At 64.1% G+C, this 55,324-nt stretch carries 59 protein-coding genes and 2 pseudogenes (2 of these 61 only partly in view); 37 read left to right on the forward strand and 24 right to left on the reverse strand.

Annotated elements, in window-relative coordinates; translation table 11 throughout:
• The 5 genes in view from F8237_RS34690 to F8237_RS34710 are tightly spaced (at most 13 nt apart) and all read right to left on the reverse strand, a layout consistent with a single transcriptional unit that may run on beyond the window.
• A protein-coding gene (locus F8237_RS34690; RefSeq protein WP_151650802.1) for a hypothetical protein crosses the window boundary here: on the reverse strand, positions 1-893 show its 5' portion. The gene continues 4 nt to the left of window position 1, outside the view; only the first 893 of its 897 coding nucleotides appear in the window; the start codon lies at positions 891-893; its stop codon lies beyond the left edge, outside the window.
• On the reverse strand, positions 890-3,301 hold the full coding sequence (locus F8237_RS34695; protein WP_151650803.1) for a VirB4 family type IV secretion/conjugal transfer ATPase: 2,412 nt from the start codon (positions 3,299-3,301) through the stop codon (positions 890-892). Before F8237_RS34695 ends, F8237_RS34690 begins: the two co-directional genes overlap by 4 nt.
• A 9-nt stretch (positions 3,302-3,310) precedes the next feature.
• A complete protein-coding gene (locus tag F8237_RS34700; RefSeq protein ID WP_002719027.1) occupies positions 3,311-3,607 on the reverse strand; it encodes a VirB3 family type IV secretion system protein in 297 nt (98 codons plus the stop codon).
• Complete coding sequence (locus tag F8237_RS34705; RefSeq protein ID WP_002719028.1) at positions 3,604-3,909, reverse strand: TrbC/VirB2 family type IV secretion system protein; 306 nt, start codon at positions 3,907-3,909, stop codon at positions 3,604-3,606. Before F8237_RS34705 ends, F8237_RS34700 begins: the two co-directional genes overlap by 4 nt.
• 13 nt (positions 3,910-3,922) lie before the next feature.
• Positions 3,923-4,657 (reverse strand): lytic transglycosylase domain-containing protein, encoded by a 735-nt coding sequence (locus F8237_RS34710; protein WP_002719029.1) that lies wholly within the window; start codon positions 4,655-4,657, stop codon positions 3,923-3,925.
• Positions 4,658-4,755: 98 nt separating this feature from the next.
• On the opposite strand from F8237_RS34710, the gene F8237_RS34715 reads away from it, so the two are divergent.
• The 8 genes from F8237_RS34715 (at position 4,756) to F8237_RS36725 (ending at position 9,436) form a co-directional block, all read left to right on the forward strand.
• Complete coding sequence (locus tag F8237_RS34715; protein ID WP_002719030.1) at positions 4,756-5,253, forward strand: hypothetical protein; 498 nt, start codon at positions 4,756-4,758, stop codon at positions 5,251-5,253.
• 1 nt (position 5,254) lies between these two features.
• The gene (locus F8237_RS34720; protein ID WP_002719031.1) at positions 5,255-5,866 is read left to right on the forward strand and encodes a thermonuclease family protein; all 612 of its coding nucleotides are present in this window, start codon (positions 5,255-5,257) and stop codon (positions 5,864-5,866) included.
• 12 nt (positions 5,867-5,878) lie between these two features.
• Positions 5,879-6,217 carry a single-stranded DNA-binding protein gene (locus tag F8237_RS34725; protein ID WP_002719032.1) on the forward strand — a complete coding sequence of 113 codons (339 nt, stop codon included), beginning with the start codon at positions 5,879-5,881 and terminating at the stop codon, positions 6,215-6,217.
• Positions 6,204-6,794 (forward strand): thermonuclease family protein, encoded by a 591-nt coding sequence (locus tag F8237_RS34730; protein ID WP_002719033.1) that lies wholly within the window; start codon positions 6,204-6,206, stop codon positions 6,792-6,794. The genes F8237_RS34725 and F8237_RS34730 overlap by 14 nt, the downstream gene beginning before the upstream one ends.
• Positions 6,791-7,339, forward strand: a complete 549-nt coding sequence (locus F8237_RS34735; RefSeq protein ID WP_002719034.1) for a hypothetical protein — start codon at positions 6,791-6,793, stop codon at positions 7,337-7,339. Before F8237_RS34730 ends, F8237_RS34735 begins: the two co-directional genes overlap by 4 nt.
• Positions 7,340-7,463: 124 nt before the next feature.
• Entirely contained in the window at positions 7,464-8,015 is a 552-nt protein-coding gene (locus F8237_RS34740) for a hypothetical protein (RefSeq protein WP_244626187.1), read from the forward strand.
• Between the two features lie 61 nt (positions 8,016-8,076).
• Positions 8,077-8,652 (forward strand): hypothetical protein, encoded by a 576-nt coding sequence (locus F8237_RS34745; protein WP_002719036.1) that lies wholly within the window; start codon positions 8,077-8,079, stop codon positions 8,650-8,652.
• 22 nt (positions 8,653-8,674) lie between these two features.
• Complete coding sequence (locus tag F8237_RS36725) at positions 8,675-9,436, forward strand: hypothetical protein (protein ID WP_002719037.1); 762 nt, start codon at positions 8,675-8,677, stop codon at positions 9,434-9,436.
• Positions 9,437-9,475: 39 nt separating this feature from the next.
• Here F8237_RS36725 and F8237_RS34755 read toward each other — a convergent pair whose 3' ends face one another.
• From F8237_RS34755 to F8237_RS37130, 6 genes are all read right to left on the reverse strand, one after another.
• Positions 9,476-9,721: a hypothetical protein gene (locus F8237_RS34755; protein WP_002719038.1), complete on the reverse strand. Its 246-nt coding sequence runs from the start codon at positions 9,719-9,721 to the stop codon at positions 9,476-9,478.
• A gap of 45 nt (positions 9,722-9,766) precedes the next feature.
• A complete protein-coding gene (locus tag F8237_RS34760) occupies positions 9,767-10,387 on the reverse strand; it encodes an acyl-homoserine-lactone synthase (RefSeq protein WP_002719039.1) in 621 nt (206 codons plus the stop codon).
• A 167-nt stretch (positions 10,388-10,554) separates the two neighbouring features.
• The gene (locus tag F8237_RS34765) at positions 10,555-11,010 is read right to left on the reverse strand and encodes an RES family NAD+ phosphorylase (protein WP_002719040.1); all 456 of its coding nucleotides are present in this window, start codon (positions 11,008-11,010) and stop codon (positions 10,555-10,557) included.
• A 167-nt stretch (positions 11,011-11,177) separates the two neighbouring features.
• The gene (locus tag F8237_RS34770; protein WP_002719041.1) at positions 11,178-11,849 is read right to left on the reverse strand and encodes a hypothetical protein; all 672 of its coding nucleotides are present in this window, start codon (positions 11,847-11,849) and stop codon (positions 11,178-11,180) included.
• Positions 11,850-11,941: 92 nt separating this feature from the next.
• Positions 11,942-12,250: a hypothetical protein gene (locus tag F8237_RS34775; protein WP_002719042.1), complete on the reverse strand. Its 309-nt coding sequence runs from the start codon at positions 12,248-12,250 to the stop codon at positions 11,942-11,944.
• Positions 12,251-12,834: 584 nt separating this feature from the next.
• Positions 12,835-13,116 carry a hypothetical protein gene (locus F8237_RS37130; RefSeq protein WP_002719043.1) on the reverse strand — a complete coding sequence of 94 codons (282 nt, stop codon included), beginning with the start codon at positions 13,114-13,116 and terminating at the stop codon, positions 12,835-12,837.
• On the opposite strand from F8237_RS37130, the pseudogene F8237_RS34780 reads away from it, so the two are divergent.
• Together F8237_RS34780 and F8237_RS36600 are read left to right on the forward strand one after the other, a co-directional pair.
• A pseudogene (locus F8237_RS34780) lies at positions 13,030-14,455 on the forward strand (replicative DNA helicase). The gene F8237_RS37130 and the pseudogene F8237_RS34780 sit on opposite strands and share 87 nt — an antisense overlap.
• A 443-nt stretch (positions 14,456-14,898) precedes the next feature.
• Positions 14,899-15,039 (forward strand): hypothetical protein, encoded by a 141-nt coding sequence (locus F8237_RS36600; protein WP_167527528.1) that lies wholly within the window; start codon positions 14,899-14,901, stop codon positions 15,037-15,039.
• On the opposite strand, the gene F8237_RS34785 is transcribed toward F8237_RS36600, so the two are convergent.
• Positions 15,022-15,462 (reverse strand): MerR family transcriptional regulator, encoded by a 441-nt coding sequence (locus tag F8237_RS34785; RefSeq protein WP_012092599.1) that lies wholly within the window; start codon positions 15,460-15,462, stop codon positions 15,022-15,024. The genes F8237_RS36600 and F8237_RS34785 overlap by 18 nt on opposite strands.
• 85 nt (positions 15,463-15,547) lie before the next feature.
• On the opposite strand from F8237_RS34785, the gene F8237_RS34790 reads away from it, so the two are divergent.
• Genes F8237_RS34790 through merBA (F8237_RS34805) form a run of 4 tightly spaced genes read left to right on the forward strand, consistent with a single transcriptional unit; the run spans position 15,548 to position 18,770 of the window.
• Positions 15,548-15,973 (forward strand): mercuric transporter MerT family protein, encoded by a 426-nt coding sequence (locus tag F8237_RS34790; protein WP_012092600.1) that lies wholly within the window; start codon positions 15,548-15,550, stop codon positions 15,971-15,973.
• Positions 15,974-15,993: 20 nt separating this feature from the next.
• Positions 15,994-16,287 carry a heavy-metal-associated domain-containing protein gene (locus F8237_RS34795; RefSeq protein WP_012092601.1) on the forward strand — a complete coding sequence of 98 codons (294 nt, stop codon included), beginning with the start codon at positions 15,994-15,996 and terminating at the stop codon, positions 16,285-16,287.
• Positions 16,288-16,536: a hypothetical protein gene (locus F8237_RS34800; RefSeq protein WP_012092602.1), complete on the forward strand. Its 249-nt coding sequence runs from the start codon at positions 16,288-16,290 to the stop codon at positions 16,534-16,536. It abuts the gene before it with no gap.
• Positions 16,533-18,770 (forward strand): bifunctional organomercurial lyase/mercury(II) reductase MerBA, encoded by a 2,238-nt coding sequence (gene merBA, locus F8237_RS34805; protein WP_012092603.1) that lies wholly within the window; start codon positions 16,533-16,535, stop codon positions 18,768-18,770. The genes F8237_RS34800 and merBA (F8237_RS34805) overlap by 4 nt, the downstream gene beginning before the upstream one ends.
• Before the next feature lie 12 nt (positions 18,771-18,782).
• On the opposite strand, the gene F8237_RS34810 is transcribed toward merBA (F8237_RS34805), so the two are convergent.
• The 4 genes from F8237_RS34810 to F8237_RS34825 are packed head-to-tail and all read right to left on the reverse strand — an operon-like array spanning position 18,783 to position 24,542.
• Positions 18,783-19,157 carry a hypothetical protein gene (locus tag F8237_RS34810; protein ID WP_012092604.1) on the reverse strand — a complete coding sequence of 125 codons (375 nt, stop codon included), beginning with the start codon at positions 19,155-19,157 and terminating at the stop codon, positions 18,783-18,785.
• Positions 19,154-21,298, reverse strand: a complete 2,145-nt coding sequence (locus F8237_RS34815) for a hypothetical protein (protein WP_066115909.1) — start codon at positions 21,296-21,298, stop codon at positions 19,154-19,156. The genes F8237_RS34810 and F8237_RS34815 overlap by 4 nt, the downstream gene beginning before the upstream one ends.
• Entirely contained in the window at positions 21,295-23,103 is a 1,809-nt protein-coding gene (locus F8237_RS34820; protein ID WP_012092606.1) for a hypothetical protein, read from the reverse strand. Before F8237_RS34820 ends, F8237_RS34815 begins: the two co-directional genes overlap by 4 nt.
• On the reverse strand, positions 23,103-24,542 hold the full coding sequence (locus tag F8237_RS34825) for a tyrosine-type recombinase/integrase (RefSeq protein ID WP_012092607.1): 1,440 nt from the start codon (positions 24,540-24,542) through the stop codon (positions 23,103-23,105). The genes F8237_RS34820 and F8237_RS34825 overlap by 1 nt, the downstream gene beginning before the upstream one ends.
• A 445-nt stretch (positions 24,543-24,987) precedes the next feature.
• Between F8237_RS34825 and F8237_RS34835 the strand changes: the two genes are divergently transcribed.
• From F8237_RS34835 to F8237_RS34855, 5 genes are all read left to right on the forward strand, one after another.
• A complete protein-coding gene (locus F8237_RS34835; RefSeq protein WP_040308433.1) occupies positions 24,988-25,914 on the forward strand; it encodes a DUF3991 and toprim domain-containing protein in 927 nt (308 codons plus the stop codon).
• Between the two features lie 132 nt (positions 25,915-26,046).
• Positions 26,047-26,439, forward strand: a complete 393-nt coding sequence (locus F8237_RS34840) for a hypothetical protein (RefSeq protein ID WP_002718983.1) — start codon at positions 26,047-26,049, stop codon at positions 26,437-26,439.
• Positions 26,440-26,513: 74 nt separating this feature from the next.
• On the forward strand, positions 26,514-27,350 hold the full coding sequence (locus F8237_RS34845; RefSeq protein WP_002718984.1) for a hypothetical protein: 837 nt from the start codon (positions 26,514-26,516) through the stop codon (positions 27,348-27,350).
• A 108-nt stretch (positions 27,351-27,458) separates the two neighbouring features.
• Positions 27,459-28,064: a DUF1419 domain-containing protein gene (locus F8237_RS34850; RefSeq protein ID WP_002718985.1), complete on the forward strand. Its 606-nt coding sequence runs from the start codon at positions 27,459-27,461 to the stop codon at positions 28,062-28,064.
• Between the two features lie 167 nt (positions 28,065-28,231).
• Positions 28,232-33,328 (forward strand): DEAD/DEAH box helicase family protein, encoded by a 5,097-nt coding sequence (locus F8237_RS34855; RefSeq protein ID WP_002718986.1) that lies wholly within the window; start codon positions 28,232-28,234, stop codon positions 33,326-33,328.
• A 5-nt stretch (positions 33,329-33,333) separates the two neighbouring features.
• Here the strand turns inward: F8237_RS34855 and F8237_RS34860 are convergent, their stop codons facing one another.
• Together F8237_RS34860 and F8237_RS34865 are read right to left on the reverse strand one after the other, a co-directional pair.
• Positions 33,334-33,837 carry an RES family NAD+ phosphorylase gene (locus tag F8237_RS34860; protein ID WP_002718987.1) on the reverse strand — a complete coding sequence of 168 codons (504 nt, stop codon included), beginning with the start codon at positions 33,835-33,837 and terminating at the stop codon, positions 33,334-33,336.
• Positions 33,838-33,839: 2 nt separating this feature from the next.
• A complete protein-coding gene (locus tag F8237_RS34865) occupies positions 33,840-34,190 on the reverse strand; it encodes an antitoxin Xre/MbcA/ParS toxin-binding domain-containing protein (protein ID WP_002718988.1) in 351 nt (116 codons plus the stop codon).
• Between the two features lie 316 nt (positions 34,191-34,506).
• Here F8237_RS34865 and F8237_RS34875 point away from each other — a divergent pair, with 316 nt between their 5' ends.
• The 6 genes from F8237_RS34875 to F8237_RS34900 all read left to right on the forward strand — a co-directional run bounded on the left by F8237_RS34875 (position 34,507) and on the right by F8237_RS34900 (position 40,607).
• Positions 34,507-36,192, forward strand: coding sequence for a ParB/RepB/Spo0J family partition protein (locus F8237_RS34875; RefSeq protein WP_002718989.1), 1,686 nt, complete (start codon positions 34,507-34,509; stop codon positions 36,190-36,192).
• Positions 36,193-36,281: 89 nt separating this feature from the next.
• Positions 36,282-36,749 (forward strand): hypothetical protein, encoded by a 468-nt coding sequence (locus F8237_RS34880; protein WP_002718990.1) that lies wholly within the window; start codon positions 36,282-36,284, stop codon positions 36,747-36,749.
• Positions 36,746-37,639: a DUF7007 domain-containing protein gene (locus tag F8237_RS34885; RefSeq protein WP_002718991.1), complete on the forward strand. Its 894-nt coding sequence runs from the start codon at positions 36,746-36,748 to the stop codon at positions 37,637-37,639. The genes F8237_RS34880 and F8237_RS34885 overlap by 4 nt, the downstream gene beginning before the upstream one ends.
• Positions 37,636-38,049 (forward strand): hypothetical protein, encoded by a 414-nt coding sequence (locus F8237_RS34890; protein WP_002718992.1) that lies wholly within the window; start codon positions 37,636-37,638, stop codon positions 38,047-38,049. Before F8237_RS34885 ends, F8237_RS34890 begins: the two co-directional genes overlap by 4 nt.
• 397 nt (positions 38,050-38,446) lie before the next feature.
• On the forward strand, positions 38,447-39,034 hold the full coding sequence (locus tag F8237_RS34895; RefSeq protein WP_002718993.1) for a hypothetical protein: 588 nt from the start codon (positions 38,447-38,449) through the stop codon (positions 39,032-39,034).
• Positions 39,035-39,674: 640 nt separating this feature from the next.
• A complete protein-coding gene (locus tag F8237_RS34900; RefSeq protein WP_002718994.1) occupies positions 39,675-40,607 on the forward strand; it encodes an ArdC family protein in 933 nt (310 codons plus the stop codon).
• 43 nt (positions 40,608-40,650) lie between these two features.
• Here the strand turns inward: F8237_RS34900 and F8237_RS34905 are convergent, their stop codons facing one another.
• A complete protein-coding gene (locus tag F8237_RS34905; protein ID WP_002718995.1) occupies positions 40,651-41,079 on the reverse strand; it encodes a MerR family transcriptional regulator in 429 nt (142 codons plus the stop codon).
• An 82-nt stretch (positions 41,080-41,161) separates the two neighbouring features.
• Between F8237_RS34905 and F8237_RS34910 the strand changes: the two genes are divergently transcribed.
• The 12 genes and pseudogenes from F8237_RS34910 (at position 41,162) to F8237_RS34970 (ending at position 52,610) form a co-directional block, all read left to right on the forward strand.
• A complete protein-coding gene (locus F8237_RS34910) occupies positions 41,162-41,587 on the forward strand; it encodes a mercuric transporter MerT family protein (RefSeq protein ID WP_040308436.1) in 426 nt (141 codons plus the stop codon).
• A 21-nt stretch (positions 41,588-41,608) separates the two neighbouring features.
• Positions 41,609-41,902, forward strand: coding sequence for a heavy-metal-associated domain-containing protein (locus F8237_RS34915; RefSeq protein WP_002718997.1), 294 nt, complete (start codon positions 41,609-41,611; stop codon positions 41,900-41,902).
• A gap of 31 nt (positions 41,903-41,933) precedes the next feature.
• Positions 41,934-42,149, forward strand: a complete 216-nt coding sequence (locus F8237_RS34920; protein ID WP_002718998.1) for a hypothetical protein — start codon at positions 41,934-41,936, stop codon at positions 42,147-42,149.
• A complete protein-coding gene (merBA, locus tag F8237_RS34925) occupies positions 42,146-44,407 on the forward strand; it encodes a bifunctional organomercurial lyase/mercury(II) reductase MerBA (protein ID WP_002718999.1) in 2,262 nt (753 codons plus the stop codon). The genes F8237_RS34920 and merBA (F8237_RS34925) overlap by 4 nt, the downstream gene beginning before the upstream one ends.
• 103 nt (positions 44,408-44,510) lie before the next feature.
• Positions 44,511-44,725 (forward strand): annotated as a pseudogene (locus F8237_RS34930) (zincin-like metallopeptidase domain-containing protein); the annotation flags it as partial.
• Between the two features lie 1,048 nt (positions 44,726-45,773).
• A complete protein-coding gene (locus F8237_RS34940; RefSeq protein WP_043854945.1) occupies positions 45,774-46,934 on the forward strand; it encodes a tyrosine-type recombinase/integrase in 1,161 nt (386 codons plus the stop codon).
• Positions 46,921-48,747, forward strand: a complete 1,827-nt coding sequence (locus F8237_RS34945; protein WP_052506852.1) for a site-specific integrase — start codon at positions 46,921-46,923, stop codon at positions 48,745-48,747. Before F8237_RS34940 ends, F8237_RS34945 begins: the two co-directional genes overlap by 14 nt.
• 2 nt (positions 48,748-48,749) lie before the next feature.
• Positions 48,750-50,636 (forward strand): site-specific integrase, encoded by a 1,887-nt coding sequence (locus F8237_RS34950; RefSeq protein WP_043854944.1) that lies wholly within the window; start codon positions 48,750-48,752, stop codon positions 50,634-50,636.
• Positions 50,605-51,081, forward strand: a complete 477-nt coding sequence (locus tag F8237_RS34955) for a hypothetical protein (protein WP_063928869.1) — start codon at positions 50,605-50,607, stop codon at positions 51,079-51,081. The genes F8237_RS34950 and F8237_RS34955 overlap by 32 nt, the downstream gene beginning before the upstream one ends.
• Before the next feature lie 478 nt (positions 51,082-51,559).
• Positions 51,560-51,856 carry a DUF736 domain-containing protein gene (locus tag F8237_RS34960; protein WP_043854942.1) on the forward strand — a complete coding sequence of 99 codons (297 nt, stop codon included), beginning with the start codon at positions 51,560-51,562 and terminating at the stop codon, positions 51,854-51,856.
• A 146-nt stretch (positions 51,857-52,002) separates the two neighbouring features.
• Positions 52,003-52,275: a DUF736 domain-containing protein gene (locus tag F8237_RS34965; protein ID WP_151650805.1), complete on the forward strand. Its 273-nt coding sequence runs from the start codon at positions 52,003-52,005 to the stop codon at positions 52,273-52,275.
• A gap of 65 nt (positions 52,276-52,340) precedes the next feature.
• Positions 52,341-52,610, forward strand: a complete 270-nt coding sequence (locus F8237_RS34970; protein ID WP_002719001.1) for a DUF4326 domain-containing protein — start codon at positions 52,341-52,343, stop codon at positions 52,608-52,610.
• Here F8237_RS34970 and F8237_RS34975 read toward each other — a convergent pair whose 3' ends face one another.
• The 5 genes from F8237_RS34975 to F8237_RS34995 all read right to left on the reverse strand — a co-directional run.
• Entirely contained in the window at positions 52,611-52,799 is a 189-nt protein-coding gene (locus tag F8237_RS34975) for a hypothetical protein (RefSeq protein ID WP_002719002.1), read from the reverse strand. It abuts the gene before it with no gap.
• 20 nt (positions 52,800-52,819) lie between these two features.
• The gene (locus F8237_RS34980; RefSeq protein ID WP_151650806.1) at positions 52,820-53,578 is read right to left on the reverse strand and encodes an AbiU2 domain-containing protein; all 759 of its coding nucleotides are present in this window, start codon (positions 53,576-53,578) and stop codon (positions 52,820-52,822) included.
• Between the two features lie 31 nt (positions 53,579-53,609).
• Positions 53,610-54,113 carry a type II toxin-antitoxin system YhaV family toxin gene (locus F8237_RS34985; protein ID WP_002719004.1) on the reverse strand — a complete coding sequence of 168 codons (504 nt, stop codon included), beginning with the start codon at positions 54,111-54,113 and terminating at the stop codon, positions 53,610-53,612.
• Positions 54,110-54,445, reverse strand: coding sequence for a type II toxin-antitoxin system PrlF family antitoxin (locus tag F8237_RS34990; protein WP_002719005.1), 336 nt, complete (start codon positions 54,443-54,445; stop codon positions 54,110-54,112). The genes F8237_RS34985 and F8237_RS34990 overlap by 4 nt, the downstream gene beginning before the upstream one ends.
• A 443-nt stretch (positions 54,446-54,888) precedes the next feature.
• A protein-coding gene (locus F8237_RS34995; protein WP_002719007.1) for a hypothetical protein crosses the window boundary here: on the reverse strand, positions 54,889-55,324 show its 3' portion. It continues 278 nt past the right edge of the window; 436 of the gene's 714 nt are visible here — the last part of the coding sequence; its start codon lies off the right edge, out of view; it ends in the stop codon at positions 54,889-54,891.

Below are 55,324 nucleotides of genomic sequence, written 5' to 3' on the forward strand. Positions count from 1 at the left end.
CGGCTGTTGGCGGAAATCGCGGCAAGCGCCGCTGTCACGTCGGCGACCGTCAACGCTGCGTTCACGCCGACATTGCCGGCGCTGGCAGCATTCTGCGCCTGGGCGAGGTAGAAGATGACGTTGCCATCAGTGTCGACGTAGCGCGCGCTGACGCAAGACGGATCAGGCGATGAACCGGGCGGCGTTGTCGAGCAGGCCGTCGGCGTCCGACAAGGATTGCTTGCCGTTCCCGACCCGGTCATGCCGACGGGGCAGACCGGGCCTGAGGTCACTGGCGCGGGGCTGGCCGTTGCGCGCATGCCGAGCGCCGACCGGCTCATGTCGCTCGTCATTGCCAAGTTCAACGCGTTGAGCGCGGTCACCCAGAGATTGGCCGAGCCGATTGCGCTGTTCCAGGCGAGGTTGTTTTGCAGCCGCGCCGCGCTGTTCATGTCGATCGCGGCCATCACCGTCGGCGCCGTTCCGACCTGCTGGCCGGCTGCCTTGAATGCCGATTGGGCCGCCGTCATTGTCGAGCCGCTGGCGCCAAGCCCCGCCACCACGTCTCCGCTCGACTTGAACAGGGTCTGGCTGTTGAGCGCCGCACCCTGGGCGGATGGATCGGGCGTCGCCGGCAGGTCGGGACCGTAGGTCTGGATCGCTTGGCTGCCAGCGCCGCTTTGCGGCTGCACGGTGGGATTGGTGATGGTCGCCTTCTTGCCGGTCGTCACAGCGCATTTGACGCCGCTATTGGCGTCCTGCCGTTGCGTCGTCACCGGCACGAGCTTCACGGTCGTGCTGGCGGTCTGCGAGCGCTGCGTCAACTGCGCGGCGTCGTCGACGGGGATGTCCGCGAGCGCGGGAGCGACGCCGCACAAGAGCATCGCAGTGGTGATCGCGATTGGGAGCTTCATGCCTCGCTCCTTCCCATGAAGATCGGCAGCCATACGGCGGGGTCGTCGCCGACGCGCGCGCGCAGCGCGTCGAGCTCCGCAACCGTCTCGGTGCGCCCGGACAGGACCTTGATGAGGTCGGGCATGCTGGCGAGATTGAGCCGTGCCACGACGCTGTCGCGGCCGTGCTTGATCAGGAACGAGCGGCTCTCCGGGACCGTGCCGCGGATCCAGGCGACCTCGCGTCCGGAGAGGCGAAAGGCTTTCTGGTAGCTCTCGTCGTCGGCTTTCGGATTCGGAAAGAAGATGTTCGTGCTCGTCTGCTCGATCAGCGTGTTCGACGCCTTCGATCGCACGATGTCGGCTGCTGACTGCGTGCCGAACCCGACGATGCCGTTCTGCTTGCGGATCGTCTTGAGCTTGTCGCGGATGAAGAACGCGAAGACGTCGTCGTCGAGGAGCCGCCATCCCTCGTCGAGGAAGATCATTACGGGATCGCCGGTGAGGAGCTCCTCCGTCCGGTGAAAGATGTACATCAGCGCCGCGGTTCGGATCGCCGGATCGTCCAACACCCGCGTCATGTCGAATCCGAACACGCTCGACAACGAGAACTGATCCTCCTCGTTGTTGAACAGCCAACCCCGCTGGTCGGGGCGCATCCAGCTTTCGAGGCGTGCCAGCAGATCGCCCTCCCCTGCCCTGATGCGCCCTCGCAACAGAGTCGAGAAGGCTTTCAGGGTGCGGCCCGCCGGGCCGCCGGTGAGCGCCGCGGCAATCGCGTTGCGGATCACCTGCTCCTCGGACGCGGTCAGGTCCGCGCCGTTCGCAGGCCGCAGCATGAAGGCGAACAGCTGGTAGAGGAATTCGCGGTTGGGCGCGCTGTCGGGCAATGACAGCGGGTTGAAGCCGGTCGGCTCGCCCGGCACCAAGGTCTCATACTGGCCGCCGAGCGCCCGGATGAAGATCTCGGCGCCGCGATCCTTGTCGACGAACAGCAGTTTCGGTCGCGGCTGAACGCGCTGCGTCTGCGCCGCGATGAAGGAGAGGAAGACCGTCTTTCCAGATCCGGTCGGGCCGACCACGGTGAAGTTGCCGATGTCGCGGACGTGGTGGTTGTAATAATAAGCCGTCTGCGAGGTCGTCTCGAAGACCGAGATCGCGGGCCCCCAGTGGTTGCCGTCCGGCCGGCCGCTCGGATAGTTGTGCAGCGAGGTGAAGCCGGCGAAATTCTTCGAGGAGATCACGGCCTTGCGGGCGATGTATTGGAAATTGCCGGGAAGCTGCGCCCAAAACGCGGGCTCGCAATTCAGGTCTTCCCGGGTCCAGATCACCGAGCGATCGGTCAACGCCGCGCCGACCGCGGTGACGGCCGCCCCCACCTCGGGCAGATCGCGGCCGAGGCACATAACCGTCATGTGGTGCTCGCCGTAGATCGCCTCCGAGGCGAGCAGCTCGTCACGCGCGCCGTCGAGATGCTCGGCGACGATGGAGCCGGCCTCGTCCGACATGTCGACCTGGCGCGAGACGCGGTCGATCTGCTTGGCTGCCTCGGGCCGATCGACGATGGCGAAGGTCTGCGTCGCGATAAACTCGTGCGGCACGCGCAAGAGATTGTCGAAGGAGCCCGGTCCGGTCTGCGCCGGGTAATCGCGTATCGACACCATGGCGCCGAAGCGCGTGTCCTGCGGTCCCGCGCCCCGGATTTCGATGGCGTTGCGGCCGAAGAAGATGCGCTTCATCGACAGCGCATCGGCGATGTTCATGCGCGGCAGATGCATCGGGCGAGGGAGGCCACCGTTGATGAGCTGCACCAGGAACTCCAGCGGCTCGGAGAACCACACCCCCTCCCGCCGCACCACCCCCAGCTGGCGGGCGCCGTATCCGGCCAGGTTTTCGCGGACTGCCGTCGCGGCGTCGCGAAGCTCCGTCAGGGCGGTTTGCACGGCGACCGACTCGCCGGCCTCGTCCTTGCGGCCGAGCAGCCTGGTGAGCATCACGTCGAAGGTGCCGGCCTGCCCCTGCAGAGGGCGGCGCACGATGGTCAGGTAGATATCGTTGACGAACATGCGCCGCTGCGAAAGCGCCGCGTCGTAGCGCTCGTCGAGTTCGCGGCAGAGCGGATTGTCGAAGGTCGATTCGATGCGGGGCTGCACCTCCCGCCGCACGATGTGGGCCGCGAGCGCGAACCGGGAGTTGGCGAGCGTGCGAATGACGTCGTTGCGGCCCAGCAGGCGCGCGTTGACCTCGCTCATGTCGGACGTCTCGAACGAATACCCGTCGAGTTTGAGGATGGTGAGGACGAGACCGTCGCGGGTCTTGATGATGTTGTCGTCGACGTGGCGCGTATAGGGCACGTGCGACGCCACGGGGCGCTCGCGCCGCGACACGCCGCCGTAGGTCAGTTCATCGAGCAGAGCACGCGCGACCATGCCGTTTCCTCACGCAGAGTAGCTGTCCGCGGCCCAGAAGGCGCGCGACCGGGGCGGACATTTGGTGGATTTGACGAAGAGGATTTCGAAGATGCGGTCGTCCCGCAGCGTCATGACGAAGCCGAACAGGTGCAGCGGGATCGCCACCAGCAGCATGAAGAGATTGTGAGAGATCAAGAAGCACACGCTCGAAACCACGCCGTTGAACATGAAATACATGTACGGGACGCCCATCAGCGTCGGCGCGCGCGTCAACGCCTTGACGAGCGGCGTGATCAGCGGTTCCTCGAGGTCGTCTTCTGTCATTGCCCGACCGCCGATTGGAAGAACTGGACGATTTGCGCTGAGCCGAACACCAGCACGATGCCGAAGATGACGCTGCCGGCGATGCCCCAGGTCAGTCGACCGGACCAGGCGAAGAAACCGCAGGCGATGACGGCAAGTGTCGCAAGCGCGGTCGCTATCGGCCCGGTCAGCGCCGACACCAGTTGCGTCAACGTCGACTGCACCGGTTGCAGCGTTCCGCCGCTGGACTGCGCTGACGCGTCGGCGATGCCCATCATCAAGAGCGTCCCGGCGATGGGCCAACGCGACATCGATCTCCTCATCCGATCCTCCGTTTCAGTCGACATGCATGACAAACCCGTCGTTCCAGCGCGCCTGCGGCGCGGCTTTCGTCGGCGAAGCCGCGGTGGCGCTTTGCGCTCCCGGCTCGATCAGATCCGGCTCGCCCATCGGGCTCCGCTCATCGCGGCGGCCTCGGCCGCGTGGCCCGGGCCAGACGTAGAAGTCGTTGATGACCTGCGCCACGAAGCGCACGGTTTCGGGAAAGGGAGGGACGCCGCGGCTCTCTTCCACCGCGCCCTCGCCGGCGTTGTAGGCGGCGAGGATGAAGAGCGGATTCCGGTATTTCTCATGCAGGGCGCGCAGAAAGCGAACCCCGCCTCGGACATTGTCGGCGGGGTCGCAGAGGTTCACCTTGAAGCGTCGTGCCGTCTCCGGCTTCAACTGCATCAGCCCGAACGCGCCTTTGTCCGAGAGGGCGATCGAATTGAAGTGGCTTTCGTTCTTGGCGACCGCCTGGACGAAGTCGGGATAAAAATTCTCCTCCGTGGCAATGCGCACGACGAGGACGCGCGCGTCGTCCGGCGTTATCGCTTTGACGCCCGCGCAGGGCGCGGCGGCGGCGAAGGCGCTGTCGATGCGTTCGATCGAATCCGGGGCTGACTCAATCGGCAGCACCCTGCCCGAGGCATCGACGGCAGCCAGGCGGGCCGGCTTCCCGGCATCCTGCGCATGGGCGCAGCCGAGAGCCGCCAGGACGCTGAACCCGATCGCCGTAATGCGAATCGACATGCCACCCGCCTCCATTTTCCAATAGACAATATATTAGATATTGATGCCTTGGCAACAGGATAAGCGATGCGTCCCCTGCTCTCACGTCCGGAGGATGGATGAAGCGTAGTGCAGCTCTGTTGGTGGCCGTCGGCCTGTTGTGCGCGCGTGGCGCCGAACGTGCGCACGCGCAGGATGCGTCGTTTGGGTGCAAGGTCTTGCTGTGCGCGGCGGCGAGCGCGCCCGGCTGGTCGGGCATCCCCTATTGCGTGCCGGTTATGCAGATCCTGTTCCGCCAGTTGGCGAAGGGGGGCGGCTGGCCATCCTGTTCTGAGGGCAATGCCAGCGGTGTTGGCTACGAGCCCTATCAGGCGTGCCCGACTGGGTTGACACCGGTCCAGTCAGGGTCGGACGGCCGGGTTGGCGTCTCCGCCGCGCCCAATGGGAATCTCTGCGCCGATCTCTCGAAGCCGCAGCAGGTCTGTTCTGGCGGCGATGGTGGCTGCGCCACGACCTATCCCACATCGGCGCGAGATTCGCGCAGCGATCCCTACTTCGTCGACATCAACTCGGCGAATGGCGCGCAGCGCTTCTACTTCTCCCTGCAGGGCTATTGAGATGAGACGCTTCCACGTCTTCGCCGGAATTGTCGCGCCGTGGCTCACGCTCAACGCGGCGTTCGCGGAAGCGCCAGCCTCCCGCTGGTTTCCGGTGCCGGCGAGCGCGCGCTACCTCACCGGCGACAGTTGGTCTGACGCAGGCGTCACCTACCGACTGTACGGTGTGCAGTCCTGCCTTCGCGGTACGCGCTTCACCAACGCACACGGCCTCGCGCGCGATTGCGGCGAGGCCTCGCTTGCGATGCTGGTGGCTCTCACCCGCGACCTGCGGCCGCAGTGCTACGACGCCGCCGAGCAGCCGGAGACCAAGACCGTCTTCGTCTTCTGTGTCGCGACCCGCGTGATCGGGGCGGGCGCGGGATCGCGGATCGATCTCGGCACGGCCTTGATCGCGACCGGATTCGCCTTCGCAGCCTTGAAGCCGGACGGTCAGCCTGTCCACGAGCCCTATTTCGTCGCTCAACTCGTTGCGCAGCGCGCCAAGGCCGGCCTGTGGGCATTTGCTGACCTGCCCGAGCCCAACGCCATCATTCTGCGCGCGCTTCACGAGCAGGCGGGGCAGCCGACGCAACCGCAATCTTCCGCAGAGTCCCGCCAGCACCAGCAATGAAGGAGACGAACCTTGAGAACAACAAACCTGTTCATCCTGCGCGGCCGAGTCGGCCAGGCGCCGAAAGCCTTCAACAAGGCGGCCAAGATCAACGTCGCGACTGACCGCTCCTGGACCGACGGCAAAGGCGAGCGGCGCGAGGAAACGGACTGGGTGACGGTCACGATCCTCAATGAAAAGGCCGCCGAATGGGCGATCGCGAACATCGCCAAAGGTGACGCGGTCTACGCCGAATGCCGGATTGCGGACGGTTCCTATAAGAAAGATGGTGAAACCGTCTACACGACCGACATCATCGCCAACGTCTTCCACAAGCTCGATCTCGGATCGCGCGACGATGCGGCAGCGTGAGCTCGTCGTTGGGATGGTGTGGGGCTTCGCGATCTTCAGCACTCAGGCGGGGGTGGCTCAAACGCCTTCCGCCTCACCAGGCGTGTATTCTCCCAAGGCCGCCGTCCAATCGCCGCCGTTGCGCGTCGAGGTGATCGACGGCACGCGCTTCCGCGATATTGAAACGCACGAAGCCTATCGGCTCTACGGAATCGACACCTGTGCGCCCGATCAATCCGCACGCCTCGGCCGCCAGGCCTGGCCCTGCGGCACGATGGCGACGGCATGGCTCGTGACCGCGACGCTCAACACATGGCTTGCCTGCGCCACCCTGCGCGACGACGCCGGCGAACATCTGGTGCGTTGCGCCTCCGCCGGTCATCCCGACATTGCCGCCGACATGGTCCGTGAAGGCGTGGCGGTGACGATCCCGGCTACGCAAGACGACCCTGGGATTCGCAGCTATGCGCTAGCCGAGCAGGACGCGCGCAAAGCGTACCGCGGCTTGTGGTCGAGCACCTTCCAGATGCCGTGGGAGTGGCGCGCCGGCCGTGACGTCAAGCGGCAGCCGATGGCGCGCGGCGAGGCCACACCATGATCCGGCGACGACATTATCTGGTGACACCATTGCTGATCGCGCTCGCCGGTTGCGCCGCCCCGGTTGCGCCCGTGGTCGACAATGGGCCGCCGATACCGGAGGCGCTTTACAGCCCCGAGCAGGTGAAGCCCGGCCGCCTCGAATATGCGCCGGATAAATCGACCTTCGCGCCGGTGCTGACCGAACGATTTCCGTATCCGACACAGCCCGAGGCGAACGCCGCCTATCGTCGTCTGCTCGCAGCAGCGCCGGCGGATCGCGCCTACCCCGCCTCGATCTGGCTTTTTGGCTGCAAGCCCGGCGCGCTCGATGAACAGACCGCGCGCGTGACCCGCTACCGCGGCCCGGTGGTCCATTGCGCGACGGATTTCCTGGACGGCTCCGGGCGGCGCTCGCGGCGCGAGACGGCGAACTTCTACTACTATGGGGCCGTGTGGAACATGCAGCCCGTCTACCCGCCACATACCGCCGTCCCGTGGCGCAATCGCGAGCGGTCGCCCAAGGACTTCTGGTGGTGGGTCCCCGGCCGGCCCCGCTACGAATAGGAGGCGGGTGGTGCGTGGCGACTTGGCGTCGACAAGGCAAAGACAATATATTAGATGTTACGTTGACGCGCGGAGGCGGAGCTGGCAGGCTGGATGGTGCTGCGCGAGCGCTCTGATCGCGGGGATGATGATGGCCAATCTTTCTATAGGCGCTCACGCTCAATCGCTCACGCCCGACCCGGGAACTTGGCGGCCGATGTCGTATGCGAACCTCCAGAAGCCTTCACCGCAGAGCGCGACCTACAGCGACATCTGGAAAGACGCTATCGACGCCAACAATCGCGCTTACAAGGCGCGTGGCGACCAGCGATTCTCCGATGGTAACGCCCCCGTCTCGGAAGCCCATTTCGTGATCTGGAGCTCCGGTCGTTCGGTCGTTCTCAGCGTCCTCAATACAGCCATCGCGTGTTCGATCAAGCAGGTCGCGCCTGACGCAGGCGCAACCGTCAAGCTCTGCCCGATGCGGATCGCGATCTATGAAGGATTGCAGGTGCGCACAATGGATGGCGGAAGCGGCTGCTTCCTCGAACTCGAAGGCGGGCCACTATCCGATCGAGAAGCATCCGCAGCTTACGCGTCCTACGACATCGCTTCCAAGACGGTGAAGATCGGGATGATTGTCAACCATCAGGCTGTGGACGAATGTTCCAAGTCCATCCCGCTCTATCCGCAATGAAGCGACCGTCGACACACGTACCGACGCCGGCATCGGTATCAGATTTCTTTAGGAGCGTCCCATGATCAATCTTCGGCTTGCGGCACTGGCTGGTTCGATCACGCTGGCGCTTGCTTCGCCGGCGCTGTCTGCCGAATTCGGCAAGCCTGTGATGATGCAGGCCGTCGCCGTCAAAACAGCACGGCAATCCAATCCGCTCCTCTACAAGCTGTGGTCCGATCTAATCAACAAGAACGAAGAGCATTTCGCCAGCACGGGTCACAGCAATCCGCCCGAAAGCATTCTCTTCAACGAATACAGTTCTGCCGGCCGCACCATCCTGGTTTCGACGATCTTCCTCAACCAGTTCTGTGATGCGGGTCCGAACAGCGCGACCAGCACCGCGCTCTATGCGAGCTGTCCGCTCCGCGTCGCGGTGGTTTCGGGTGCCGAGATCCAGACCGTCAAGAACGCCAAGGCCTGTTTCCTAGATGCGCGCCCCGGATCGGTGCTCGACCTCGATCCGCCGCCGGCCGGGCCCGATCCAAAAACCACCGGCACCTATTCCAACCTCATCACGAAGGGCAACAGCATTGCTGTTTCCACCCTGCAGTCGGATCACGCACAGCCCGAGTGCGCCGTGACCGTTCCCTTTTAACGCTCATCCCCGGGGCTGACCCATGCGGAATTCGCTCGTTCTCTCACCTCGCCGCCTTGCGCCGTTCGCGATGCTCATCATCCTGATCGTTACCGGTATCTCGGCCGGCGCATTTGCGTCGGTGTTTCCAGGCAGCACCCAGGCGAGTCCGTGCGACGTGTCGAACGCCTTTGCGAACACGAGCGATCCGTATCTCAACGCGCATGCCCAGGACTTCGCGGCCATGTCGCATTTCGTGGAGGACCCGAACGGCCAAACGGGAACGTTCAACGGGTCATGCTGCACCGGCCTGATGCAGATCAATACCGGTAATCTGAGGAATCCGGACATCTGTGGCTGCACGCGCGCCGAATACGGCGCCATGAGTCCCCAGCAGCAGATCGACGTCTACGCGAAATATGTCAATGTGAGCTTTGCCAATGATCCGAGCGTACAAACGCTGAAGAATATGCAAGCCAATGGCCAGACGCTCGGAGGCCATCAAGTCGACACGGAAACGGTCATAGCCTGCATGCAAATGGGCACGGGGAATTGCGCTGCCGCGATCAAAAATGGCTGCAGTAGTACCGCCCTCGGTCAGGGTGGCGATAATCATGTCAACGTCTGCACAATGGGCGACAAAGCCCGGCTCGCTATGCAAAATAACCCGAACACATTTGCCAATTGCTCGAACGCGGTCTGTGCAAACAACGGCCCAGGCGACTTTCCGACAACAACCGGTCTCGCTTCGAATGCTCCAACCGCCGATCAGGCAAACATCGTCGTCAGCCCTTCCCAGGTTTGATGCTACTGACGCTATCGATCGCTAGTATGTTGCCTCTCTTCAGTTCGTTTCGGATGGATCGCGAATGATAAAGCGCGAGAAGGCGTTTAATTGCTCTTCCATTGGCGCGCAAAGATCGCCGCCGCGATAATGCGCATGGACAAGGGCCCAGAAGACGACTTCATCGGAGCGCCCCGCGAACAAGGCTTTCTGTAGCGTTCGTCCAATGAGCGTCACAGCACGTGCATGGTCGTATCGCGTGAGGAGTTCCTGAGCGACGATCTTTGTATCGGCGGTTCGAATCACTTGACGTTCCTCCTATCCTTTCTTGATGCGACGTGACGCGCGGCGCTAAGCCGCCGAAGGCAGCAGGTCTGGCAGCACCGGGTCGTCACATCCGCGTGCCTGGCGGATCGTAGCGAGCGTTTCGCGATTGAAGGACATGCGCAGCGCGACCACCTCATCGCGGCCGATGCGCTTGGGAAAACCCAGAGGTCGTACGAAGAACCGCAACTGCATGGCGATCACCATCAGACGCCAATCGATCGCGACCGTGACAGTGTCGACCCGGTGTGCCATCCCCCATTCGACGACGCCTTGCGCGAGCTCGAGAAAGGGGCCATCCGCACGCGGCCGCATCTCGCGGCTGCCGGGGGCAACACAAAAGCGCGTCCACTCGAAGACGCGCGGACCGCGCGGCGGCCGGCGATGACACAGATCGGTCAAGACGTCACTGAGGAGATGCGGCCTCGTTGTCGGCAGAAGACGCTGATACCCGACGATCTCGTCGCCACGAAGGCAGATCTGGTGGATCGCATGAACATCGTCGAAGCGGTCGCGCTCCAGGCCGTCCGGCTGGCGCAGGTCCATCCAGCCCTTCTCGTCGACAAAGATCGAATGACGGAAACGGAAGACTCGATCCATCAGCGAGGCGTGCCGACTGATGTCCGAGCCAGGAATGACCATGAGCATTGAAGACTCCTCAGCTTGTGGGACAAGCCGAGTTGGTCATGAACCGAATCGGAGCGGTATGGTCACAAAGCACCATTGCGCGACGGTTCGCTCACCGGTTGCACAACCTTAGAAGGCTTCTGATCATGGGGCGTGGGCTCCAGTCGGTAAGTCACAGAGCCCGCAGTTCACATGATGGCCAGATCCAAATCCGTGAGGATCGTCGCAAGATCGCCGCGGCAATCGACGAGGCGTGGCGTCGCGACCGCCACCAGCTTTGGTAAAGCCCTGTCGAAGACAACGACGTTCGTCTCGCCGTTGAGCCGCGAGTCGTACATCAGGCCGTCAGGTTTCGTGTCGTGCGCCCAAAGCGCCCGCGACCAGACGCGGGCAAGACCCTGCGCGCTTGCGCGCGCGACGTCGGTCGGAATTCCCATGCGAACCAGACCATCGCCACGCAGGTCGACCAACCTTAACGCAGCCTCGACCCGGACCTCGGCGCAGCTCCACGCCTCGAGCTCCGCCCATTCGATCGGGAAAGTATGGGTTCGGGCGACACCTCGGTCCCGCAGAATCGTTTCGACGAAACACACCTTGATGCTGCTCCCGAAGTAAACGACGCCGAAACGCTCCGGCGGGACCAACGTCGTCTCGGGATCGCTGAACCGGCTCGGGCTGAAACCATAGCCAAGCGGGTCCGGGAAGCGGCTCTGGTAAAGCCGCCGCCATGTCGCGCCACGCGCGACGTCGACAAGCGACAGCGCGCGCGATGCAAACCCGGCCGGCGGTAACGGTCCTGGCGACGGCGCGGTCAGGAGAAAGCGCCTCGGCCGATGGTCTCCGCGGTCGCCATTACGTCGGCGATGCGGCCGGCGCGGAGCGCCTCAAGGCCGGTGCGACCATCAAGTTCGCCATGCTCTTCGAGCAAAAAACGGTAGATCGTCCATGGGTGATCACCCAAGACCTCAAAGAGCTGCGGCAGGCTCGGGATCAGGCCGCCGGAGCCGCTCACTTGCCACTTCGGAAAGCGGACACCGCGCTTCGGGCCTTCGAGGCCAAGCACCTCGTGGCGCCGACGCTTCTTGTGCACCGTTTCACGGGTAGCCCCGATCTCCTCGGCAAACGCATCGGCCGACAGCATGTCAGTGCCGTTCAAGATTTCAGCGACTCGCGCAGAGCCGCGCTGGCGCGCCGCCGCCAAGGCCGAATCAAGCCTATCGCCCTTCGGGGCCGAGACTTCTTCGACGGCGATTTGCGGAGCGGCAGTCTTGGGATCGACCACGACTGTCATCCGCACCGACTTGCCGGTCCGTTCCGCGCGTTTTATGGCGTTCGCAAAACCGGACAAGAGACCTCGCGCCGCCTTGCGGCTGGCGACGTCCTTTCCGATCGACCCGAGCGAGGTTACGAAGCCGAGCGTCAGCGACTCGCGCCGCGCGGCTCGTTTGCGCGCATTTCCGCGCTTTTTATGCGTGACCGTCATCAGCCACCTCCGATGCTTCTCACAATATGGTGGCTTTCGTCAGGTTCGTCAACTTCGTCAGCACAGGCGGTTCCGGAAGTCCCCCGCCGCCGTCAGCTCGCTGAACCGGCCTGACAACGGGAGTGACCTTCGGCCGGCAAGCCGATCCCGTGGCCGGTCGGGACGAAGCCGAGTTTGTCGCAGAGCTTCCGAAATGCCGCGCGGCAGCGCTCTTTCTCCGTCTCTGCGGCGTCGCACAAACGCTGCTGTTGCTCGTTGGAAAGCTGCTGCGACCGACAGACCGGGCACGTCGCCTGGTGAACGGTCCGCTCCCACGCCACCAGCGCGGTCACATACGCTCGATGCGCGGCGATGGTGCGCGCCTCCAGTGATCCCTCTTGTGCCGCTTCAAACCCGGGCACCGTAGTCTTCCCTGATGAGATGTGTCTGCGGTACGCCCCCGCAAACGATCCCTCGCTGACTCTTGGTGATCGGGGAGTTGGAAACCGTACGAAACGGCCCTGTGGCCTTTAGTTCGGGTGAACCTGTTGCATACGCCACAGGCTCCCCGACCATAAGGTCAAGGAGTGCGGCGCCGTAACGGCCGGCACCAAACCGTTCGTAGGGGTTTCCACGCCCCAGGGCAGCGCGTACCGCCCCACCCGATTCATAACCGTTTGGCGGCCTGCGTTCTAGGTCCCTTCGATAAATGACCTGATTGCTGGAAATTTCTGGCACTCTCGCAGAACGCGACGTCCGGCTCATAATCGTCCCACATGCCCTTTATCGGGATGTGTGGAAGGGTTATTTGAATGAGGCTTGGGCGTCGCCCCTGCGGGGCCGGGCTGGCGGCTGCGCTGAAGCCCCGCATGCGGGTCTTCCCCCTCGCGGGCGGCCATCCCTGACGCAAGAGCGCAATGCAGCGGCCAACACTGGCGATAAAGCCGGGACCATTCGGCGAATCATGTCGCGGCAGCGTCTTGGTCTCGAACGCGCCGCGCCCAGCTTAGGCATTGGATATATTGGGTCTGACGGTAAACTCCGGCATCGAAGGACGATTCGTCGTCCTCCCCGCATGATCAAATGTTGCTCGTAGATCCTGCACGTCAACATTGGTGTCGGCGGACGGACAAACGTGGCAGAAGCGGCATTCAAACTGACGGCGTTGGACGCTCCGACTTATCGTGAGCTTCCTCAGAACATCGAGGCCGAGCAAGCGCTGCTCGGCGCCATTTTCATCAACAACGACGCCTTCTACCGCGTTGCCGATTTCCTGAAGCCGAACCATTTCTTCGAGCCTCTACACGGGCGCATATTCGAGCTCATGAGCGATCTGATCCGCGCGAACAGAATTGCCAGCCCGATCACGCTGAAGACCTTTCCTTCCCGCGACTCTCGACATCGCCGGACTATCTGTCGCGCAATATCTCGCGCGCTTGGCCGCGGAAGCGACGACCGTTATCAATGCACCCGATTATGGCCGCACCGTCTACGATCTCGCGGTTCGACGCGAGCTGATCAAGATCGCGGAGGACATGCTCGGCAGCGCCTTTGACGCGGCGGTGGATTGTGCCCCCCAAGATCAAATCCAGCATGCCGAGCAACTCCTCTACGAAATAGCCGAAACCGGACGCTATGGCGGCGGCTTCGAGACGTTCGAGACCGCACTCGACAGCGCCATCGATCGCGCCGCGCAGGCCTATCAATCCGACGGCAGGCTCTCCGGGCTCGCAACCGGGCTCAAGGACCTTGACGCCCGGATGGGTGGCCTTCAATCGACCGACCTGATCATCATCGCCGGCCGTCCCGGCATGGGGAAGACCTCCCTCGCCACCAATATCGCGTTCAATGTCGCAAGCGCCTACGATCCGACGCAACAGGTCGACGGCTCGCTGAGGCCCGCCGCCGGAGGTATCGTCGCTTTCTTCTCGCTCGAGATGTCGTCGGAGCAGCTTGCCACGCGCGTGCTGTCCGAACAGGCCGAGGTCCCCTCCTCCAGCATCAGGCGCGGCGAGATCGGTGAGACCGATTTCGAGAGGCTGCTCAAGCACCGCCAGAAAATGCGCCGCCTGCCGCTCTTCATCGACCAGACCGGCGCGCTTTCCATCGCCCAGCTCGCGGCGCGCGCGCGGCGTCTGAAGCGGCAGCGAGGCCTGCACCTCATTGTCGTCGACTATATTCAGCTCATGCAGGGGAGATCCCAGCGCGCCGCGCAAAATCGCGTGCAGGAAATCACCGAGATTACGACCGGCCTGAAAGCGCTGGCCAAGGAACTCAACGTCCCGGTCATTGCGCTGTCCCAGCTCTCGCGCGGGGTTGAAAGCCGCGACGAAAAGCGGCCGCAACTCTCCGACTTGCGCGAGTCAGGCTCGATCGAACAAGACGCCGACGTTGTCATGTTCGTCTATCGCGAAGAGTATTATCTCAAGAACAAGGAACCTCGGCCGGGCACCGAGGAACACCTCACCTGGGAATCCGAGATGAGGGACGCGCGCGGAAAGGCCGAAATCATCATCGCGAAGCAGCGGCACGGCCCGACAGGGACGGTGGCCATGACGTTTCAGGGTGAGTTCACCCGCTTCTTCGATCTGGCGAACCAAAACCAGATGCCCCACCGAACGGCATAAGTGCCGGCTCCGACTCCTTGTTTCATGTGTTGCTGAGTATCTCTCCGGGCGGTCAACCGGAATGATCTCCAACGTCAGAGCGCCGAACGCGGCCCGGCGCCAGTCAAGCGGTCCTCAAATCCTTCGCACGCATCGACCACCAGCCTTCATCGACACAATAAAAAGACCACCGAGCACACTTGATTTCGTGTGGCGTCCACGGCGGCAAGCATCCGCCGTTGAGACTGTGACGTTCGGCGCCCTGCGTCCGGGGAAAGGACCACCCCGCTCTCGAATGGGCTTTCCTTGGTTCGGGCGCGGCCTTCCACGATCAACCCACAAGGGGTTCGCTACGCCAGCGTGCGACCTCTTCGGCTGCGCCTGCGAGGTGACCGCGGCCACGCCCGAACACGTCGGCGCCTGTCGAGCGGGGATGGTCCCCGCCCCAAGACGGGAGCCTCACGATGTCGCAGAATCTCACCCTCGCTCAGGATCACGCCTTCGATCTCGCCCTCACGTTGATGGTGCCGGTGGTTCTCTTTCAGGTCGACGACGAATTCTCCGTTTATCTGAACAGTCAAGCTGTCTCACTGGCATTTCGCTGAGCTCGCCGGCTCCCGGAACAGCGTCTCGATCAGCGGACATTCCCGCCGATTGCCTTCTGTGCATTGGGCCACCACGTCCTTCAGCACTCGCTCCATGCGTTTCAGGTCGGCGATCTTTTCACGCACGTCGTCGAGATGCGCGGCGGCAACGGCGCTTGCCTCGGCGCAGGGCTGGTCGCGCTCGTCGACGAGGCGCAGCAGTTCACGGACTTCATCGAGGGAGAAGCCGAGCTCGCGCGCCCGCAAGACGAAGCGAAGCCGTCGCTCGTGGGTGCTGTCGTAGCTGCGATAGCCGCTCGCCGTGCGCGGCGGCTCCGGCAGGAGGCCGACCTTCTCGTAATAGCGGACCGTCTCCAGATTGCACCCTGTGCGCTGTGCGAGTTCGGCGCGCTTGAGGCCTTTCACGCCAGCGTGATCGCGCATCCAAAAATACCCCTTGACCCTGTAGTTGCTACAGACCGCACATTAGCGCCTGGATAGGTTTTCGACAAGAAGAGCGAGGTCGAACATGAATGCATCCCGACACGGACCAGCAGACGTTGCACCGACTGCGGCAAACCTGACGACGCCAGAGCGAAGCGAGGCCGGGCGACAGCGCCTGGTCGCCGTCGGCGGCATACTCGGCGCCATCGCCGCCTCGTCCTGTTGCATCATTCCGCTCGTCCTGTTCAGCCTCGGCATCGGCGGCGCCTGGATCGGCAATCTGACGGCGCTTGCGCCCTACAAGCCACTGTTTGTCGCCGCAACGGCGGGCATGCTCGGCTACGGCTTCTACCTTGTCTACTGGAAGCCGCGACAGGCCTGTGCCGATGGGGCTGCCTGCACGCGCGCCGTCCCCAGCCGCCTCGTTCAGATCGCGCTCTGGTTCGCGACCGTACTCGTCGCCGCTGCTTTCGCCTTCGACTACGTCGCGCCGCTGCTGCTTTCCGCCTGACACCAAGAGGAGACTACCCCATGAGGAAGAGTTTGAGCGCTTTCACTTTGATCGCGTCGGTGATGACTGCGCCTGCCGCCTTCGCCGCCGAACGCACTGTGACGTTTGCCGTCGACAACATGACCTGCGCCTCGTGCCCCTACATCGTGAAGACCACGATGGCGGCAATCCCCGGTGTCGCGAAGGTGACCGTCTCCTTCGAGGCGAAGTCCGCGACCGTGACCTTCGACGACGCTAAGACGAGCACCGATGCCATCGCAGCCGCCAGCATGAATGCTGGTTATCCGGCCCACCCGACGCAGCAAGGCAGCTAGATGACTGATCGCGCCGTAATCCGCGCAGGTGCCGTTGGCGCCGTCCTCGCCGCGATCTGCTGCGCGGCGCCGCTCCTCGCCGTCGGCCTGTCTCTGGCGGGTCTTGGCACGTGGCTGACAGGTGTGGGTGCAGTGGTGCTTCCCCTGATCGTCGCGGGCTTCGGCTTCGGCGCGTGGGGGCCCCATCATCGCCGGGCAAGAGCCACGGCCTATGAGACGAAGATTCGCAAGGAAGGCGTGAAGCCATGAACGATTGCTGTGCAACCTCCTCCCGGGACAACCCGGCCGTTTCTCAGCCCGCGACACTGGCGAGCTTTGCCGTTCGACCGGGCGTAACGTTTCCGGATTGGTCGGCGGTCACGTCGCCTGTGGTCAAGAACGCTCTGCAGGCGATGGTCGGGTCCGACCACGTGCTCAATCGCTGGAGCGGTTACGATCCCGCCACCGACAGGGTGCGTGTTGCGTTGCTCCGACTCTACGCCGACCACGGGGGTGCCCCGACCATAAGCGCGCTTGCGGAGCGTACAAAACTCAGTGAGATGGTCATCCGGCCACTGCTCGACGAGCTCCGCCGGCGCGACCTCGTCGTTCTCGATGGCGAGCTGATCGTCGGCGCCTATCCGTTCAGCGATCATAACACCGGCCATCGGGTCACTCTGGACGGACGCACGCTGAATGCAATGTGCGCGGTCGACGCGCTGGGCATCGGTGCCATGACCGATCGCGACACCGCGATCGCCTCGCCCTGCGGCCATTGCGGCGCACTGATCCGGATCACCACGCAGGACCGAGGGCGGGCACTCGCCGACGTCGAGCCACAGTCGGCCGTCATGTGGCAGAGCGTCCGTTATGAAGGCGGCTGCGCCGCGAGCTCGCTCTGCGCGACGACCGCTTTTTTCTGCTCGGACGAGCATCTTTCCGCCTGGCGCGACGAACGTTCCACCGACGAGCCAGGTTTCCGGCTGTCGATCGAGGAAGGACTGGAAGCCGGCCGTGCTCTGTTCGGGCCGAGCCTCGCTGGTCTCGATGTGGCGTCGAAGAGCCTGGTGGTCGCCAACCGACCCTTGCGCACAAACGGTCGCAATGGAGGCGCTTACGATCTCGTCGTCATCGGCGCCGGCTCGGCCGGCTTCTCGGCCTCGATCACGGCCGCCGATCAGGGCGCACAGGTGGCGCTCATCGGCAGTGGCACCATCGGCGGCACCTGCGTCAATGTCGGCTGCGTGCCGTCGAAGACCCTGATCCGCGCGGCCGAGACGCTTCATAACGCTCGCGTGGCGGCACGTTTTGCCGGCATTACTGCTGAAGCCGAACTGACAGACTGGCGCGGAACCGTTCGTCAGAAGGACACGCTCGTGTCTGGGCTGCGCCAGGCCAAATACGCGGACCTGCTCCCCGCGTACAATGGTATCGCCTATCGCGACGGGCCGGCTCGCCTCCTCGACGGCGGTGTCGAAGTTGACGGCGCGCGTATTGCCGCTGGCAAGATCATTATCGCAACCGGCGCGCGGCCGGCAGTTCCTGCTATTCCTGGCCTCGAGACCGTACCGTATCTCACCAGTACGACGGCGCTCGACCTCGAGGAACTGCCGCGATCGCTGCTGGTGATCGGCGGCGGTTATATCGGCGCGGAGCTCGCCCAGATGTTCGCCCGTGCCGGCGTCAAGGTGACCCTCGTCTGCCGGTCCCGACTGCTCCCCGAGGCCGAGCCCGAGATCGGCGCGGCGCTCACGGGGTATTTCGAGGATGAAGGCATCACCGTTATCTCCGGCATCGCTTACCGCGCGATCCGCAAAACCGAGGGCCGAGCGTCACTGACCGTCACGCGTGACGGTCACGATGTCCAGATCGACGCCGATCAGGTGCTGATCACCACGGGCCGCACGCCCAACATCGAAGGCCTTGGGCTGGCCGAGCACGGGATCACCGTCTCGGCGAAGGGCGGCATCGTGGTCGACGACCGCATGCGCACGACCAAGGCTGGCGTCTATGCCGCCGGCGACGTCACCGGCCGCGACCAGTTCGTCTACATGGCCGCCTATGGCGCCAAGCTCGCCGCCAAGAACGCCCTCAATGGCGACAGCCTGCGCTACGATAACAGCGCCATGCCCGCTATCGTCTTCACCGATCCGCAGGTCGCAAGCGTAGGTCTCACCGAGGCGGCGGCGCGTGCGGCCGGGCATGAGATCCGCGTTTCGACGATCGGTCTCGATCAGGTGCCGCGCGCACTCGCCGCCCGCGACACTCGTGGGCTTATCAAGCTCGTGGCCGATGCTGCTGGCGGTCGTTTGCTCGGCGCCCACATCCTCGCGCCGGAAGGTGCCGACAGCATTCAGACCGCGGCTCTCGCGATCCGCCAGGGTCTCACCGTCGATGACCTCGCGGACACGATCTTTCCTTACCTCACCACGGTCGAGGGGCTGAAGCTCGCAGCACTTTCGTTCGGCAAGGACATCGCCAAACTCTCCTGCTGCGCCGGGTGAGCACAATCGGCGTCAAGGGCGTTTCCTGCCGATGATCGGTATGACGTCGGCGGTGCGGTTATCGCGCCGCCGTTCCATAAGCTGGCACAGCGCGCGGACTTGACGATGCTGGGCGAGCACGGTTTCGACGGCGCGCCGCTCCTGTTCGGCCCGGGCCGTCCCCGCCGGCCGATCCGTCGCGTTGCGCCGGGCTCTCGACTCGGCAACTGCATGGCGGAAGGCTTCCAGCACCTCGGAAGCGCGGTTCGCGGTCGCGCGACTGACACCTGCCTCGATGGCCAGATTCACAACCGTCAGCCTGCCATCAGCCACGCGGGGGCACCCATAAAGGAGGCGCGCCATCGCCTCACGAAGCGCCTGTTCCGTGGCTGCACTGACCGGCTTCATGATGTGCGTTCCTTCAACGGCGCGATGAGCCTGCGTTTTCTGTCGTTGTCCAGGCGCAGCGCTTCGCGTTGCAGCGGGGAGAGACGCTTGTCGGCGAGAAGATCCTCCGCCTGTGCAATGGAGGCTTCCCATGGCGGGAGATGTCGCTCGACGAGGCAGGCGTTGGGACATCGGTCGGGCGCGCATCGCGACAGGACCGGCACCGAGGCTGAAGGTTTCTCAGACTCCCGCAGGCAGAGCGCCGTCAATGGGTCGAAGAAGCAGTCGTTCAGATATCCGACATGCAGCGTGCGCGCCAGATGCGCCAGCATCGCCTTCAGGCGCTTGCGATCGGCCAGTTGCCCCGGAAGCGGGCCGAGTTCGCGGCCGACCCGCTCCAGTTCCACGCCGACGCGCTTACCGGCGGGTCCGCCTGGACCGTGACCGCGTCGATGGTTTTCGAAGTAGTCGATGATGTCGTCGAGTTGTCCGAGCGCCAGTTCCTGTTCGACCTCCTGCCTGAAGCCGGATGCGGACGAGCCGGCATAGCCGTTGAACATGGCCACGGAGGCGTGCTTGTACTGGATTTTGCCGGCGACAACCCCGAAGGGCCGGTTCGCGATGTACCAGGCCAGCGTTCGCCTGAACTGACGGGTGTTGAAGCGCCAGACGTCTTCTCCCACTCGGGGGATCACAGGACTATCGTCCGCGCCATATCGCTCATCGAGATGTTCTCGGAATTGGTTGATCTTCTTGGCGATGAGTATCGGCGTCTCGGCATTGTTCGTCTCGCGGTCGTCAAGGGCAAGCCATAGCCGCTCTGTCCCCGCATTCCGGCGGAATCGTTCCGAAAGACGCTCGGCAACCCCGATCGCCTGGACGGCGGCCTCGATGGTGATCCATTCGACCTGTTCGCCGCGAGCGCCGCGATCCTTCCAGGTCACGCCCTCAATCGCCAGCCTTTCTGTTCGCCCGTCCCGGTCGAGATTCCGTTTCAGGCAGCCGGATCGCAGCGACTGCACCTCACCGTCGCGCATGCCCGTCAGATAGCAACACACGATATAGGCGGCCGTCTGCAGGTGCCGTTCTTCCCGCGCCAGGCTGATGGCATCGAAGCGCTCCCGCCACGGTCGCCCCGTGTCGGGATCCGGGGAGATCGGCGTGTCCATCCCGCCCACCTCGAACCCAAGCTCGTCGACAGCATCATGAACCATCGACAACAGGGCCGGATCTTTGTGGACGGTGGTGAGATGCAGCCCGCATTGCATCGTCAGGAGCTTCAGATTGATGACCTCGCCATCAAACCTGCCGCCCCGCGACAATCTGCCGGTCAGCCCCCCGATCGAAAGAGGTCTTTCCCAGACAGGAATGCCTCTTCCTTCCTCGCGACGCTTGTCGATCCAGGAGGCCAGCATTACCGCGGGCCGCGTGTGGCGGGCGCGCGAGCGTGCTGCGAACCGGCTGTTCAGTGCATCGGCTTCAGCCCGGGCAGTGAAGATGTCGTCGCAGAGGTGCTCGACATATTTCAAGGCCCATCGCAGCATTGCGCCGATGACCGGCTCCGGGATGCGCGCGGTCCGGTTTTCCGAACAGCGCGTTCCCTGGCCGGTTGCCCGATAGACCGGTCGGCCGCGCCACGGGGTGAAGGTGATGCCACCGCACGTCAGATAGGGCGCCAGGCGATGAAGCTGGACGATGGGCCTGAGGCACACACCCACGCGCCCCGGCGTGATCGGCCGCGCCCGGTGATGGGTCGCGTATGCATCGATCAAATCCTGATCGACGTTTGCCAGATCGAGCTTGCCGATCCGCGAGCGCACGAAGTCCAGGAACCGGCGCAGCGTCGCAAGCGCAGTATGGCCGGAGACTGGCCGCAACCGCGGCTCACCGTCGGCGCGCCGTTCATTCATCCAGGCATAGATGTATTCCTTCGCAAGCAACCGCTCTGCCGCGCAGGGGATCACGCCGAAGTCGACCGTTCGAAAGGCCTTTCTGGCCATGTTGAACATCGCCGGCGCCATATCCCAGACATCATCGCCGAACCGCGAGAGCGCCGCTCGGTCGGTACCATCCCTGAGAGGCATCGAAGCCAAAACGATGTCGTCATCGACCCTGAGGCGTGAGACGGCACGCTCATCGTTCAAAGGAGAGGTAGTGGTCATGAGCCGTAAGCCTCCGGCGGAAGATAGAGCAACCGCGCCGAGGATTCTGCCGCCTCAACCCGTGCGCCTCCGACGACGGAGGACGGGAACATCGGCAGAATTTGCTCCGTGATCCTGCGGTATGGCCGATCGAATTTCTCGTTCCAGTCGCCAGAAGGCAACGCCTCCCGCAGCTCGTCCATGAACGCCTGGAACGCGATCAGCGCCGGTAGTTTCCGTGCGGTAATGACCGCGTTGGAGCATTCCAGGCACCCCCAGAACGGCGTCGGACAGGCTTCGCCTTCCCGACCGAAAGGGCTGACGCGGAAGTTGCTGCACGCCGCCAGCCAAAGATCCTGCTCTCCGTCCAGGAGCGGGCCGATCTTTTCCGACGGCACCGGCAGCCCGGTCGCGTCGGCTGAGGTTCGCAGCCGGGCTTCATCCGCGGGCACAACGATCCAAGGTCGCAGAGCCGGCGCCATCGCGTCGGTCAGTGCCTCGACTATCGTCTGCTCATGCAGATGCCGAAGGGCGGGGATGTCGGCATAATGGTTGGCCGCCACCGCTACCGTGTGGCCGACGGCAAAGTTCTCCAACTGCCCTCCGGTCCGCTTATACCAGTCAGCCTTCTGGGTCTTGCGCAGCCTGGAGAGATTGAGCGCCAGCGATTTTCCGGCGTCATCGACGATTCCGTACTTCTCGACAAACGCGGCCACGCAGGTCCCCAGCTTTTTCGGCGACGACAGGCGCCCCGGCTTCCAGGTGATCCAGAGCTTGCTCGATCCAGTGTGCTGCCGAGCCTTTTCCGTCAGCTTGATCGCCAGCCGCAGGACGGCTCCGGGCGTCTCCCGTCCGCCATCGCGGACACGCAAGCGCTTCCACTGGGCATGATGCGCGCGCCGCTTTCGATACTCGATCTCGACATAACCCCGGTTGGGATTGCGCAAGCAGTCAGCCTCAAGCCCACGCAGCGCTTCGATCTCCATGCCGGTCGTCAAGGACAGCCAGACGAGGAAGCCGACGACATCGTACCGGGTCAGATGGAAGCCGGCATGCAGTTCCTCGACCGGAGGCGGCTCGAGCCCGCATCTATGAGCGTGGTAGCGCAGATTGTCGAACAGCGCGCCTTCCCCGGCGACTACTCCCGCCGTCACAATCTGTTCGACCACTAGGTCATAGCGACGGCGCAATTCTGGATCACGGCCTACATCCAGAAGTGGGGGAGGCAGAGCCTCGCCCGTCGCTATCCGGTCGCGAGCCTCGATGATCTGGCGCATCGCTGCCTGCAGCAACGTCGAGGCAATCCTCCCACTGTAGGCATCGCGCGGCTTTGAGACGCCGTGCTCGCCGTGACCGATGTATTTCAGGCGCAACAGTGTTTCGGGCGGAAGCCTTTCAGGATTGAGCTCGGCGGCGACGCGCAGCACCCCGATCAGAGCACCGAGCACATTGCGCTGATTGGGTCGCTCGCCGCCGTTCTGCTCCAGCCAGTCCTCATAGGCATTGATTACCGCCGGAGTTAAGTCGTCGAGACGACGAGGTTTTACCGACGCCCCTTCCAGGAACAGCCAGAACCGCCGCAGACGGCGGATAAAGGTGCCTGCGGTTTTCCAGAGTGGTGCCGGCCCCATCCGGTGGAGATACTCCTGCAGGAATGGCGCAACCTCATGGGTCAGCGCCGTCAGCGGCCAGGAAGACAGATTGACGTCGATCCTCCCGGCATCTTCCGTCCGAAGGACGAAGACGAGCGGATTTTGCGGATTTTCCTCTTGAGTGTCGAACAATTCGATTCCAACTGGGAAGGTGGCACGACGACCGCGTTTCATCACAGGGGTCCACCAGCATTAACGCGCAGTTCCCAGGCCTCGACCGCAGCGTCGATCATTTCCTGGCTTTCTTCCATGCAATCCAGGTAGATGTGAGTGCTTTCGATGCGGCTATGGCCCAGCAAACGCTGCAACTTCAGAAGAGGATCGCCAATCAAGCGGCGGTACGCCGCGCCGATATGGGATCGGCGTTCGTCGAGTACCCATCCGATCTGTTCACGCACGAGCAGCGACAGCATATGAACCGCAAAGGTGTGGCGCATCATGTGCGGAGTGACGTCGAGGTCGATCCCGAACCGCCTGCACCGTACGCTTGCCCTCCGGAAGACCACCTCCCAAGCGGCCGGGGGCATGGGCCGCGCCCCTTCCGCCAGCCAAAGACACAATGGTTCGGATGTTTCCGCCCATACCAAGCGGCTGCGTTCGCGCGGCGCCAGCACGTCGACACTGGCTCGAACTGTGTCCTTTTCCAGAAGGAGCCTTCCCCGATCGTGGCTGACGACACGGATCGGATGTTCGATTGACCTATTGCGCGGTTGCGAAAGGCGCATGAGGACATTGGTCCGTTCCAACGCCGCGTATTCATGCAGACGCTTCAGCACGCGCTCGGGCAAGCGGATCTCGCGCCCCTTGCTACCCTTGGCAATGGCCGGCGCCAGTCGGAAAGATCGGCTCCTCAATGCACCGACCGGCTCCGTCCTCGGGAACTCGATCCAGAGCAGACTTGCCGCTTCCTGGAGCCGCAGGCCCGTCGTGACGAGCAATTCGGCGAACAACGCATTGCGCTCGCTGTTGCGGCCCTGCCAGGTGGGATCCTCGCTCCCGTCTGGAAGACGACCACGCAAGCCGATCTCGCGAAACAGGAGATACCGATCCAGGGAAAGGAACCGGATATCGCGTGTCCGTGCGCCGCGCTCGGTGGCAACATTGGCAGCGACCGCTATGGCCCCGCCGCCGTTCGTCCGTCGCCATGATTGCCGATAGGTGAAAGGCGATTTGGCGATCATTCCCTCTTCAAGAGCCCATCGGTAAAGCTTGTCGAGCGCTGCTACCGACCGGTTCCAGCTCGCGGCCGAGATGCGCGCCGGAGGAAGCGCCAGACGTCGCGCCGCATGGAAGGCTGCGACATCGTGCCGATCAGCCGCCCAGAGGGCTCTGTTGTCTCGGCGCTCGGCAAGAAAGCGCATCCAGATCAGGATATCCCAACCATAGGCGCGCAAGCTGTTGGGCGAACGAACCCCCAACGTGGGGCAAGCTCGAAAGAACCGGTTCAGGTCGTGATCGTAGCTGTCGTCATCGCCAAGAATGAACGGCATGCCGTCCACGAGGTTCAGCTTCTCGGCGGCTGCGACTTCATCCACCGACAGCCTGTGGACGACGCCATCAACCGTAACAGACTGCCGCAGCGTCGAAAGATCCGTGAAGAAGAGCTGGGGCATCCTGTTCTCCTCGGCCGCGATTTTCCCGCCGGGACGGGCTCGAGCCCGTCCCGGCGGGAAAATCGCATCGCCTCACCTCAAGCGAAGGGGAATGTCGTCAACGTTGATCGTGTGCTGCGAACGTCACAGCGGTAAGACAGAACACAGAGTCAGGATAACGGCGTCATGGTTTCCAGCGAATACGACGGCGAAGAGGATGCCATCGTGCATGAATACGATCCGTGGTCCCCGGCTCATTGAGCCGGGTGACCGCTGCCGCTGGCGCCGTACCGGCCGCAAGGGAAGCTTCGCCGCGGCCGGAGTCCGACATGTTGGACGGCTTGTCAGCGCGCCCTTGCATCCGGCACGCTTCGCGGCGGGCGGGTGGCGTGCCTTCGCGATAGGGCGAAGGGACGTCAACTGAAGAAAGGACCGGGTGGCGCGGGATGTGCGCCCGGTGAAGGTCATGGAGAAAAGTGAAATCGAAGAATTACGAGCCAGGGTCGGATGCGCCGCCCTGCTCCAACAGGACGGCTGGAAGGTCGATCTGAAGGAAAGCACGCGCCGGGCGGTCAAGTACCGCCGCGACGCAAAGATCATCATCGTCATTCACAACGATCGCGGCTGGTTCGACCCGTTGTCGACCGCGAAAGGCGACGTGTTCGATTTGGCCGAGCATCTCGGGGCGCAAGGCTTCGCCCAGGCCTGCGCCCATGTCGCTTCGCTTATCGGATTCGTTCCGAGCCCGCCGGCGTGGCAGCGCGAGCCCCGCCCCACGACGCTGCACCCCATTGCCGATCGCTGGATGCGCCGCGGCATTCCGCGCCCCGGCTCGCCGGCCTGGCGCTACCTGACGGTGGAACGCGGCATTCCCGACACGATCGTGGCAGTCGCGGTCGAACAAGGCCTCCTCCGCGAGGGGCCGCAGGGAAGCATGTGGGCGGCGCACCGCCGTGTCGACGGGGCTTTGGTCGGCTGGGAAGAGCGCGGATCGCAATGGCGCGGCTTCGCCACCGGCGGAGCGAAGGAGCTGTTCCGCTTCGGTCCTGCGGCCGCGTCCCGGGTCTGCGTGACGGAGGCCGCGATCGACGCCATCAGCCTCGCCGCGATCCAGGTTCTGCGACCGGACACGCTTTTCGTCAGCACCGGCGGAGGCTGGTCCCCGGCAAGCGAGGAGGCCATCCGCGGTCTGGCTATGCGCGCAGACGCCCGACTTGTCGCCGCGACCGACAACAATCGGCAGGGCGATGTCTATGCCGAGCGCCTGCGCGTGATCGCTGCTGAGACGGGCGCGTCCTACGCGCGGTCGCGGCCGCGCGCCGGCGATTGGAATGATGATTTGAAGATCCTCGTCGGCCGATTGGCGGAGGAGCCGGTAGCAGCAGCCGGATGAACCCTGCTGCCGCACGCCCGGCCGGCGCGTCAAGGGAGGCTGCGCCCGCGTTCCGCGGCCCTTGACCCGCCGGACCCTTCGATGCGGCCGGCCCGAGGGTGTCTGCAACACCCGAAGGGAAGGACGACCCTCATGCCCATCTTCACGATCGAGACCACCTATCGCCTGCCGGTCTATCGCCAGCGCAGCTACGTGGCGGCGAGCCTCGCTAAGGCCTGCCGCCTCGCTATCGAGGACGACGACTGGGACAACGAGAAGCGCGACTATGAAACTGCCGGCGAAACCTATGTGACCGGCGCCTGGGAAGGCCGTGACACCGCCTATAGCGGTCCATCCGTGCCGGTGCCGTCGCACTATCGCGAAACGCTGCAGCGCAAGGCCGATCATTTCGAGGTGCTGCTCGGTTTGGTGAAGGTGCTGAGCGGCGACGATGAGGCGCTCGATCGCGCCTACTGGCGCGAACGCGCCTTGCCGGCCATCGCCAAGGCCGAGGCCATCCTCGCCGGCGCCCGCGATCCCGACTGATCCGCCGGCGCACATCCTTCCCTCCGCACATCCCGCCCGGCCTTGCCGGGCTTTTGCATTTTCAGGAGCCGGACATGGCCAGCTATTACGTTCCGACCGTCGTGCAGACGACGATTCCCGACAGCGACATGACGCAGCTTGAGCGGCTCGTCCTGTCTCATATCTTCAGCGCCGAACCCGACAGCGACGGCCTTTATTTCTTCGCCGAGGAAAGTCCGGCGGAGTGCCTCGAGCTCGATGTCGCGGAGCTGCGCGACGCGTATCGCGCCTCGGCCGACGTTGACAGTGTCCTCATCGCCATCGTCGCCGATCGGCTGGCCGAGGTAGAAGCCGGCGAGACTCATGTCGAACTCGATCTGACCGTCATCTCCTGGGCGACGATCTTTCAGGACATCGTGCGCCGCTCCCCGACGCTCGATGAGGTCGCCGTCTCTTCCGCCTTCACCTGCTCGAAGATGCGACCGGACGGCTTCGGCGGCATGGCCGTCTTGATCACCGCGGACGCGATCAGGTCAGGCGCGACCGACGAGATGCTCGCGGGATTCCGCGAAGCGGCAGCGGCTGCGGCCGCGCCCAGCGTTCACGTCCTGCTCCGCTTCGACGAGGCCGAAGTACGAACGACGGTCGGCGAGGTCATCGCCCATGACAGCGCCGCGACCAAACTCGCGTCCGATGCCGTCAGCGACAACGATATCCACGCCGCCTGCGTTGCCGTCGTGGCATCGACGGATCTCGCGGAGGAGCGCGGCTCGGCCGTGTTCAAGGCGGCGCTTGCGGCGATCGCGAATGCCGAGCGGCGCCTCGCTGAAGAGCGGGAAAGGATGGGAGAGAGCAAAAGAATTGAAGGCGCGATGCCGCATGCCCGGCCGTCGCGTCAAGGGTGCGCTTCGCCCGCGTGCCGCGGCCCTTGACCCGCCGGACCGGAGAGGCGGCCCGCCGGAGGGGTGATGAAGGGCTGAAGTGACGAGGGATCAGGCGGATCGCTCGCGCCTCAGTTCGCCAGGCCGAAAGGAGCCGCCATGCACACCCTCCCGACAATCCGCAAGATCTTCCAGGGCGTCGCCACGCGCCATGAGATGTATCGCATGTTCAACCGCCATCGTGGCGATCCGACCTGGGCTGCCGGCGACGCCGCGCATCTCTTCGCCGGTGAGTGGTTTGAGATCGCCGAGGCCGAGCACGATCACATGCTCGACATCCTGCCGCCGCTGTTCCTGCGCGGCGATCTATTCGCGATGCGTGAGTTCATGACTGGCAGCGTCACCAGTGTCTTCTTCGCGCTCGCCATCGACGGACGGCGACGCTGGTTTCACGGCTATTGCGATCTCTCGGATCGGACTTCGCCGGAACGGATGAAGGCAGCGATCATCGAGCGCGAGTCGCGGCCGGTTCGCGCCATGACTCGCGATGAGCGGCTCGAGCACATCTGGTCGAGCACGCATGAAGACTATCGCGGCTATGCCGGCGAGCGCTGGCCCGCGTCCATGCATGGCCGCCGCACCGTGCTCGTCTATGCTGGGCGGTTCGGCACCGTGTTGAAATTGCTCGACGCGCTCACCGACGCAGAGATAGCGGCCAAACTGCCAGTCCAGCTCCGCCATTTGCCGGAGACGATCGCGGCCTAGCCTGTCCTCTCCCTCTCCGACTTGCGAACAGCCCGGCCACGCGCCGGGCTTCGCTTTTTCCGCACCCGGCGTTGCGCCGGGACCTCCTCTCACTTCCGCAACGCCGTGCCGTCGTCGCAGCCCGCGCCGATGGGCAGCTGCGCGCGCCCAACAGAAGGACATTCCCCATGGCGCATGACGATCCCTTCACCCTCGATCTGTTCGGCAACACCGCGCTCTCGTCAGGCCTCGGCCTCGGCGTCACCGCGTTCGCCGATTCCCGCAGCGATGACGACCATGACGACGATCTACCACCGTCAACGCCGGCTCTAGCGACACCGCCGGTCATATCAGCGCGGGTGCCCGCGGCCGGTCCCGGCAAGCGCGGCGACAATTTCTATCTGTCCGGCGAACGCGGCCTCGCCAAGGGTTGGAAGCAGCGCGCCCGCGACAACATCGCGGCGGTCCGGCTCGCCTCGCAGATCGATGCGGAGCAGCGGTCTGCGACGATCGAGGAGCAGCGACAACTCATCCGTTTCACCGGCTTTGGCGCCTCGGAGCTCGCAAATGGCGTCTTCCGCCGGCCGGGCGAAACCGAATTCGCGCAAGGCTGGGACGAGATCGGCGCCGATCTGCAGGATGCGGTCGACGACGCGGATTACGCCTCGCTCGCACGCTGCACCCAGTATGCCCATTTCACCCCGGAGTTCATCGTCCGGGCGATCTGGGCTGCAGTGCGGCGTCTGGGCTGGCGCGGCGGCCGCGTGCTCGAGCCCGGCATCGGCACGGGTCTGTTTCCGGCGCTGATGCCCGAGGATTTGCGCGAGGTCTCGCACGTGACCGGCGTCGAGCTCGATCCGGTCACCGCCCGCATCGCGCGTCTGTTGCAGCCGCGCGCGCGCATCGTCAGCAGCGATTTCGCGCGCACCGAGCTGCCGCCACGCTTCGATCTGGCGATCGGCAATCCGCCTTTCTCCGATCGCACCGTGCGATCGGACCGCGCGCTGCGTTCGCTCAGGCTTCGCCTCCATGATTATTTCATCGTCAAGGCGATCAACCTGCTGAAGCCGGGGGCGCTGGCCGCCTTCGTCACGTCGCACGGCACCATGGACAAGGCCGACGGGGCGGCGCGCGAGCTCATCGCGCAGCACGCCGATCTCGTCAGTGCGATCCGTCTGCCGGAAGGCAGCTTTCGCGCCGATGCCGGCACCGACGTCGTCATCGACATCCTGTTCTTCCGCCGGCGCAAGCCCGGCGAGCCGGAAGGCGATCTGTCCTGGCTCGACCTCGAGGAGGTGCGTCCGGCAACCGAGGACGAGGGCGCCATTCGCGTCAACCGCTGGTTCACGCGCCATCGCGGGCTTGTGCTCGGGATGCATGCGCTGACCGCCGGCCCGTTCGGCGAGACCTACACCTGTCTTCCAAAACCCAGCGAGGATCTCCGCCTCGCGCTGGACGAGGCGATTACCCGCCTTCCGGACGGCATCTATAACGGCGAGCCCGAGCCGATCGAGTTCGACGTGGAGGAAGTAGACCACGAGGCATCCGTCCATGTGAATGCCGATCGCCATGTGCGGGAGGGCAGCTTTTTCTTCGACAAGGCCCGCGGCCTGATGCAGATCCTTGATGGCGAGCCCGCCGCCATCACGGTGCGCAAGGGCCGCAGCGCCGACGGCGTTCCGGAGAAACACGTCCGGATCATTCAGAAGCTGATCCCGATCCGCGACGCGGTTCGCGAGGTGCTGAAGTGCCAGGAGTTTGACCGGCCGTGGAAGGACGCGCAGGTCCGCTTACGCATCGCCTGGTCGAACTTCGTCCGCGCCTTCGGGCCGATCAACAGCACCGTCGTCTCGACGAGCGAAGACGCAGAAACCGGCGGAGTGCGCGAAACGCATCGCCGGCCCAACCTGCAGCCATTCCTCGACGATCCCGATTGCTGGCTCGTCGCTTCGATCGAAGACTACGATCTCGAAACCGACACGGCGAAGCCGGGCCCGATCTTCACCGAACGGGTGATCGCCCCGCCCGCGTCGCCCCTCATCACCAGCGCTGCCGATGCGCTCGCCGTCGTGCTCAACGAGCGGGGCCGTGTCGATCCCGACCATATCGCCGAACTCCTGCATCGCGATGCGGACGACGTCATCGCCGAACTCGGCAGCGCCATCTTCCGTGATCCGACCGACGGCGCGTGGCAGACGGCCGATGCCTATCTCTCCGGCGCGGTTCGCTCCAAGCTCGTGGCGGCTGAAGCTGCCGCCGCGCTCGACCCCGCCTATGCGCGCAACGTCACGGCGTTGCAGGGCGTGCAGCCCGCCGATCTGCGGCCATCCGACATCACCGCGCGCCTCGGCGCACCGTGGATTCCCGCCGCGGACATCATCGCCTTCGTTCACGAGACGATGGGCGCGGAGATCAAGATCCATCACATGCCGGAATTGGCGTCGTGGACTGTCGAGGCCCGCCAGCTCGGCTGGATGGCCGCCGGCACGTCGGAATGGGGCACCGAGCGACGGCACGCCGGGCAACTTCTGTCGGATGCGCTCAATTCCGCGGTGCCGCAGATCTTCGACACCATCAAGGACGGCGACAGCGAGCGCCGCGTTCTCAACGTCGTCGACACCGAAGCGGCGAAGGAGAAGCTGCAAAAGATCAAGACTGCCTTCCAGACCTGGATCTGGTCCGATCCTGACCGGACCGATCGCCTGGCGCGGGTCTATAACGACCGCTTCAACAACATCGTGCCCCGCGCCTTCGAGGGCTCGCATCTGAAGCTGCCCGGCGCCTCAGGCGCCTTTGTCCTCTACGGGCATCAGAAGCGCGGCATCTGGCGCATCATCGCCTCGGGCGCGACCTATCTCGCCCACGCCGTCGGCGCCGGCAAGACGATGACGATGGCCGCCGCCATCATGGAGCAACGCCGGCTCGGCCTGATCGCCAAGGCGATGCTCGTCGTGCCCGGTCATTGTCTGGCGCAGGCGGCGCGCGAATTCCTGGCGCTCTATCCGGGCGCCCGGATCCTCGTCGCCGACGAGACGAATTTCACCAAGGACAAGCGGCATCGCTTCCTGTCGCGCTCGGCGACCGCCAGCTGGGACGCGATCATCATCACGCACTCGGCGTTCCGGTTCGTCGGCGTTCCGTCGGCGTTCGAACAGCAGATGATCCAGGACGAGCTGGAGCTTTATGAGACGTTGCTGACCAAGGTGGAAGGCGACGACCGCGTCTCGCGCAAGCGGCTCGAACGGCTGAAGGAGGGATTGAAGGAGCGGCTCGAAGCGCTCGCCACCCGCAAGGACGATCTGCTGACGATCTCGGAAATCGGCGTTGACCAGATCATCGTCGACGAGGCGCAGGAGTTCAGAAAACTCTCCTTCGCCACCAACATGTCGACGTTGAAGGGCGTCGATCCCAATGGTTCGCAGCGCGCCTGGGACCTTTACGTAAAGGCCCGCTTCATCGAGACGAAGAACCCGGGCCGCGCACTCGTCCTCGCCTCCGGCACGCCGATCACCAACACGCTCGGCGAGATGTTCTCAGTCCAACGCTACCTCGGCTACGCGGCGCTTCTGGATCGCGGCCTGCACGAGTTCGACGCCTGGGCCTCGACCTTCGGCGATGTCTCGACCGAGCTCGAGCTCCAGCCCAACGGCAAGTACAAGCCGGTCACGCGGTTCGCGACCTTCGTCAACGTCCCCGAATTGATCGCCATGTTCCGCTCTTTCGCCGACGTGGTGATACCGGAGGACCTGCGCGAGTGCGTCAAAATTCCGGCGATCTCGACCGGAAAGCGGCAGATTTTCACCGCGAAGCCGACGTCCGCCTTCAAGCGCTACCAGCTTGTTCTCGACGCGCGGATCAAGGCGATCGAGATGCGCGATGGGCCGCCGCAACCGGGCGACGACATCCTGCTCTCCGTCATCACCGACGGCCGCCATGCCGCGATCGACCTGCGTCTGGTCGATCCGGACAACGACAACGAGCCGGACAACAAGCTGAACCTGCTCGTCGCCAACGCCCTGCGCATCTGGCAGGAGACGTCGGCGAACAGCTACGTGCGCGCCGACGGCAAGCCTTACGAGCTGCCCGGCGCCGCGCAGATGATATTCTCCGATCTCGGCACCATCAACGTCGAGAAGACACGCGGCTTCTCGGCCTATCGCTGGATCAGAGACGAGCTCATCCGCCTCGGCGTGCCGGCGTCCGAGATCGCCTTCATGCAGGACTTCAAGAAGTCCGAGGCCAAGCAGCGCCTGTTCGGCGATGTGCGCGCCGGCAAGGTCCGCTTCCTCATCGGCTCGTCCGACACGATGGGCACCGGCGTCAACGCACAGCTTCGGCTGAAGGCGCTCCATCACCTCGATGTGCCGTGGCTGCCGTCGCAGATCGCGCAGCGCGAGGGCCGGATCGAGCGGCAGGGCAATCAGCACGACGTCATCGACATCTTCGCCTATGCCACCGAGGGCTCGCTCGACGCCAGCATGTGGCAGAACAATGAGCGCAAGGCCCGCTTCATCGCCGCCGCGCTCTCGGGCGACACGTCGATCCGCCGGCTCGAGGATCTCGGCGAAGGCCAGGCCAACCAGTTCGCCATGGCCAAGGCGATCGCCAGCGGTGACCAGCGGCTGATGCAGAAGGCCGGGTTAGAGGCCGACATCGCCCGGTTCGAGCGCCTGCGCGCCGCGCATATCGACGACCAGCACGCGGTTCGCCGGCAGATCCGCGACGCCGAGCGCGACATCGAGTTCGCGACGCGGCGGATCGCGGAAGTCGGCGAGGATATCGAGCGCCGCGTTCCCACAACGGGCGATGCCTTCGCCGCGAGCATCGCCGGCAAGCGCCATCTCGAGCGCAAGGAGGCTGGCCGCGCGCTGATGAAGGAAATCCTGACCCTGGTGCAGCTTCAGCAGGAGGGCGAGAGCACCATTGCCGTGATCGGCGGCTTTGACCTCGACTATACCGGCGAGCGCTTCTGCCGCGACGGTTACCGGTACAGCACCGCCCTGATCCGCACCGGCGCCGAGGTTGAGATCGAGTTGCCCGTCACCGTGACGCCGCTCGGCGCGATCTCCCGCCTCGAGCATGCGCTCGATGATTTCGAGGGTGAGCGGGAGCGCTATCGCCAGCGTCTCGCCGACGCGCATCGCCGACTTGCCTCCTACCGGTCGCGCGAGGACGGCGATTTCGCGTTCGCCGCGGAGCTCGCCGAGAAGCGCCGCCAGTTGGCGGAGGTGCAAGCTGACCTTGCGAATGATAGAGAAAGTCGCAACGATTGGATCGCGGCGTAAGCGTTCTATCGCGACAACCGGTTCTCGTCGTCGATCAGGACGAGACGGGCCGGGGCGTTGCCGCTCCATCGCCAGAGCACGAGGTTTAGATCCGTTGCGCTCGCGCCTGTCGCAAAGCTTTTGACTAGCAGACCGTTAAATCCGGCGGTGATAAGTCGCCTTGCAAAGGCCTGTGTCTTCGCCTCTCCGTTCGCTTTCATCTGATCACGCCACGTCGCGTCTGCGAGCGTGGCGGCGTCCACCCCCTCAGCCATGAGTGCGGCCTCGTCTTGGGTATCGAAGATATTTTCGATCTCCGCGTCATAGGAGACGAGTGTCGTCGGTTGCAGGTTGCCGACCTGGTTGGCTTCCCTCAGCGCAGTCATTATGGACAGTGAAGAATAAAGCGCTGGCACGCCTTTTGGATTGAACCGACCACCGTAGAGCTCAGCGCCAAGTCCCGACAGCGGCTCGCGTGCATAGATTGGGTTCAATGCCCGATAGAGTTTTCCTTCGTAGCGGAGTGGCACGGTCAGGCGTGCACGCCGGCGTCGACTGCATCAATATAGTCGAGTACGTCGTCGGCCCGACCGCAGCGCACGAGCTGCATCGCGGTCTGGCCCGAGAAACCGGACAATGGCTCGGAGCGGTACCACGCATAAGCCATTAGCGCCGTACCAAAGCGCGACTCAACCTTGTTGATGACCTCGATCATTTCGCGCAGACGCCGCTGGGTTTTGTCCGATCGAACCCGATCCTTACGCTGGATCGCGTCCTTGCCCAATCCAGCTGTGCGAGCGATCTCCTCGCTCGTCGTCCGGAAAGCTTCCGCAATTCTGCGCGGCGCGAAGACGCCGTTATCCGCATATTGGGCGAGACCCATCGCTCAAACTTCCTTCTCGATGCCAATTATTATGACGCAATATAGCGTCAAGAGTAGCGGAGTTCAAGAAGAAAGCTGGGGGAGAGGGAACCCGCTCGCAGATCGGCCAGCCCGGCAGCGCTGACGCTCAACCGCCGCCTGCGCGATCCCGGCCCGTCGTCCTGCGCAGGGCTCGCAAGCCCTGCTGGTCCGGCCAGGCGGGATGCTCGGCCGCAGTTGTTCCGGCCCGACCGCTCCGCGGCCCGGGGGGTGTCTTCGGAAAGAAGACGAAGGACGCGCGATGCGCGGTCCGCAAACCCCGAACAGGAGAAATCCCATGCATCTCATCAAGGTCGATCCGCGTGCGCTGAAGGAGAATCCGGACCGTATGCGCCAGACGAAGTCGACGCCGCAGGCCGACGCCCTGCTGCTGGCGACGATCAAGGCCGTCGGCATCGTCCAGCCGCCCGTCATCACGCCTGAGACTGGCGGCGGCAACGGCTACGTCATCAATGCCGGTCATCGCCGTGTGAAGCAGGCGATCGCCGCCGGCCTCGAGGAGATCGACGTGCTCGTCGAGGAGGCCGCCAACGACAACGGCGCCATGCGCTCGATGATCGAGAACATCGCCCGCGAAGCGCTCAATCCCGTCGACCAGTGGCGTGCGATCGAACGCCTCGTCGCGCTCGGCTGGACCGAGGAAGCAATCGGCGTTGCGCTGGCCCTGCCGGTCCGGCTGATCAGGAAGCTCCGTCTGCTCGCCAATGTGCTGCCCGTCATGCTCGATCACATGGTCAAGGGCGACATGCCCGACGAGCGGCAGCTCCGCACCATCGCGTCCGCCTCGCTCGATGAGCAGAAGGAGGTCTGGAAGAAGCACAAGCCCTCCAAGGCGGATCCGCAGGTGTCGTGGTTTAGCGTGGCGCAGGCTCTGACCAAGGCCCGCATGTACGCGCGTCATGCCAGCTTCGGCGACGAGCTTGCCCAGGCCTATGGTATCCAGTGGGTCGAGGACCTGTTCGCGCCGGCGGACGAGGACAGCCGCTACACCACGGATGTCGAGGCGTTCCTCGGCGCGCAGCAGGAGTGGATGACCGCCAACCTGCCGAAGAAGGGCATCATCGCCGAGACGACGAATTGGGGCGAGGTCAAGCTGCCGCCGAAGGCGGAGCGCGTCTACGGCAAGCCGTCGAAGTCGGATTGCACGGCGATGTATCTCGACCGCGACGGCCGGGTGCAGAGCGTGCATTACCGCATGCCCGCGGCGAAGAAGCCGAAGGGCAAGGACGGGTCTGCCGGCACTGACACTGCGGATGAGACCGCCGCCGTCTCGAAGCCGCGTCCGGACGTGACGCGCAAGGGCCTCGAGATGATCGGCGACTTCCGGACGGACGCCCTGCACGAGGCGCTGGCTCGCGCGCCGATCGAGGACGAGACGCTGATCGCGCTGTTGATCCTCGCCTTCGCCGGCCAGAACGTTTCCGTCGATTCCGGCAGCGGCGGGACCTATTACGGCAACCGGCGCATCGCCCGCCATGCCGTGACGCTGTTCGATCAGGACGGCAAGCTCGTCCTCGATATGGATACGCTGCGCGTCGCGGCGCGCTCGATCCTCGCCGAGGTTCTTTCGTGCCGGGAGAACCGCACCGACAGCGGCATCGTCGCCCGCGTCGCCGGTGACGTGGTCGGTGCGGACAACTTCCTGCCGAACATGGGCACCGACGACTTCTTGTCGTGCCTGTCGCGCACCGCGCTCGAAGGCTCGTGCAAGGACACGCCGGTTCTTCCCCGCCAGAAAGTGAAGGACACCCGCACGGCCTTGGTCGAGCACTTCAAGGAAGGCCGCTTCGTGCCTGCGGCCGCGCTGTTCGCTCCGGACAAGGCCGCCGTGTCGTCCTGGCTGGCGACGAACGCCGTCGCCGAAGAGGACGAGGCCGACGACCAGGTCGAGGACCCGGAAGCCGCGGACGGCGATGGCGACGACGCTTCGGACGCCGAGGCCTTCCCGGAGGCGGCGGAATAGTCCGCCCCCACCCAACGATCCGAATGACATCCCGCCGCCGGCTCAGCCGGCGGCGGTTTCGTTTCCACTCCCACGAACAGGAGGACGTCATGTCCGCACAGTCGATCTACGACCTCGCCCCGCTCGGGGCGATCATCCGGTTTTCCGACGGCATACCGCGGCCGCCGGAGCGGCATCGCAAGAAGCTCGCGGCCTGGGAACACCGCAACAGCAGCGGCCGCCTAATCCGCAAGCAGGCAGAACGCCGTGTCGGTAACACTGTCATCAGCGCGAGCATCACGCTGCATGCCGGCGACTACGGCGGTGGCGGTGTCGTGGTGCTTCGCGTCCACCGCACCTTCTCGGTCGACAGCGACCTGACCTTCGTCGTGACAGAATGCCCGAAAGTCGGCGCGGTGCGCGTGCTCGATCGGCCCGGCGACGATGCCGAGCTGGTCTATCTCGGAAGTCACCGCGCCGACGCCGAAGAATGGCTGACGCGGCACGGCTATCCGAACGCGGTCCTGCGCGCGATCTCGGCGGACGAAGCCGCCCTCCAAGGGAGGACGGCCACATGAGCACGCCCGCTCCCTCCACCACGATGATCGCGGAATCCGCGATCGCATTTCCGCAGATCGAGTTCGGCCGCGCGGCTGACGGTATTCTCGTCGCTCGCGTCGCCGACACCGCCTTCGCCATGCTGCCGGTGCGCGACGGCCGGCACTATCTCGCCACCGGGTGGCGCATCGGCCACCCGATGGCCGAGTGGAAGCGATCCGACTTTTACGGTCACGCCGGCGAGCTCGCCGACGAGGCGGCCTTCCGCGCCAAAATCGCGGAAAACGCCGAGCATCAGCGCGAGAATCGCGCGCTGAGCCGCCGCGAGATCAGTTCCACGGCGAGTACGCCGTGGGGCCGCTCCCAGCACGCGACCATCTACGCAGAAGGCGTCGTCTGCCATTCGCCCGCAGGTCATGGCGGCTTTCATCTCGCGGCCGCGCGCAACCGCAGCGTCCATTCGATGCTGCGCGCGCGGGGCGGCTGGTATGAAGAAGACGAGGGCTGGGCGATCGTGGCGGTCACTTTCCCGCATCTGTTCACCAGCTACGAGCGACGCTGCGCGGAGCGCACGATCAAGGATAGCTGGCCCGATGCCTGGGAGGTGATCTTCGGCACTGTGCTTCGCCCCTGCGAGTCCCGCGAGAAGGATCGGCGTGCCTTCGAGCAGGAGCACGCCGATGATTGGATCGTCGCGTCGGCGATCACGTCGGACCAGCACCCCGATTTCGTCGAGGTCGTCGCCACGCCGGGCGGCCGACGTGGCGCCGGCACCGAGGAGCGACGCTTTCTCGTCCCATCCGACGAGTACCGGATCGGTCGCTTCGGTTTCGTCGTCGATGAGACCCGCCACGCGGTCTATTCCGGGCCGTCGAGCTTCATCGCCTGGCAGGGGAGGACGTCGCCATGACGGCCGTTCCCCAACGCCTTGCTCAGCTTTCACGCATGGAGGAAGCGCGCCGCCAGACGCAGCGCCAGCTCGACATGATCGACAGGCAGATCATCCGTCGCATGACGGCGCTGATTCCACAGCTCGGTCGCAAGCGGTCCGGATACCATCGCGGCAAGCCGCCCGACTCGACAGCGTTCCTTGAGCGCTACCGTTCGAACCTTGCGGCGATCACGGCTGAGCGCCAGCCGGAGATCGACACCCTCTCGCGCAAGCTCGCCCGGCAGGATGCCGCGATCGAAGCGTTGCGGGCCCGATACGCTTCGGCGTCCGGTCAGGCTCGTGACAACCCGCAAGATGCGGATCGCCCGCACGACTGTCGCAGCCCAGCCGAGTGTCGCCCGGGAAAGCGGCAGGGCGCGGCGGCATAATAGGACCGTGCCTGAACTCGCGGCGCGCTTTGAGCCAACGTCTCGAGCATGGCGCGGCGACGGCGGTCTGGCAGGGCGAATCTTTCCGGCATCGCCAACCCGGCCCGCACCCTGTCGGCTCTCCCTTCGGGTTTGCTGGTCTGCGCCCCCGGCGGTCCGCTTCAAGGCCAAGTCGCAAGCGACCGGTTTCCGCCGATCTCGCCAAGGTCCGGCCGCGTCCGGCGCAGGGCTCCAGCAGGCTGGAACCCCGCTTGTCCGCAACCGGACCTCGCTCGCCTGGCGGTCCCCGGACCTTGAAGCGGCCCTCGTCTCGGCGGCGCTGGGCGACCGCACCCGAAGGGGGAGCCGGCAGGGGCCGGATCGAACCCGACGGCGAAACCCAGGAAAGGACTTCACCATGACCAAAACCGCTCGCGCACCCCGCACCAGCGCCCGCATCGTCCCGCTGCGCCGCGGCACCACCGTCGAAATGGTCCGGCTCGTTTGCCCGGACGCCGCCCAGGCCACCCGCATCGCCGAGAGCTTCGGCCTCCCCGTCCTCGACAGCGACGGCATCCGCGATCTCCACCAACGGTTCATCACCGAGACCGCCGATGCCCTCCACGAAGGCCTCAACGAACGCGCCATGCAGATCCACCTGCAACGCATCGTCGGCTCCTATGTCGGCTCAGCGCACGGCGCCGGCCAGTTCTACAGCCGCGCCGTCACCGAGGCGCGACAGGCAACAGCGAAGCTCGCCAACGACACGCGCGACGAGGACCTCGACGGACCCGTCGGGTTCGAATCCGCGGCCCAGCGCAAGCGCGAATTCGCGGCCGAGGTTAGCATCCAGGCGCACGCACTGCGCATGGCGGCGGAAGGCGCCGTCGCCGCCTACGAGCACATCGTCGGGGAGAGCTGGAAGCCGTTCGAGCGCCAGCCCGAACAACCCGGCGAGACCGTCAGCCGCAAGGCGGCCGAGGTTCAGATGGCGGCGTTCGGTTGACGCCGCCGACGGGGCTTCGGCCCCGCCATCTTCTTCACCGTCCGATGCCGGCCGGTCCTTCGGGACCGGCCTTTTGTCATGTCGCTCGGCGGGACGGCAAGAAAGAGCAAACAGGAATGAATCGGAATAGAGCGTCGTCGCGCGCCTTGGCAAACTTCGATCGCGGAGGGCGAAGCCCTGCTCGCCTGCGCCTGTTGCCGCTGCAGCGCGCGGCCATTACGCGTGACAACGAACGCAAACGTCTTGGCTGACCCCACCTCTGATCGATGGTGACCCGCGCGCTCGCGCAACACATCCAGGTGCTGACGTTGAGGTTGCCGAGCGTGACGAGGTGATTGCCGGCCAGGATGAACTGGTGCGATCGAATGAGGCCAAGGTCGTTCCGCTGCGGCGCTCGCCGCGAGACGGCGCTGGCTGAGAGCCACGCAAGATCTCACCGCCGGCCAGTTCTGCGGCAATCGGTCATGGCCGACGTCTCCTGTGCTCGCCCGTCGAGGCAGGGGCTCGGTTGTGGCAGACGCTGCCGGCCCGTCAACCCTGTTCCGCACCAGCGACCGTCAACAGGGTGTGACGGCCCGGCTCGCCGCATCTGCCCCTGCCACTTCGCCCTCGACGGAGAGGGCGAGCACAGGAGGCACCAATGACCACAGATCGCAGCAGCCAAGCCCAGACCGGCAACGATATCTACGAGCGCGTCACCAACCAGATCATCGCCGCCATTGAGGCTGGCGCCGGCAAGTACCGGATGCCTTGGCATCACGACGGATCGGCCATCACCACGCCCGTCAACGTCGCCTCTCGCAAGGCCTATCGCGGCGTCAACATCCTCTCGCTCTGGGCTGCGGCGCAGGCGTCCAGTTATGCCGCCGGCATCTGGGGCACTTATCGCCAATGGCAGGAGTTCGGCGCGCAGGTCCGCAAGGGCGAGCGCGGCCACCTCGTCGTGTTCTGGAAGACGACGGATCGCAGCAGCGACACAGACCGTCAGGATGGCGACGACAATCATCACGAGCCCGCACGGCGCCTGTTTGCTCGCGGCTATATCGTCTTCAATGCCGCTCAGGTCGACGGCTACACACCGCCCGAGCTGCCGGTGCTTCCCGAGGTCGAGCGGATCGAACACGCGGAGCGCTTCTGCGCCGCCCTCGGCATCGATATTCGCCACGGCGGATCGCAGGCCTGCTACATCCCATCGAAGGACTGCGTGCAGATGCCGGACTTCGCCTGCTTCCGGGATGCGATTGCCTACTACGCCGTGTTGCTCCACGAATGCGGTCACGCTTCCGGCGCCAAACATCGCCTCGACCGCGATCTGTCCGGACGATTCGGCTCGGCCGCCTACGCCATGGAAGAATGCACGGTCGAACTTCTCAGCGCCATGATCTGCGCCGACCTCAACCTCAGTGTTGAGCCACGACCCGACCACGCCCGCTACATCGCCTCCTGGCTCGAAGTGCTGCGCTCCGACAAGCGCGCCATCTTCACCGCGGCGAGCAAGGCACAAGAGATCACCGACTGGATGCACGCCCTGCAAGCCAATGCTCATGGGCACGACGTCAGGGGCGCCGCATAGGCGCCCCCTCAGCGGACCGTTTCAAAGAATCCACCGGGTGCGATCAGCTGACCGCACCCTCCCGGAACAGCGTCTCGATCAGCGGACATTCCGGCAACGTGCCGTCAGCACATTGCGCGACAACCTTCTTGAGCACCCGCTCCATGCGCTTCAGATCGACAATCTTCGCCTGCACGTCCTCAAGGTGTGCAGCGGCGACCGCGCGCGCCTCGGCACAGGGCTGGTTGCGCTCGTCGACGAGACGCAGCAGCTCACGGATTTCATCAAGGGAGAAGCCGAGCTCGCGCGCCCGTAACACGAAGCGAAGGTGCCGCTCATGCGACGTGTCGTAGCTGCGGTAGCCGCTCGTTGTGCGCGGCGGTTCGGGCAGAAGGCCGACCTTCTCGTAATAACGCACCGTCTCCAGATTGCAGCCCGTTCGCTGGGCGAGTTCCGCCCGCTGCAGCCCCTTCACCCCGGCGTGATCGCGCATCGCAAAATCCTTCTTGACCCTGTAGCGACTACAGACCGCATGCTACGGCACGCTTAGGATTTCGACAAGGAAGAGAGTGGACATGGTCGCATCGCGATCCGGAACGGCAAGCATGGCGCCTCGTGCGGCGGATCCCTCCGCGCCCGAAGGCAGGGAGGTTGGACGGCAGCGTCTGATCGCCGTTGGCGGTATCTTCGGGGCGCTCGCCGCCTCGTCCTGCTGCATCGTGCCGCTGATCCTGTTCAGTGTCGGTATCGGTGGTGCCTGGATTGGCAATCTGACAGCGCTTGCACCCTACAAACCGATCTTCGTCGCCGGAACCGCAGGCCTTCTCGGTTACGGCTTCTATCTCGTCTACTGGAAGCCGCGGCGAGTCTGCGCTGAGGGCGCCGCTTGCGCGCGCCCCATTTCCAACCGTCTCGTCCAGCTCGCGCTCTGGATCGCAACCGCACTTGTGATCGCCGCCTTCGCCTTCGACTACATCGCCCCGCTGCTGCTTGGCGCCTGAGACCAAAAGGAGACCCGTCCAATGAACAAATATTTGAGCGCACTCACCCTGATCGCCTCGATGATGACGGCGTCGACCGCATTCGCCGGAGAACGCACGATCACCTTCGCTGTCGACAACATGACCTGCGCCTCGTGCCCTTACATTGTGAAGACCTCGATGGCGGTGGTCCCGGGCGTAGCGAACGTGACCGTCTCCTTCGAGGCAAAGACGGCGACCGTGACCTTCGACGACGCGAAGACGAACCCGGACGCCATCGCGGCCGCTAGCACGAACGCGGGCTATCCAGCCCATCTGAGGCAGCGGGGCAGCTAAGATGAGTGACCGCACTACAAGCCGTATAGGCATGGCCGGTGCAGTCCTGGTCGCGATCCGCTGCGCCGCGCCGCTCCTTGCCGTCAGCCTGTCCTTTGTGGGCCTTGGCGCGTGGCTAGCCGGTAAGGGCCTTGTAGTGCTTCCGCTGATGGCTGCGAGCTTCGGCCTCATCGCCTGGATCCATCGTCGCCACGCAGAGGCCGCCCATTGCGAGACGACGATTCACAAGGAAGGCGTGAAGCCATGAACGATTGTTGTGCCTCCTCCTCGTCGCGAATCGAGGCTGTCATTCTTACGCCCGAGACACTGCCGAGCTACGCCGTGCGGCCGGGCGTGACGTTTCCGGATTGGTCTGTGGTTAAATCACCAGCGGTCAAGGATGCGCTGCAAGCGATGGTCGGGTCCGACCATGTGTTCGATCGCTGGAGTGGCTACGATCCCGCCACGGATCGGGTTCGCGTTGCGCTGCTCGAACTCTACTCCGAAGATGGACGAACCCCGACCACGGGCGCGCTTGCGGAGCGAGCGGGATTGAACGAGACGTCCGTCCGGACACTGCTTGAAGAGCTCCGCCGTCGCGACCTGGTCGTGCTCGACGGCGAGCGGATCGTCGGTTCCTATCCCTTCACCGATAGGGACGCGGGCTACCGGGTCACACTCGACGGGCGTGTTCTCAACGCAATGTGTGCGGTCGACGCACTCGGCATTGGCGCCATGACTGATCGCGATATCACGATTGCATCGCGCTGCCGCCATTGCGGTGCGCAAATCCGGATCGCCACGCGGGACCAAGGGCGGGCGCTGGCGCAGATCGAGCCGCGGACCGCTGTCGTGTGGCAAAGCGTTCGCTACGAAGGCGCGTGTGCTGCGAACTCGCTGTGCGCGACGACCGCCTTCTTCTGTTCGGACGACCATCTCTCCGCCTGGCGCCGTGAACAGGCCGCGGACGAGGCCGGATTTCGGCTGTCGGTCGAGGAAGGGCTCGAGGCTGGCCGCGCTCTGTTCGGGCCGAGCCTCGCCGGCCTCGATACGGCGGCACAGTGGTCGGTCGGCTCGACATCGAAGCGCGCTGTCGTGGTGGACCGCTTTCGCACGAACTGTCGCAATGGCGGCGCCTACGATCTCGTCGTCATCGGCGCCGGCTCGGCCGGCTTCTCGGCCTCCATCGCAGCTGCCGATCAGGGCGCGCAGGTGGCGCTCATCGGCAGCGGCACCATCGGCGGCACTTGCGTCAATATCGGCTGTGTGCCGTCGAAGACTCTGATCCGAGCCGCCGAGACGCTTCACAATGCGCGCGTAGCAGCACGTTTTGCCGGCCTCGCGGCGGAGGCCGAACTGACCGACTGGCGCAGCACCGTTCGTCAGAAGGACATCCTCGTTTCCGAACTGCGCCATGCCAAGTACACGAATCTGCTGCCCGCCTATAACGGCATTGCTTATCGCGAAGGAGCGGCGCGCCTCATAGAAGGTGGTGTCGAGGTGGACGGCGCGCGCATTCCCGCCGGCAAGATCATCATCGCGACCGGCGCGCGGCCGGCGATACCCGCCATCCCCGGCATCGAAGCCGTGCCGTATCTCACCAGCACGACCGCGCTTGATCGTGAGGAGCTACCACGATCGTTGCTCGTCATCGGCGGCGGCTATATCGGGGCGGAGCTCGCCCAGATGTTCGCCCGCGCGGGCGTCAAGGTGACGCTGGTGTGCCGGTCTCGTCTGCTCCCCGAGGCCGAGCCCGAGATCGGCGCGGCGCTGACGGGATATTTCCAGGACGAAGGGATCTCCGTGATCTCCGGCATCGCCTACCGTGCGATCCGCAAGACCGAGAACGGCATTGCGCTCGATATTTCGCGCGACGGACAGAACACCACGATTGACGCCCATCAGGTGCTGATCACCACCGGGCGCGCGCCCAACATCGAAGGCCTTGGGCTCACCGAACACGGGATCGCCGTCTCGCCGAAGGGCGGCATCGTCGTCGACGACCGCATGCGTACCACCGGGGCCGGCATCTATGCCGCCGGCGACGTCACCGGCCGCGACCAGTTCGTCTATATGGCCGCCTACGGCGCCAAGCTCGCCGCCAAGAATGCTCTTAACGGCGACAGCCTGCGCTATGACAACAGCGCCATGCCCGCCATCGTGTTCTCAGATCCACAGGTGGCGAGCGTCGGGCTGACGGAGGCCGCCGCGCGCGCGGCCGGACACGCGATTCGCGTATCGACGATCGGTCTCGACCAAGTACCACGCGCACTCGCCGCTCGTGACACCCGCGGGCTGATCAAGCTCGTGGCAGACGCCGGCAGCGGCCGGCTGCTCGGCGCGCATATCCTCGCGCCGGAAGGGGCTGACAGCATCCAGACTGCGGCGCTTGCGATCCGGCAGGGCCTTACCGTCGAGGACCTCGCGGATACGATCTTTCCGTATCTCACCACCGTCGAGGGCCTGAAGCTCGCGGCGCTGTCGTTCGGCAAGGATGTCGCCAAGCTGTCCTGCTGCGCTGGTTAAGCACAAGATCTGTCTCACGAACGTGCATCCGTCGGAAGCTCGGGAAAATCCGGCCTTTCAGCGCGCGAGTTCGACTGAGACAGCTTGGCTGTTCAGATAACGCGCCGAGCTTGGCGCGTGTTTCCTCAGCGCCGACCTCGGCAATCGTGCCCGAGCTCAAGCCGCGCGCGGATCGCGCGAGCTACCTTGCATCGTGGCTTGGAGGCACTGTCCAACGACAAGCATTACATCTTCTCGGCGGCCGCGCACGCGCAACGCGCGGCGATCTACCTGCACGAGCTTCAGCCCAAGTCGGCCGAGATCGACCAAGCGGCATGAGGCGCACCCATCCGCGGCTTGGATGCCCTGCGCTTCATAATTCACCTTTCGCGACAAGATGAAGGCCCCGCCTCGCGGCTGGCCTTTCTTGCGTGCATCATCATGCGAAATGGCCGGCGACCGGGATGGCGGTGCTTGTCCATCGCCTGATCGAGCCGCATAGGCCAGATGCGCCGGGCGGGTGAGCCTGGCTGTCCGAGATGCCGGTCTCTCCTTGGGCCAACGCCCTTCCTGCAGCGGCCGAGCCTGATGTCATCACGCGACGCCCGGGTTGCCGTCGAGGCCGCTGGACCGGAGACAAGCCTACGCGGTGCGTGCGAGTCTCTCTCACAAACGCGCCCTGTACCGCCGTCGTGCAGCGTGGCGTGCCGGTCGCTCAGTCGTATCCCCGTCGTTTGGCCTGACGCGCCCAATGCGTCCTCGATTTGGCATGTCTAACCGAAGGCCGTCGTCGCTGCGCTCCGCCTCGATCACAAGACCGCAACGGCCGTTCTCGGCTTTCTTCCCCTGGCCGCTGCGCGCCCATTCCTCGCGAGACAAGAAAGCCTCGCCCTGGCCGCCCTCTACTGCATGGCGGCCCTTCGGGTGCGGTCCGATCGCCTCCGGTCAACGACAGCCATCGAGGTCGCGATGGTCGCGGCCCGAGAAACCAAAGAGGACACGAACATGGCTACCATCGGCAACTTCACCGTGAACGGCAACGGCTTAGGTCATGTGCTGAGAAGTGTCCTTTAGCGGCATTGCCTGAGAGCCTGGCACGCAGACGTCCGAGTCAAGCGTTCCCGCAGCGTAGCGAGGACAACGCTTGACGCGGCGGCGACACGACAAGCTATTTGAAGGGGTGCAGGCGAAGTCCTGCACCTCTGCCACGTGGCGAACGGGAGAGCGCGAGGGGAACCCCTCGCATCTCAAGGAAGACTCGCGCCGAAGGCGCTCCGTGTATCTTTTATTCGCGTGCTGTCATCTGTCAGTTTCATCGACACGGTAAGCACTTGGGCGATGTCGATGTCCTCTTGCACCTCCGGGTGCTTCGTCACCGGAGAGCAGGATGGTTTCGATTGTACGGGCAGTGCCCGGTGTTGAAGGGATTCCGGCAGGCTTCCCCATCTTGCTCGACGCGCAGATGTCGATTGTCGAACCTGCCTTCGGCTACCTGATCGAACTCGCCACCATTCCCGGCCGCTCGCATGCGATGGAGACGCTGAGGACGTATAGCGAGCACCTGCATGACTGGTTCGACAGCCTGGAGCAGAGCGAGCTGGACTGGCGCCTCGCCGATGAGGGAACGATCGCCGGCTACCGGAATCGGATGCTGGCAACGCCGAGCCCTCATACCGGGCGACCTTATGCCCGGTCCACCGTGAACGATCGTATCCGGACGGTCTGCCGCTTTTATACATGGGCGCATCGACGCGGTCTGATCGAAGCATTGCCCTTCGACTACGTTGAGGTGTCGCTCCGCTCAGTGCGTCGTCAGGGCATGCTGGCGCATTTGCATCATCGGCCTGCGACCGTGATGGCGAACACTCTGACGGTTTCGGAGGTTGAACGTCTGCCGCGACCGCTGCGCGTCGATCAACTCCAATCGCTTTTTCAGCATCTTTCGTCGCCCTATGACCTGATCGCCGAATGGGCTTTGGCCACGGGCATGCGCCGCAAGGAACTATGCGGCTTGCAGCTCCATCAGGTGCCGGATGTTGCTCACGTGGACATCGACGTGGACCCACTCGTCGGAATGCCGCTGACCGTGACCAAGGGCGACCGGCCGCGCACCGTCTATCCGCCGCTGCGGCTGATCGACCGAACCCACTGGTATGCAGGAGAACAGCGTGCGGCGCTGGTGAAGCTCCGACGCAGAACCCGCCCCGGTTATCGGCCGTCATCAGCGCTGTTCCTCAACAGCAACGGCGATCCCGTGTCGAGAGCGAGGTTCTCCGCTGCGTTCAGCACGGCCTTTCAGGCGGCAGGGCTGACAGGATCGGGCCATTGGTTGCGCCATACATTTGCGATGACCATGCTCGTGCGCCTGCAGAAGCAGGCGGCGACAACACCAGATCTCAATCCGCTGAAGATTGTGCAGGTCCTGCTCGGACACGCCTCGATTCAGTCAACGGCAATCTATCTGCGCTGCGTCGAACTTCATGCCGACACGCTCGCCGAGAGCCTGGCCTATCTTTACGGCGAGTTGGTGCCTCATGGCCGCGCGTAAAAGGAAGTCGATCAATCGGCGCATCACGGTTGCGGCGCCGGACAATGCGGCAACTGACCTCATCACCGATAAGGTCATATTCACCGATGCCGGAGGTCGGCCAATCCAACGGTTCGACCCCGAGCAGCTTTCCGGCCTGCCTGCCGACCTGCGCGGGCTCATGGTCCAGGCTTTCCGAGAGCATGGCGTCGGCCAAAGGCCCACGACCCGCCGAACGACCTGGGCAGCGATCCTCCGCTTTGCCCGCTACGTTGTCGACGATGAGACGATTAAGACGGCGGCTGATGTCGATACCGCCGCGCTCGGCCGCTACGTGCTCTGGCTCAAGGCGCAGTCGACCTCCCGCGCGCCGCGCGGTGCGCATGCCACGGCCTTCAATACATTTCGGCCGCTCCTCGCATGGTGCCAGCGCAATCGACCTGGAACGCTCGCACGCGATCTTGAGATTCCCTGGAATCCCTTTCCCGGCAGGCGAATGCATCAGCAACCGCGCCGGCGGCTGCCGTCCGATCAGATCAAGGCGATCCTCAGCGCCTGCTACGAGGAGATCGACGAGGTCTGGGCCCGGTTTCAACATGGGCAGGATGTCATCCGGCGCACCGAGCTTCCGCCCAAGATACTGCGCGGTCAGGGGCTCGATCGATGGATTTGGCGGATCAGCCGCATCGAGGACGGTCGCATGCCCGACAGGGCTGTTCTCGAAGAACACGGGATCAAGTCCGCCACGCTCGTCAAGTCTTGGGGCGGCTATCGCACCATCACGCAGTATTTTCACATCACTACCGATACGCTCGTTCCGTTCTTTCTGGCGATCGCCATCCAGACCGCCGCCAATCCCGATCCGCTGCGTCATATCCGTCGCGACTGTCTCATCCCGCATCCGCTCGACGAGCATCGCGTGATCATCGACTGGAACAAGGCCAAGACCAATGCGCGTCTCCAGAAGGCGCAGCGCCGCTCGTTCGATCGGCGTCGACGATACGCCGCGCCGAACCTGATCGCGATGATGCTGGCCCTGACTGAACCGCTTGTTGCAGATGCTTCGCCCATGCAGCAGGATCGGCTATTTCTGACGCGCAGCATCTATACCGAGTCCACCCGCCATTCGCTTCGTAGCCGCACGGAGGTGGTCGAGCATTCCGTCCTCAGGCGCGCTATCCTCCGATTCACGAAGCGCGCCAACCATCGCATCGATGAGTGGAACGCGGCACATCCCGACAGCACGCGTTCCCGGATCGCCGGCTTTGCGCCCGCTTTGTTTCGCGGCACTGTCGCAACCGAACACTATCGCGCCTCCGGCGGCGATATTCTCGTGGCCCAATCGATCCTCAATCACGCCAACGCCGCGACGACCGAGACGTATCTCAAGAGCGAGGAGACGACACGCTTACAGCGCCAGACGATCGCTCGCTTGCAAGACCTGATGATCGCATGGGTGCGCGGGGACAAGCCTATAGGCGCGCCGTTGCGGCTTGGCCAACGTCGTGGCACCGCTTCCTTCGCCCATGATTGTCTCGCGCCGGTCATTCCTGGTCGAGATGGCGCCGAGCGCCTGTGCCCGCATTTTGGCGGATGCCTTGCGTGTCCCGGTCTCGTGATCCCGATCGACCCTGAACATCTGGCGCGTATCCTCGCCGCCATCGATCGGTTCGAACAAGCCCGCAACCGGCTCGACCCCCAACGGTGGAATCTCCTCTACGCGCCGTCGTGGCGGATTCTCACCCAGGACATCCTTCCGGATTTCCCGGCTGCGATGCATGAGGCCGCGCGTGCGCTTGCCAACGACATGCCCGCCCTGCCGGAGCTGGAGTAATCATGCTGCTCCAAGCTGATCCCACGCATGACGTTGATCCGCCGCAGAAGGTTTCGGCAGAGTCGCTATGGTCGGACCCGCAATGGCATCTCGATGGCCTGCGATCCGACCTGCGGAGATCGCAGCTCCAGATCGATTGGGATTTCGAACTGCCAGACGGCAGCCGCTTCACAGACCCATGTTGGGGCCGCTGGCTGGAAGATGCGCGCATCTTTTTGTGGTCGCTTCGCCTCGATCCGCCGCCAGGCAGGCGGCACGCCCGCGCGAGAACCCTTGTTGCCGCGGCCGTCAAGCTCCGCATCCTGATCCGATGGATGGCTGGCCAAGCAATGCGCAGCTTCGGCGACCTCGATCGCGATGCCGCCGCCCGGTTCATGCACGACATTGCCGGGCGACGAAGACACAATGGCGCGCTGATCAGACCTGGGACCCGTCACGACTACGCCAACCTTTTGCTCGCCCTCTACCAGCAACGGCGCAAGCTCGCATGCCCACCACCAGAGCACCCGTTCGACGAAGACCGCGTAGGCGCTCATTCCGGATTCAGCCGCCATACCGTGCAGCGCCTGCCATTCACGCCCGATGCCATCGCCGTGCCGCTCGTCTCGGCCGCGATCCGACTCATCGGACAGCCGGCCGATGACGTGATCGCACTACGCGACCAGGCCGTGCCGTTTCGCATGGATGATCAAAGTCGCTCCTTCTTCGTTCACCGGCAGGCCGTCCGGGCACTCGTGTCTTCATTTCGGTTTTCCACGATCGAGGGCGAGAACGTGCCCTGGCATCCGCCGTTGACGCGAACGAGGCACCTGCGCGGGCTGATCAATCGCATCCAGGAAGCTTGCTTCGTCACCATTGCCTATCTGGTCGGCGCAAGAGCCTCGGAGATTCTGACGCTCAATGCTCACTGCGTCGAGGAGCATCCGTCCGCAGATAAGACGGAAGCCTTTGCTTATCTCCGCGGCCGGATATTCAAGACCGCCGGCAACGATGCCGGCGTGCCGCACCTCTGGCCAGCGCCGCCGCCCGTTCTGCGTGCCGTCGACGTCTTGCGCCGTCTCTCAGAACCCTTGCGCGCTCAGAGCGGCCGGTTGGACCTGTGGCTCTCCATCGCCGGGAACGGCATCATCGATCGCCGCGTGCCGGAGGTCCCAACGGGCAGTTCTCTCGTTATCCGTCTGAACGAGAGATTTGCGGCTTTCATCGACATGCCGCTCAACGACGATGGAACGCCTTGGCGTCTGACCACGCACCAAGGCCGTAAGACCTTTGCCCGCTTCGTCGGCAAGCGCGACCGCACCGGCCTTCATGCCTTGCAGCATCATTTCGGGCATGTGACCCGCATTATGACCGACAGCGCCTATGTCGGAACAGATTTTGATCTCGGCGAACTCGTCGATGCGCAAACACTCGACGAGACGCGATCTGCGCTCGAGGAGTTGCTCACCGCGTCGCGTCTTGGCGGCAAGGCGGGGCGCATGCTGTCGTCGCGGTCGCGCTTCCGCGGCCGGACCCGCGACGGCGAACTCGCCGGCTATGTCGATTTCCTCATCGAGGAGAGCGGCATGCGGCTCGGCGTCTGCGACTGGGGGTATTGTGTCTATCGCGTCGAGTCCGCCGCTTGCATGGGGGACGAACGCGGTCCGAACCCGCTGTGGCGCACCGAGAGCACCTGCATGAGCTGCGCTAACTTCGCAGTCACTGAGCGGCACCGCCCGGTCTGGCAAGCGCGCCTTGATCGCAACATCGCTTTGGTCGCCGACGATCGACTCGATGCATCGAGCATCGCTCTCGCCAGAACGCGCATTGCCGAGTGCGAGCGTGTCCTTTCCGATCTTTCCGCTACAGGAGGAGCCCATGCCGAAGATGACGGCCGCAAACCCACTTGATCGGCGCGTGCAAGCGACAGCCGAGAAGCTGCGCGCTGCCCTCGACCGCCTGGCCCGCAGCTCCGTGGGGTCTCCGATGATCGAACGGCAATTGACCGTCGCAGCTCTCGCGAGGGAGGCGCGCGTTGGACGTAATGCCATCTACGCCAATCACCGCGATATCCTCGACGAGCTGATCCGCGTCCGTCAGCAGCGGCGGGCTCCTGATCGGATCGCCGCCGTCGCCGAGAAGGCCGCCGAACAACGCATCGCCGTCGATATTATGCAGGGTCAGCTTCGCCAGCTCGCGACCGAGAATGCCGGACTCCTGCGGCGCGCGACCGAAGCGGAACGCCGTGCCGACAGGGCCGAGCACCGCATCGCGCAGTTAACGAAGGAGCTTGATCACCGTCGTCGCCCCCAGTTGCTACGATCGTCGGTCGGTGAGCACGGAGAGGGTCGATGATGATGTCGTTTCCCGCCCAGCCTTCTTGCCGCACGATGCACCGATAGCTCGTTGCCGGACGAAGCTGGATCATGTCGTCCTCGCAGCTTCTCGGATGACGAGGGTGGCCAATGCGCAGGAAGTGTCTCGATAGTCCGTCAGACCGTGGTCGTTGGTGTTTCTATGCCGTAAGCCAGAGTCTCTCCTTCGCAGGGCTGTCCAGAAGTGCGTCCATTGCGGCCTTTCTTGCTGGCGTATCTCACACCGCGTTCGGCTGCTGCGCAGCCCGCCCTCGTTCCCGCAACAGCGCGATGACGACCTTCTTCCCCGCCGTGCTCGGCTAACGCCTCCGCGCGGCTTCCTCGCGAGGCAAGAAGCTCGTCCCTGCGCCGCCTTCCACTGCGTTTCAGCCCTTCGGGTGCGGGCCGGTCGCCCGGTGTTTTCCGATCGCCATCAAGGCCGCGATGGTCGCGACCTGATACAGCAAAGGAGAAGACCTATGGCTCAGATCGGTACGTTCACCCGCAACGAAGACGGTTCGTTCGCCGGAGTCATCAAGACCCTCAACCTCAGCGTCAAGGCTCGCCTGGTCGTCGCCGAGAAGGACAGCGAGAAGTCGCCCGACCTCCGCGCGCTCGTCGGCAACATCGAGATCGGGGCTGCCTGGAAGAAGGTCGCCAAGGAGACGGGCCGGGAGTATCACTCCCTCAAGCTCGACGATCCGAGCTTCCCCGCTCCGATCTACGCAAGCCTCGTGGAGAACGAAGACGGCTTCGCTCTCATCTGGTCGCGCTGAAGCGCTCAACCATCGACGCGGCGCTCCATCACGGGGCGCCGCGATCGCGCTAAAGGACATCTCGGAAGTGTCCTCCAGCAAATAACGAAGCAAACACCGATGCTTCGTTTCAGAAGGACAGTTGACGGCTGACCTAAAACGGCTTCGTGGGCACCGTCAAGACCCTCGCCCTCGGCACCGTGAAGGCCAAGATCGTTCCGGCCGAGCGGACCTCGGAAAAGGCCCCTGATTACCGGATCTTCGCGGGAACTATCGAGTTCGGCGCCGCGTGGAAGAAGAAGTCCCAGGAGCAGAACCGGGACTATCTCTCGGTCAAGCTGGACGACCCGAGCTTCGCGGCTCCGATCTACGCCACGCTGGTCGAGGTGGAAGGCGAGGAAGGCCACTCGCTCATCTGGTCTCGTCCGAACCGCGATTGAGACGCCGCGCAGAAGGTCCCGCCGCGAGACGGGGCCTTCCCGCGTGAGCAGAAAGGAGAACGATCATGTGCAAGGTCTTGAACGCGCGCGCTGTCGGCAAGCGCTCGAGTGCGACGCAGGTTTACATTGGGCGCCCGAGCAAATGGGGCAACCCGTTCGTCATCGGGCGCGATGGGTCGCGCGCCGAGGTCATCGCGAAATATCGCGCCTGGATTGTCGTGCAGCCCGCGCTGATGAATGCGCTCGGCGAGCTGCGCAGCCGCGACCTCGTTTGCTGGTGCGCACCGCTCGCGTGCCACGGCGACGTGCTGGTGGAACCTGCCAAGAGGCGCTGATCACGCACCTGTTCGATCCAATGCCGCCAGACGTTCGGGCATGGCGAGCAGCTTGATCGCCGCGGCGGTTACGGCTTCGGCGATGGTCGGATAGGTTTCCTCTGAACTCATCGACACTCCGTCGGGAAATGTCACGGTCGCCTGATAGCCATTGCCTTTCGGGGTTGCAGAAAGCTGGATCTTTGGCATGTCGCACCGTCTCCTTTGGGCTACATGGATCGGCTGCTTTTTGTTTCGGCTTCGAGGCCCCGCACGACATGCGCGAGGACACGTTGGCCTTCTCGAAAGACCTTCTCCCCGGGCAGCATCTGAGCACCTGTCATCGACGTTGGCGGTAGCACGAACGCTCTCGCGTTCAATCCCGGCTTTCGGCCATTCTGAAAGAGTTGCCACAGAGTTTCATGGAGTGCGTGCAGAAAGCCGAACAGCGCTTTCATCTCGTCGACGCGGGTGTTTGCAAGAAGTTGATTGGTCTCGTCGAGATCGAAGATTTCGTTGTGGGCGAATACTTTGTCGCGAATGTTCCGATACCGCGCTTCGTAAATCACACGTTGCGCCTTGATCTCCCTGCGCAGCGCCCTGAAGTCGCTCGCTGTCGGCTCGAACGCGTCGCTAACATACGCTGCGGCTTCGCCCGTCGTCAAACCGGCTTTCTCTTTCCTGTTCGCCAGAGCTGGCTTCGAAAAGACCGAAAGGTCCTTTGAAGCGAGCGCCATCAGGTTATTGATGTTGTGAGCGGAATTCTGATCAAAGATGCGACCGAGCGCGATGAAGGCCGATATGAGCATGGCATGATGAGTCGTCAGCCAGAACAGTGGCGTCGTGTTCATTGCCCTGAGAACCGCCAAGTCGGAGGCTGCGAGCTCGCGCACGGATAGATAGGCATAAAAGTGTTGCTGCGCCGTCTCCTCCTCTTTGCGGAAGATTTCCAGCTCTTGCTCGAATGCTGCTTGCGCTGTGATTGTCACCACTCACCAGCCTTTGGGCGAGACCCAATCTTTATCTCCCGCGTGTTGAGCGGGACAAACGTCGTTTGGCGTCATCACTCGACGCTGTTGCCACGAGTTCTTTCCAGGTGTCTGGCGGATTTCCGCGGTCTAGCATCTTCCGAAACACGGCGTAGGCGTCGTTGGCGCTTTCATAGGCGCGCAGCGTCGAGTCATCATTCACCCAGGCAAGGACGATGATCTTGGAATCCGCCGATTGCTGATAGCGAAAGAACAGCCGAAACTGCTGCAGGAATTTCGCGGGGAACCAGTGCCTGTAGTCGTCGCCGAGCGTGCCGCCCTGCCGATAGACGTCGCGGGTCGGGTCACCTGGGATATCTTCGAACGCCACCTTCAAGACGGCCGCGAGTAGCTTTGCAGCGCGTTTCTTCTTATAACCCTTCGGGTCTTTCTTGCGCCCCTTCTCGACTGCGGCGATCATCGCCTCGAGCTGGTCGAGAAACAGCGGATGCGCGTAGATCGTCCAACCGTTGACCGCGAAGGTGTCGTTGCTCACGCCTCATCTTCCGGCAGAGCCCCGTCCAGATCGACCTTGACGCCCTTGACGAGGGACTTGCCGCGCGCGACCAGCGACTTCGGCACCGGCCGAATTCGCGATGGCTCGTTTGCCATATCACGCGCCAGGAATGCGAGGAACGTGCCGATCACCGGATCGCCGTCGTCCGCCGACTTCTTCGCGATCACGACGGTGCCGTTAGCCAGCCCGCGAAACACCACTTGGTCGCGCTTGCCAAGGGCGAGCATCTTGCGGATGGCCGCGGGCACGGTCGTCTGACCGCGCTCCGTGATGGTCGCGGGGATTTCGAGGATTTCAGCCGTTTTGGCCATAACCGGCTCCTTGCGTCGTCATGTTAGCCGATGCAATGCATTTGCATTGTAAGTCAAGCCCAACCTCATCGCAAGCGCCCAAACGAAGGTGACACACGAGATGCCCGCGGAGGCGGCTGTTCGCCGCGACGATTTCTTCCGGATCGTCTTCACTGTGCCACTGGCATAGTGGGGAACGCCAAGCATATTGTGCACGTCCGTTTCGCACACCGCGACCTTCTCCTGCAGGGAGAGTCAACAGAATCGATTGTGCCGCTTCAACCTCTTGCGGTGTCTGCGGCAAAAAGAAAACCATCACCCTCGATCGCTGGGGCTTGGGTTGCTTCTGACGAAGGAAAAATTAAAGTGCTCCTTAAGGTTGCCGGACCCTCCATCTGGTCGGTACGAGGGATTAGCTGGTATTTTCGGCCGCGCTGTTTCATCCGCTTGAGAGCGGAAAATTCTCACTCGCGAGGCTTTGCCGATTTCTTTGTATTCGTGGGATAACCAAAAGCGAGAAAGAAATGGGCTACGCGAATCGTACCGTGGCTCGGTGCAAGATCTGGGTCACGTTCGTGTTCAGTGTCGAAGTCCGCAGTTGAAAATAATACTGATGGACGCTCATATGAACTGCCCGATGCGTTTGCCCGGATCCTCAATTCTGTAACGAGCTTCTTGTCGGCGAGCGCATCGCGCAACGGCGGGACCACCTCATCTTCCGCGTCGATCAGGATACCGACCATGGCAGCGACAGCCTGCCGTCGGCTGTAGATGCCGGTGACAAAACGACCCAACCCCTTGTCACGAAGGTAATGCGTGCGGTGGCTCTTTTGCCGGCCGACCTTCTTGAACTCGAAAACCAGCTCGATCCGTCGCGTATCATCGTTCCATCCGTAGACG

The organism is Bradyrhizobium betae (assembly GCF_008932115.1).
GTDB lineage: Bacteria > Pseudomonadota > Alphaproteobacteria > Rhizobiales > Xanthobacteraceae > Bradyrhizobium > Bradyrhizobium betae.

Bases quoted from the DNA above. Each gene is read 5' to 3' on its own strand.
- F8237_RS34695 (WP_151650803.1), bottom strand. From the start codon at position 3,301: ATGGTCGCGCGTGCTCTGCTCGATGAACTGACCTACGGCGGCGTGTCG.
- F8237_RS34700 (WP_002719027.1), bottom strand. From the start codon at position 3,607: ATGACAGAAGACGACCTCGAGGAACCGCTGATCACGCCGCTCGTCAAG.
- F8237_RS34705 (WP_002719028.1), bottom strand. From the start codon at position 3,909: ATGAGGAGATCGATGTCGCGTTGGCCCATCGCCGGGACGCTCTTGATG.
- F8237_RS34710 (WP_002719029.1), bottom strand. From the start codon at position 4,657: ATGTCGATTCGCATTACGGCGATCGGGTTCAGCGTCCTGGCGGCTCTC.
- F8237_RS34715 (WP_002719030.1), top strand. From the start codon at position 4,756: ATGAAGCGTAGTGCAGCTCTGTTGGTGGCCGTCGGCCTGTTGTGCGCG.
- F8237_RS34720 (WP_002719031.1), top strand. From the start codon at position 5,255: ATGAGACGCTTCCACGTCTTCGCCGGAATTGTCGCGCCGTGGCTCACG.
- F8237_RS34730 (WP_002719033.1), top strand. From the start codon at position 6,204: ATGCGGCAGCGTGAGCTCGTCGTTGGGATGGTGTGGGGCTTCGCGATC.
- F8237_RS34735 (WP_002719034.1), top strand. From the start codon at position 6,791: ATGATCCGGCGACGACATTATCTGGTGACACCATTGCTGATCGCGCTC.
- F8237_RS34740 (WP_244626187.1), top strand. From the start codon at position 7,464: ATGATGATGGCCAATCTTTCTATAGGCGCTCACGCTCAATCGCTCACG.
- F8237_RS34745 (WP_002719036.1), top strand. From the start codon at position 8,077: ATGATCAATCTTCGGCTTGCGGCACTGGCTGGTTCGATCACGCTGGCG.
- F8237_RS36725 (WP_002719037.1), top strand. From the start codon at position 8,675: ATGCGGAATTCGCTCGTTCTCTCACCTCGCCGCCTTGCGCCGTTCGCG.
- F8237_RS34760 (WP_002719039.1), bottom strand. From the start codon at position 10,387: ATGCTCATGGTCATTCCTGGCTCGGACATCAGTCGGCACGCCTCGCTG.
- F8237_RS34770 (WP_002719041.1), bottom strand. From the start codon at position 11,849: ATGACGGTCACGCATAAAAAGCGCGGAAATGCGCGCAAACGAGCCGCG.
- F8237_RS37130 (WP_002719043.1), bottom strand. From the start codon at position 13,116: ATGGTTCGGCTTCAGGAAATCGGCAACGCGGTAGAAGGCGTCGTTGTT.
- F8237_RS36600 (WP_167527528.1), top strand. From the start codon at position 14,899: ATGTCGCAGAATCTCACCCTCGCTCAGGATCACGCCTTCGATCTCGCC.
- F8237_RS34785 (WP_012092599.1), bottom strand. From the start codon at position 15,462: ATGCGCGATCACGCTGGCGTGAAAGGCCTCAAGCGCGCCGAACTCGCA.
- F8237_RS34790 (WP_012092600.1), top strand. From the start codon at position 15,548: ATGAATGCATCCCGACACGGACCAGCAGACGTTGCACCGACTGCGGCA.
- F8237_RS34795 (WP_012092601.1), top strand. From the start codon at position 15,994: ATGAGGAAGAGTTTGAGCGCTTTCACTTTGATCGCGTCGGTGATGACT.
- F8237_RS34800 (WP_012092602.1), top strand. From the start codon at position 16,288: ATGACTGATCGCGCCGTAATCCGCGCAGGTGCCGTTGGCGCCGTCCTC.
- merBA (WP_012092603.1), top strand. From the start codon at position 16,533: ATGAACGATTGCTGTGCAACCTCCTCCCGGGACAACCCGGCCGTTTCT.
- F8237_RS34810 (WP_012092604.1), bottom strand. From the start codon at position 19,157: ATGAAGCCGGTCAGTGCAGCCACGGAACAGGCGCTTCGTGAGGCGATG.
- F8237_RS34815 (WP_066115909.1), bottom strand. From the start codon at position 21,298: ATGACCACTACCTCTCCTTTGAACGATGAGCGTGCCGTCTCACGCCTC.
- F8237_RS34820 (WP_012092606.1), bottom strand. From the start codon at position 23,103: ATGAAACGCGGTCGTCGTGCCACCTTCCCAGTTGGAATCGAATTGTTC.
- F8237_RS34825 (WP_012092607.1), bottom strand. From the start codon at position 24,542: ATGCCCCAGCTCTTCTTCACGGATCTTTCGACGCTGCGGCAGTCTGTT.
- F8237_RS34835 (WP_040308433.1), top strand. From the start codon at position 24,988: ATGGAGAAAAGTGAAATCGAAGAATTACGAGCCAGGGTCGGATGCGCC.
- F8237_RS34840 (WP_002718983.1), top strand. From the start codon at position 26,047: ATGCCCATCTTCACGATCGAGACCACCTATCGCCTGCCGGTCTATCGC.
- F8237_RS34845 (WP_002718984.1), top strand. From the start codon at position 26,514: ATGGCCAGCTATTACGTTCCGACCGTCGTGCAGACGACGATTCCCGAC.
- F8237_RS34850 (WP_002718985.1), top strand. From the start codon at position 27,459: ATGCACACCCTCCCGACAATCCGCAAGATCTTCCAGGGCGTCGCCACG.
- F8237_RS34855 (WP_002718986.1), top strand. From the start codon at position 28,232: ATGGCGCATGACGATCCCTTCACCCTCGATCTGTTCGGCAACACCGCG.
- F8237_RS34865 (WP_002718988.1), bottom strand. From the start codon at position 34,190: ATGGGTCTCGCCCAATATGCGGATAACGGCGTCTTCGCGCCGCGCAGA.
- F8237_RS34875 (WP_002718989.1), top strand. From the start codon at position 34,507: ATGCATCTCATCAAGGTCGATCCGCGTGCGCTGAAGGAGAATCCGGAC.
- F8237_RS34880 (WP_002718990.1), top strand. From the start codon at position 36,282: ATGTCCGCACAGTCGATCTACGACCTCGCCCCGCTCGGGGCGATCATC.
- F8237_RS34885 (WP_002718991.1), top strand. From the start codon at position 36,746: ATGAGCACGCCCGCTCCCTCCACCACGATGATCGCGGAATCCGCGATC.
- F8237_RS34890 (WP_002718992.1), top strand. From the start codon at position 37,636: ATGACGGCCGTTCCCCAACGCCTTGCTCAGCTTTCACGCATGGAGGAA.
- F8237_RS34895 (WP_002718993.1), top strand. From the start codon at position 38,447: ATGACCAAAACCGCTCGCGCACCCCGCACCAGCGCCCGCATCGTCCCG.
- F8237_RS34900 (WP_002718994.1), top strand. From the start codon at position 39,675: ATGACCACAGATCGCAGCAGCCAAGCCCAGACCGGCAACGATATCTAC.
- F8237_RS34905 (WP_002718995.1), bottom strand. From the start codon at position 41,079: ATGCGCGATCACGCCGGGGTGAAGGGGCTGCAGCGGGCGGAACTCGCC.
- F8237_RS34910 (WP_040308436.1), top strand. From the start codon at position 41,162: ATGGTCGCATCGCGATCCGGAACGGCAAGCATGGCGCCTCGTGCGGCG.
- F8237_RS34915 (WP_002718997.1), top strand. From the start codon at position 41,609: ATGAACAAATATTTGAGCGCACTCACCCTGATCGCCTCGATGATGACG.
- F8237_RS34920 (WP_002718998.1), top strand. From the start codon at position 41,934: ATGGCCGGTGCAGTCCTGGTCGCGATCCGCTGCGCCGCGCCGCTCCTT.
- merBA (WP_002718999.1), top strand. From the start codon at position 42,146: ATGAACGATTGTTGTGCCTCCTCCTCGTCGCGAATCGAGGCTGTCATT.
- F8237_RS34940 (WP_043854945.1), top strand. From the start codon at position 45,774: ATGGTTTCGATTGTACGGGCAGTGCCCGGTGTTGAAGGGATTCCGGCA.
- F8237_RS34945 (WP_052506852.1), top strand. From the start codon at position 46,921: ATGGCCGCGCGTAAAAGGAAGTCGATCAATCGGCGCATCACGGTTGCG.
- F8237_RS34950 (WP_043854944.1), top strand. From the start codon at position 48,750: ATGCTGCTCCAAGCTGATCCCACGCATGACGTTGATCCGCCGCAGAAG.
- F8237_RS34955 (WP_063928869.1), top strand. From the start codon at position 50,605: ATGCCGAAGATGACGGCCGCAAACCCACTTGATCGGCGCGTGCAAGCG.
- F8237_RS34960 (WP_043854942.1), top strand. From the start codon at position 51,560: ATGGCTCAGATCGGTACGTTCACCCGCAACGAAGACGGTTCGTTCGCC.
- F8237_RS34970 (WP_002719001.1), top strand. From the start codon at position 52,341: ATGTGCAAGGTCTTGAACGCGCGCGCTGTCGGCAAGCGCTCGAGTGCG.
- F8237_RS34975 (WP_002719002.1), bottom strand. From the start codon at position 52,799: ATGCCAAAGATCCAGCTTTCTGCAACCCCGAAAGGCAATGGCTATCAG.
- F8237_RS34990 (WP_002719005.1), bottom strand. From the start codon at position 54,445: ATGGCCAAAACGGCTGAAATCCTCGAAATCCCCGCGACCATCACGGAG.